Here is a 57,671-nt window from a genome sequence, read left to right as displayed (position 1 = left end):
GGATATAGAACATCAAAGTATTCGCTATAACGAGGTTCGGAACTGAAAACAACATCAATTTCTTTTCCAATCGCTTGCTTGATTGCATCCGCTCCTTTTTCCCAATCAGAAAATTGTCCTGTCTGTATTTCTTCAATGGCATGGACATGGACATGCGCCAGGTCCTTCGTCAACTGCTTCCACCATCTGATACGTTGTCTAAAAGGAATATAAGGAATTCTGGCATCCTTAAAAAGGACATTTTTCTCATACTCAGTATCATAGGAAACAATGACATGAAGTTCATCAACCATTGTACTTGCTTTAATCATTGCGTAGACGTGCCCAAGATGTACTGGGACAAATTTGCCCCCATACATCCCTACTTTGCCAATCATCATGCTGCAGCCCTCAAATTCTGATCCTTAGACATTTTCGTCCAGTTAATATAACCATAGATAGAGTTCACCAGGAATGCGGACCACATGACGAGCATTGAAATGTCATTGCCCCCTGTTGATACTAATGCCCCAATCCAGAGGATGATGGACAGGACATTGACGGAAATCCACAGGGCCCACTGCTCAGCAAAACGCTTCAGCATCAAAATTTGTGCGGAGACCGACAGTATATTTGTGGCCGAGTCGATCCAGACGCTCTTGCCTCCAAGGTATTTCAGGAAGAAGCCATAAGCGACTATTGAAACTGCGATGACGGCAATAAGCTTGATCCATCCCTCCTTTGTAAGGCGTTGGACAGGGATATCCTCCCCTTTGACGCTCTCAATGTCTTTGATTTGATTCTTTTTCCACATATAGATTCCAATAAACTGTACCGGGAAATAGAACAGGCCGTTCAGCATTGCCTCTCCATATAGGCCATATGTATAGGAAATATAAGCATATGTAGAAGTCTGGATAATACCGAAATAATAGTTTGTTATCTTCCCTTTCGCCACAAGCACAACGCACAGCATCCCCGTAATCGAAGAAATCAGCCCCAGAAGCGAATCCTTCCAGGCGAAAAACAGATAGATGTTGACCGCTGTAAAGATCAACAGCCAGCTTTTTTCAAATGCTGTCCAATCCTTTAATATCTTCATTTCATACACTCCCCACAAGCTTATGTTTTGTTTTTCCACTTTTAATTCAACAAAACTGATACTTTTTCCTTTTTAATGATATATATGAAACTTGTTATTCATGTAATCCGTAAAATTGTCAAAGAGCTTCATGGGGAGGGATTGGTTTGTTTTTAATAGGGATCCAGCTTTTTTTGATTCTTTTATTCCTTTTTTTCGGCTGGGCGATCGTGAAAAAAGAGTGGTATTGGCTGATATCAAACTTTAATGGCAAGCAGAAGGATGAGCAGCAGCAATTAATCAGCAATGGGTATCCACAAAGAGTCGGCAAGCTTATGCTAATGACTGCCGCTGGAATGACGATGTTGCTTCCTTTGAGTTTTACATCTTTCAACTACTCTATCGATGTTCAGTTCGGTTTCATGCTTATCTTTCTGCTTGGCGGTCTGATTTATCTATCCAGGTATGAAATCCAGGAAAAAAGAAAACGAAGCTATATCATCAGCTCTGCTATTACAGTTGCCACACTCGGTCTTTTGACAGGACTGTTTTATGTTGGATATCAGGATTTCGAGCTGACGGAGCATACCGACTCTTTTGAAATCACAGGGATGTACGGCGGAAAGTGGAACTTCTCTGAAGTACAGAAAGTTGAACTTTTAGATCAAATGCCTGAAGTGACATGGAAACAAAATGGCTTCGGACTGGCGACTTTAGCAAAGGGCCAATTCAAAGTAAAACATTACGGCAGCAGTCTGTTATTTATCCACAAAGATTCACCGCCATATCTATACATTGAAGCAGATGAAGAAAAGATATTCATCAACAGCAAGGATCCGAGGCAAACAAAAGAATGGCACGACCTGGTATTAGAAAGAATGAAATAAGTTATTCGTTATCCGGTCAGTTCAGCTGCTCGATTCACCCAAAAGATCAGTTTTTGATACTCAAATTGAAACAGTATATTTGACGTCTACTCATTCCAGGAGTAATCTATATACTGCTTACAAATAGTAACCTACTACATCTTTGGAGGAATCAATATGAACTCAACCGAGACAAGCCTATCCACGGTAATCCGTGAACGCCGGTCAGTCAGAAAATATGATCCGAATTTTAAAATTTCCCGCGAAGAGTTATTAGACATTTTAAAAGAAGCTGCTCTAGCTCCTTCTTCAAGTAATCTGCAGCCATGGAAGTTCCTCGTAATCCAGGACGAGGCTGTCAAAAAGGAATTAAGGGCAATCGCCAATAATCAGGAACAGGTGGAAACTGCATCGGCAGTCATTGCTGTTCTTGGTGACAGGGAAATGTATCGTAATAGTGAACAAGTGTACCGCAGTTCTTTCGAAGCTGGTTATATGGACGAAGCAACAATGGGCATAATGATTGAGAACTCTAACAAATTATACCCTTCTGTTCCTGTTGACATGAGAGAAAACATCGCATCCTTTGATGCCGGTCTTGTATCAATGCAGCTTATGCTGATTGCAAAAGCCCGTGGATATGATACTGTTCCAATGGGCGGCTTCAACAGGCAGCAATTCATCGAAAAGTTCAACATTGAAGATCGTTATATGCCATCCCTGCTGATCGCCCTGGGCAAGGCAGCAGCACCTGGACATAAGACGACTAGACTGCCAATCGAAGAAATTGTCGAATTTATTTAGGAACAAAAAAGAACTAGCCATCTGAGACTAGTTCTTTTTTGACTATTTCTTTGGAATTTCACAACCATCGTCGTCGCAAATCATTCCATCATCATTGTTCAAGACAGTGATTTCACTCTCAGCAATGACTTTTTTCAATGACTGGACGATGACCTCAGTAGGTTGAGCGCCAGTGATTGCATATTTCTTGTTGATCAGGAAGAATGGCACACCTGTGATTCCATACTGCTGGCCAGTACTTTCATCAGCACGTACTTCTTCGGCCATTTCATTGCTTGCGAGCATTTTCTCTACAGCTTCGCGATTCAGTCCGACCTCCACTGCTAAGTCCGCCAATGTTTCATGGTCACCAATATGCTTAGAATCCGTAAAGTAGGCACGCAACAGCCTTTCCGTCATCTCAGCCATTAATCCATGCTTTTTCGCGAACATCGTCAAACGATGGGCATCGAATGTATTGGTCAAAATCAGTGTATCGATATTATATTCAAGGCCTGATTCTTTGGCCATCTGCACCATATTCTGCGTGCTCGCTTTTGCCTGGGCAATGCTCATTCCATATTTTTTTGCGAGCGCCTCATACATGTTATAATCTATATCCCGCTCCATGTTCGGATCAAGCTCGAAGCAGCGGTACGTTACTTCAATCGGGTGGTCAATCTGTTTAATAGCGTCATCCAGACGCCTTTTGCCAATATAGCAGAATGGTCAAGCAAAGTCAGTCCACATTTCAATTTGCAACCTGAATCCCTCCTGTTGATTATTTCACACTATAGTATAGGTGTTAATCTAGTAAAATACACGAAATACGACTCGGAAAAGCATGTCTTGCTCAACAGCTATTTCTTATTCTATTTCATAAACAAGCCAGTCAGACTGCTTCCCGCCCATTTTATTGTACAGCCCCTGGGCAGCAACGTTATCTTTAGCCGTTTCCCATGTCATATAGGCAAAGTCATTTTCCCTTATAAAGGACAGGCATTTTTTAAAAAGCTGCTCTCCCACTTTCTCTCCTCTGGCAGATCCTTTGATAAACAAGTCATTCAGGATGGCTGCGCGTTTAACTTGCAAAGTGCTGAAGGTAAAATACAAAGTGGCAAACCCCAGCAGCTGCCCTTCTTTTTCAGCCACAAACTGCAAACCAGCTTCAGGATGCTCCAAAAGGTGTTGGATCAGGTTTTTCAGTTCTTTTTCATCGGGAGACGGCTTCTTGTAAAAATCAACTATGTATTGAGTCATAAGGTCGAATAACTCTGGTATATCTCTTTCTTCCACATCACGATAAATAATCTCTGCCATATTCTGTTCCCCCAGTCACACTTTTTCTCCAGGCTACTTTCATTTTCTCTTTTTGATGAGGATAATCCTTCTTATCTGATCAAACAAAAAAAGCTGCTGAGGCAGCTTTTCATTCATTATGCATTCTGTAAGTGCTGGATTTCCTTGAAAGCCTGATGAAGATTTGACTTCACCATGATTCCTTCCAGGTTCAGTCCAAGCGTCACCATTGTATGGGCAACCTCTGGACGAATGCCGGTCATGATGGTTTTTACGCCAACAAGTGAAAGGGCACTGATGACTTTAAACAGCTGATCGGCAACCATGGTGTCTACAATCATGACGCCGGAGACATCAAAGATTAGGTGGGTCAGCTTTAATTTTACTGCCTGATCCAGTGTCTCTTCCATCAATAGCTGAGCTCTTTCTGTATCAACATTACCTACAAGAGGCAGGACACCGACTCCAGGCATTAAAGGAACAACTGGTACTGAAAGCTCAAGCAAAGCCGTTTTGGCATTTTCAAGACTCTGTTGATGTGCTTCAACAAATGTCAGGCTGAAGCTGTAAATCGCATGATCCATCAATGGGTCAATAACATCCAATACATCAAAGAAGACAGAAGCAGGCATATCCTTTGCTTCTTCCCTAATTACTTTCCAAATATGTTCACGATAATAGGTGGTATCTTTTAATGCTTCATCAAGAGAGGCACCTAGCTTATAAATATATTCACCGGTTTCTTTTCCCCAGTTTGTAAGTTTTTCGAACACGATCTTCGGTTCTTCATGCTCAATTAAAGCTTCCCCGAACAGTCCAACAAAATTTGCCCTGACTTCAAGAATTTGCTGTTCAATTTTACCAAAGTCATATTTCTGTGCTTCAGTTAAGACCCTGTCAGAATATCTGTCTTCATGTACAGACTTTGCGATTTGATTCTTCCTGCTAATAATGGCTTCTCCTAAGGCTTGCAGTTCCTTGGTCATAACGATTCCTCCATGTGTTCTATGACAATAATCATCTATATATCCAAATTCAAATATTCCAAATTACACTGTTATAAACCATCATAACGCAGGATAGGAATACAGGACAAGTTTTTGAACCTGGTGCTGTTCTCACTATAGTTATTTTATGTAGTTTTATAAAAAGGATTGCTGCCATTATTAGTTAATAGTTGGAAGCAATCCTTTTTTATAGAAAAATGCAATTAAATCCATTGCTGGTTCAGGCAACTTTTTAGGAAATCGCTCATGGCGATAAAATTTATAAAAGGCCGTCTTTAAGTCCTTCCATTGAGAGCATTCCTTCGTCTGCCGAAATCTTGCCACGTCAATAAGCTTGATGTCATTTTCAGGTGTGATGAGGATGTTCCTCAGATGGATGTCGGACGGGTTGAGACCTTTTCCCCTGGCCAGATTAAGGGCATGATCGACTTCCTCAATATGACCCGGAGAAATCGGTATTCCATTTACCAGACATTGATAGAGCGTCAACCCACGGACAAAGTCGATAACCAGATAATTACTTCCTGATTCATGAAGCTTAGGGAAAAACCTGCTTCCTGCAAGCTGCTGATATACTGCTGCCTCTTCTGCGGCAATCTTGCAAAACTGTGGAAAGAAAACTTTCAAAACCAAATCCGTGCCTTTAATCAGGAACGCGAAAGCACTTCTGCCCTCTCCAATCAGCTTAAGTCTTGGGTCTTTATGAACCAAAACCATTTTTGATCCCCGTACTGAATAAACAACACTTTTTGCCAGATGTTCGTATTGGTTCATGCTCCCTGCCCCTTTCTTAATATACTTAATATACTTAATCCCACTTAATCTCCGCGTCTCAGTTCATTTTTTCACGACCTTAATCATGTCTTCATCCCAGCTTTCTATTCCCTGCTTGAATACAAGCTTTGTTTTAAAGTGATAAGAAATATGCTTGTTGGAGGGGGGAACATCAGTCGGAAGCTGGAAAGTAAATGGAACCACATCATCCCCGTCAGGCTGAATCCTTGTCTCTACATCGATTAAGACCTTATCCAGTGTCTCTTCCTGTTCTGTCTTTAAATCAACCATGACAAGAATACATTCAATTTGCTGCAGTTCCTGTGCAACCGTCCCGCCCTTGATCAAAAACTTCCCATGCACAGAATCTCCTGGGGTCAGAACATCCTTCTTTAAAATAAGGTCGATCTGGGCGGAGCCTACTCCTAGCAGTGACATATACTTTCTTAATAACATGCTGTTCCTCCATAACGTTAACTTTTTTAGATTCATCGTGCGTGGACCCTATTATGGTCAATTCACTTTTATTACCATTCATCTGTATAAGATGTTCACTTCAATAGCGTTACACTCCGATATTTCAATTTATGTTAACAGTTCGCAAATGCTTCTGTGTCGTTTCTAAAAAGGTGCCATTATCAAATATTTTTCCCCTAATTCTTCCTGGGCACTTTTTCAGACACATATTCTCTCTTTATGTGACCCAAATCTTCCTGTGGGCACTTTTCCGGGAACATATTCCCTTTTTATGTGACCCAAATCTTCCTGCCGGCGCTTTTTTGGGCACATATTCCCTTTTTATGTGACCCAAATCTTCCTGTGGGCACTTTTTCGGGCACATATACCCTTTTTATGTGACCCAAATCTTCCTGTGGGCGCTTTTCCGGGAACATATTCCCTTTTTATGTGACCCAAATCTTCCTACCGGCGCTTTTTCGGGCACATATTTCCTTTTTATGTGACCTAAATCCTCACGTTCGCACTTTTCCGGGCACATATTCCCTTTTTATGTGACTCAAATCTTCCTATGGGAGCTTTTTCGGGCTATATACTACGGAACGGCTTTAGCGCAACCGAAAATATAATAAAAAAACCTTCACCTGCCCTGGTGAAGGTAAGAAAACAATAAAAGACCTTCACCATATTTGGCAAAGGTCTTGCTAACAACGATTGTTGCCAACAAAGCCGGGAGTGACCTCCGGAATGACGACTCTGTTGTAAAAGCTACTCCCCTTTAGGAGAACTATTCATTTTGATACTATCATCGTACATAAAAACTTGAATACAGTCAAATATTCTAAGCGGATCGGTTTCCTCTATCGAATAGTACCTGTAAACTTACTTTCCGTTTTTCTTCTCTTTTTCATTGTTTGGATTACCGTGGCTGTCATCATCTTCCTGCTCGTCGTCTTCCACTTCGTCATCTTCTTGCTTTTCTTTATTCTTCTTTGTTTCTTTTACTGCCTCTTTACGCTTCTCTTCAGCTTTTTCCGCTTCTTCTTTACGCTTCTCTTCAGCTTTTTTCATTTCTTCCTTACGCTTCTCTTCAGCTTTTGCTGATTCTTCTTTTTGCTTTTCTTCAGCCTTCTTTTCTGCTTCGCGCTTTTGTTCTTCCGCTTTCTTTTTAGCTTCAGCTTTCTTCTCAGCAGCCTTCACAGCGGCTTCTTCCGCCTTCTTTTCTGCATTTACTTTCTTTTCTTCTACTTTTGAAGCAGTCGTTTTCGATACCGTGCCGGCAACTGTAGCGGCTGCAATATTAACTTGCTGGTCAGCCGATTCAGTCTCCACATTTCCTTCCTCAGTTTCCATTTCTTCTTCAGGCTGTTCTGCTTCTAAGGAGCCTTCATCTTCTGAAATTTCACCACTATCATCTGCATCAGTCTCTTCATCGACTGAAGATTCTTTTTTACCTGCTGCCAGTCCTTTCAACTGTGAAGGATGGACACCCAGCTGCTTGGCTGCCTTTCCAAAACCAACCTTTTCCTCTGTATATAAAACGGCAATCTCTTCCACTGTCTTGCCAGCTGCCTCTGCAAGCCAGAAGATTTGTGCGATTTGTCCATAACCCAACTCCTGTTCACGCAGCTGGGCTACCGTATCCTGATCAAGATCCTTTACCACGTTAGCAACGATCTTTGCTTGTTCTGTTGCTTCTTCAACTTCTTCCTTCAATTCATCTTCGAGTTCTTCGGTAAGCCCTTCCTCAAGATCAGCTGCATTTTCCAACTCTTCTGTCAGCCGGTCTTCTCCATCGGAATCGGTCCCGTCTTCAACAATGACCTCCGTGACCTTCTCTTGCGCTTCCTCAAGCGTTTCTAAATAATCTTTTAACGCCTCTTGTACGAATTCTGTCTTTTCCTCCTCTGACATAGCTGCCGCCTCAGCCAGCCTCTCGTTCGCAAACTCTAAAAGCAGCTCGGCTTCCTTTTCATCATCAAAGGTAATTAAAAGCTTCAATTCTTCAAATAATTGATCAAACGTAAATAAAAACTCGTCTGGTGTCGTTCCGGGATCTGCAGTTTCAATAACTTCCTCTGCGGATACTCCCGTACCAAAAGCAAGCAACCCGATCAAAATTGTTGATGCGAAAAACTTTTTCATTCCAATTTCCCCCACTAATATATTGGAATTAAAATCAAAAAAGTGCTGTCCGAAGAGCAGCACACATAAATCGACTATGTGAACCTTCGGCAACTGGCTGGCATGGTCATGACTTTAGCCCCTGTAGTTTTGCGTCCCCAGGTTTCCCTGGATTTGCCTTTATCGGATTTTAATTCTACTTTTATCATACTTATTCGACACGAAAAAATAAATAAAAATTTTTAAAGTTTGCACCACAGCTACTTCGCTTCCCCGCCAAATTTCCCTTCCTGGTAATCCCGGTATGCCTGGCGGATTTCTTCCATTGAATTCATGACGAATGGACCGTATGCAACGACTTCCTCTTTGATTGGCTGGCCAGAGTAAACCAAAACTCTTGAGCGCTTATTCGCTTTCAAAGATAGGGCGCTTAAGCCTTTGCCAACATCATTGTAAGTTAAAGTTGCTGCTGAAGATTTCTTTAGGTTGGTCTTGCTTTCACCAGCTTCAAGTTCACCTGAAAGTACATAAAGGAACGCATTATGTGTCTCTGGAAGCTCATATGTGAATTCAGCACCTTCTGACAGGCGAATTTCAGATAAAGCAAATGGCACCAATGGTTCCAACGGTCCCTTTACACCCGCGGTTTCTCCTGAGTAGACCTTCAGTGTGCCGCCATCGAATGGGACAACAGGCGCCTCTTCGTTATATACATTCTGATAAGAAGTGGTTGTGCCTTTCAGCTCTCCAGGCAAATTCAGCCATAATTGCAGCGTATGGGCAATGTCGTTTTCCACCGCCTCCTCGGCATGCCTCGCTCCGCTGCCGGCGTTCATGTACTGGATATCCCCTGCCTCCAGGATGCTGTGGCCTCCATGATTATCGATATGTTCCAGTCTGCCGTCAATGACAAACGTAATCGTTTGGAAGCCGCGATGTGGATGGTCGGAAAAGGTTCCGCGCTTGAACCAGTCCTCCGCCATTAGAATGAACGGGTCCAGTTCCCTCCAGTCTTGCGGGTTCAGTACCATTCCTGCCTGCACATGCGGCATGACCCTCTCTTCATATTGAACGGTCCAATGCTTTTTTATATCTCTTTTAAACATTTTTATATCCCCTTTCCAGGTACTTCAATTTTTACAGGTCATTTTACCTTCCCAGTTGCATTAAATTATACCAATCGCAGGTATTATTTTAAATCAAAGATACTTTAAGCTGAGATAAACCCTATCTTAACCAGAGTCCAAGTCCCAAACTGCTATTCTAGAAAAATGCCATTGTGAGAAGGTCTTTCATCCTATATAATATAAATTTGGCTTTTAAATATCGTGGTTCGTAACCATCCCACGTAAAAAAACTAGGAGAGATGAAAATGAATACGAGAATGATTGTCCGAAACGGGATTCTTGCTGCATTGTATATTGCCGTTTCCGCAGTTATCCAGCCATTCGGCTTTACCAATGTACAGTTCCGCGTATCGGAAATGTTCAACCACCTGATTGTTTTTAACAAAAAATTTTTCTTCGGAATTGTATTAGGTGTGTTTTTAACAAACCTGCTCTTTTCCCCCATGATCGCTTATGACCTTGTTTTTGGGGTTGGCCAGTCAGTGATTTCTTTATGGATTACGATTTTCACTGCAAAATATATCAAGAATATCATCGGCCGGATGTTTGTGAATACTCTGGTGTTCACCTTCACGATGTTCCTGATTGCGCTTGAATTGAATCTAGCATTCCAGCTGCCGTTCTGGTTCACATGGCTGACAACAGCCGCAGGTGAATTCATCGTAATGGCTGTCGGCATCCCAGTGATGCTTGCGATCCATAAACGAGTGAATCTTGAGAAGTTGGTATAATTTTAAATAAACGGTTCAGCAGAAAAGTCAGGAAAAGCAAATGTCCATCACCCCTGCTCCACAGGCAGTGAAATAAAAAGAAGGCAAAACGTTTTCACTCGTTTTGCCTTCTTGTATGATGTAACTCTTCCTTGCTCATGCTGTACTCAAACTACTGCAATACTCCGCCAGCCTGGACGTAACGGGCATTGAATTCCTGAAGAAATTGGTTCGTAACTGCTGCATCGTGAATGATCAGCATGTTTTCGTCATTAACATTGTTTCCATTGTTGCTCCAGTTCGTCGATCCGACGATGACAGTAGGGTCACTGTTTGTATCGGCGTCAATCAGCATGGTTTTACTGTGAAGTTTGCGTATTTCTGCATCCGCATAGACTGGTGCGGGATTGTTCCAGCGTGTGTTAGGATTGTTCACACTGGTTTGCGAAGCAGTCCTCCCTGTCATATCCACACTCGCGGACCACCACTGGTTCCAGAAATCCGAATCGAACAAACCTTTCACATCAAATCCAGTCAAGGTTCCTTCCATATCATTATAGGAACCCTCCCACTTATTCTTCAATTCATCCGCTAACGCCTGGTCGCTCCATGCAAAAATCGAGAAGTATGTATTAAAGTCAGCTTCATTCCGAATCACATCAGCCATTTTGCCAACAGCGTTATCCCCAGCTGAAAAATAGATTTCAACCTTCTTACCATTGATATCTAAAACATGTGTGGTGTTATCTGTTTTGCGCGTGCTGAAGTTTGAAGCAACTGGATCTGGATTCAATGCATTGCTTCCCCACATCTCATTGAATTCTGTTTCATAGATGCCGGCAAGCTGTGGCCAGTTAATTTCAACAATCTGGTTTTGGTTGCCGTCAAGGATGCCCTGCTGCATGTTTTCATCAGTACCATAAAGGCCTGTCACGGTAAAATTCCAGGTTCCTGTGAATACCCAGCGATCATCCACTATTGCGAATTTGTTATGCATCTGGTTTCCTGGCCCATAGTAGCTTCCTGCCGATTTTTCCTCTGCTTCAACAAAAAGCCGACCAGTAGTATCACTGTTTCCAACTGTCACAGTTACTTGCTCAATATCTGTAACGCCGGCAGGCAATCCCTTTTCTGTTCTTTTGGCACTGTCTTCAACGGCAAACATAGGTGAGTCTGAAAAAATGACAATATCATCCTCAGTTCCAATGACCGCATCCTGCCCGCGCTTCATTTTTTCAAGATAGAGCCGCATTGTTTCAAATCGTTCTGCGTAATGCGGGTCTGCTGCATCCTTGGAATCCGCAATCACTCGCACATCCACACCCTGTGCCGCCTTCTGGATCAATGTATCAACCACTCGCGGCAGGTTGATTTCATAGGTGGCAAAGTCAATGCTCGTTGTTGCAGAATTTAATCTTTTGATTAAGATATCTTCAAAGTTTACATTATAGTTCGCTTCGTTCCCCGCAGAAGCATATTGCGGAAAAGCACATTTATTAAAATAGACATTCATCGCGCCTTCTGCCTCAGAAACATTATTCAGGCGCTGCGTCCTGTCATCACAAACGCTTGGCGTTTCAGGAGGAGTTGTATTTCCGCCGGCATCACCACCCGAACCGCTGCCATCAGTGGCCGTTGAATTCAGGGCCTTTGGAGTCCCAAGGCCATCGGCATAACTTGCATTGGCTGTCGCCCAGTTTGTCGAATCAAGTCCGGCAACAGCTGGATCAATCCGTTCCATTGTCGCTTTTGCCGTATTATCACCTGCATACCATGAGTCGACCTCATCTATAACAGCACCTGCGGCATTCATTAATTTCAGATATTCAGCTGTATTGCCAAGCGAGCCGCTGTAAATCTGATCAGCCTGGATCCCTGTTACGGATTGGTCATCTGTCTTTTCCAGCAAAAAATAGCCATATGCCGGAATCGTCCCGCTCAGCTTGATTGCCGGGGCACCATCCGTGGCATTGAGCTGCCAGCCATCGAGCACCACATCAGAACCTGAATTGTTGTAAAGCTCAATCCACTCATCGCTATAACTGTTGTTCGTGCCCATCCAGGCGATTTCATTGATGACGACATTCCCAGTCCCTGCTGCTTCCACCTTTGATACAGCGGGCAGGAATGATGGGTAAAGCGTGAAAAAAAATAAAATAATTGCAGGAAAAACAGAAATCAACTTCTTCAACTTTGACTACCTCCTCAAATATAAATCCAAGATAATCATAATGTAAAAAAGTTGTCGAAATATGATGAAAATGTAAATTTTTCAAAAAATGAGTCTTTTTAAGGAGTTTAAATTTGTGTAGAATATCACAACAGAAACGAATGACCCAGGCAGCTTCCAATCCCGTGCCATTTACCGATAAAAAAAACCATTCAGCATGGAATGGGATCAAATTATTTTTCCTTCACTGCCTTTTTGTTTCAAAAACCTTTAGAATCGGAAATAATATCCCTCTAGGTTTGGCTAATGCGACTCTTTCGGACAGTTTTACTACCATTCTCGGAAAATGTGTCCGTTAGAACCTCTCTATCGGACACTCTTACAACCTTTCTATGAAAAAGTGTCCGTTAGAACCCCTCTATCGGACAGTTTTTCAGCCATTCTCGCGAAAAGTGTCCGTTAGAGATATCTATCACAAAAGCAATACTGAAATAGTTGCGAGTCATCTAAGAGCTGCCATACATTAAGCAACAATCCCCAGCAAAAAAAGCCATGTTATCACTAACATGACTTTTAAAATCAATATGAATCTGTCAGCTTCCACCAGGCAGTCTCTGGAATCTGGTCTTCGCCTAAACAGATGGTTTCTCCGATTCTTGGCGTTGCAATAACGACCCCGGATTCTTTTGCCGCCTGAAGCGCCCTCTCAACTGGATCATGCCAGGCATGAAGCGACAGGGTGAATGCTCCCCAATGGACAGGGATGAGCAGCTTTCCTTTGACATCCTGATGTGCCTGGACCGTTTCTTCTGGAAGCATATGAATCGCTGCCCAGCGTGCGTCATACTGGCCGCATTCCATCAAGGTCAGGTCAAACGGTCCATACTTTTCGCCAATCTCTTTAAAATGCGGACCGTAGCCGCCATCACCACTGAAATATACCTTTGATTCAGGACCAATTATTACCCACGAACACCAAAGCGTTGAGTTACGGTCGGTGAGTCCGCGGCCAGAAAAATGGCGGGCCGGGGTGCACGCCAGCTTAAGACCTTCGAAGGTAAATTCACTCCACCAATCGTGTTCACTGATCTTCCCTTCAGGAATTCCCCATCTTCCCAAATGGCTCCCGACTCCGAGGGGAGTTATGAACTGTTTTACCTTCCCCTTCAACTTCATGATCGAACCATAATCAAGGTGATCATAATGGTCATGAGACAGGACAACAGCATCAATCACAGGCAACTCATCAATCGCGAAAGGGAGCTTTCCACTGTATCGCTGGTTCCTAACCGGAAAAGGTGTTGGAGCCTTCCCGAACATTGGGTCAAAAAAAATCGTTTTCCCTTCTATCTCTAACAGGAAAGCGGAGTGTCCGAACCAGGTGACTTTCACTGAGGAACCTTGATTTATTCCAGGTGTGTAGGCTGCCATCGGAATAGGAATCCTTGGCCTTCTTTCGGAATTGCCTTTTAAAAAGTCCCTCATCATGGAAAGCATCGAACCAAAACTCGTATCCCAGTGGGTTGGGGTCTGGTTGACGAATTCCCCCTTTAGATATTGCGGAGATTGTGCGAATAACTCTTTCTTCTCTTTGGATTGCTTTCCCCCAAAAGCCGGATGAATCTTCAGGACCGCATATCCAAGTACAATAATTCCTGATATAACCAATATAAGATCGATGATCATGTTAATGTTCAGCACCCTATCTCTTGTATGAGTTCAGAAGGATACACAGTCAGTCCTTTATCATTTTTCTGGGCAACACGATACATTGCAGAAGCCACTGTCCTTCCTTCAATCGCTTTATATTTCCTTAACGGACCGGTAAAAAGAAAAGGCAGTTTCGAAAAAATGGCCGCTGCCGTCCTTTCGCCAAACCTGAATTCTTCACGTTCCCCCAGCAGGAGAGACGGACGGAAGATGGCAGTTGTTTCAAATGGGATCTGTTTGATTTCCTCTTCGAGCTTCCCTTTCATCCTTGGATAAAAAATTGCAGATTCAGGGTCCGCGTTCATTGAGCTGACAAGCAAGAACTTCTTTGCTCCCTCCGAACTCGCCAGCGTGGCAATGGAAACTGGATATTCAACGTCTATTTTCCACATCGCTTCCTTCGTTTTAGCCTTTTTGATTGTTGTTCCAAGACAGCAAAACACATCGTCCGCTGTAAATAGCTGTTTTCTTTGTTCGAGCTGATTGAAATCGACGATTCTTTCATCAAGTTTTGGATGATCAATCCCAACCGGCCTTCTTACAATCGCAATGACTTTATCATACTCATTCCCATTCAATAGAAACTGCAGCAGTTCCTTCCCAATCAAACCGGTCGCACCGGCAATCAATGCTGTTTTACCCGCCAAGCAAGCAACCCCCTAATGAAAAGCTTAATACCCTTTATTATTCCACAATTTGTTTGATAAGAAAATTTTAAAAGCAAAACAGCCAGCCCGCGAATGGACTGGCTTTCTATCATTAATCGATCTTTCGTTCTTTTTGCAATTGTGCTCTTCTTGCCGCGATAATCAGGTCTTCAACCGGCGATACGCGCCCAAGTTTATCTTTATGGACAATATGTTTCCGTTCAAATTGTGTGGGACTATCCAACCCGGCAGCCGCTGCCAGATTGTACAGGCCTTCCCGCAGCGAAATGATATAGTTGGCGACACGGTACATCTTCTCATCGACAACCAGGCCATCCTGAAGCTTCTTGTCTGTGGTCGCTACCCCCGCAGGACATGTATTCGTGTGGCATACCTGGGCCATGATGCAGCCAACACTGATCATCATTCCGCGGGCGATATTCACCATATCAGCTCCCATTGCCAGAGCGATGGCGACTTTATCAGGGGTGATCAGTTTACCAGAAGCGATCAGCTTCACACGGTCTCTTATCCCATACTGACGGAGCATTTCATCCACAACCGGCAACGCCGAATGAATAGGAAGCCCCACCGTATCGGCCAGCTCTTGATAGGTTGCGCCTGTCCCGCCTTCACCGCCGTCCACCGTAATGAAATCCGGGCCTTTCCCGCTTTCTTTCATGTAAGAAATCATGTTTTCAAGTGCGTCCATGTCCCCGACGACAATCTTCATACCTACAGGCTTGCCTCCAACCGAGCGCAATTCCTCGATCCAGTCGAACATGGATGGGACATCACTGAATTCATAAAATCTGTTCGGACTGTTAATGGTCTTTCCGACTTCAACCAGACGGATTTTGGCGATCTCCTCGGTAACCTTTGCACCTTCAACATGGCCGCCGCGTGTCTTAGCCCCCTGCGCCAGCTTGATCTCAAATGCTTTTATCTGTGGCATCTCGCTTTTCTTCTTGAATTCTTCCCAGGAAAACTCCCCGTTTGGCTTGCGGACACCAAATAAATCGGGACCGATTTGCATGATGATATCCGGATTCCCTGCGAGGTGGTGGTCGGACAATCCGCCTTCACCTGTATTCATCCACGTTCCGCCTGCAATTCCGAGACCTTTTGACAACGCCTGGATCGCTTTCTCACCAAGTGCTCCATAGCTCATAGCTGACTGGCCTACCTGGCCTTTTACCCTGAATGGATAGCGGCAAGTACTTTCACCAACAACGACAGCGTCTTCATCCTGCAAGTAATAAGGGTCAACCAGCTTTTCCTCGTTGTGTTCCTTCCGTGTGAACAGCCCCTCGCCATCAATCTTGTAAACTCTTGTTTTGACTTTTTCTGCGTTATCGATCTTCATTTCTTCAGTCAACTTCGGAAAAAGCGTATTTCGAATATAAAAGCCTTCTGCATCAAAGTCTTTTAAAGAGCCGAAACCAATCAATCTTTCCTTATACTTCCCTGCCTTAACGACATCCTGGTATTCTTTGCGCGAAAAAGGCTTTCCTTCATTATCAGCATTAAATAAATACTGCCTAAGTTCAGGGCCGATGTGTTCGGTAAAATAACGCACCTTCCCGATGACAGGGAAATTCCTCAAAATCGAATGCTGTTTTTGCTTGTCGTCTTTTAAATATAAATAAATGAATAACAGAATCGGCACGAGTATGATCAAGGCGATGAAAATAAACAAGCCGATCACAAGGTAATCCGTCAAACCCATTTGGATCCTCCTTTCCTATAATGAAGATAATGCTTTTGTTATCATTGTATCCCCGTCTGCTACCTCGAATGTCTTATTAAAAGTTCTCTCCGCCTCAAGCGACTTGACGAGCACCTCAGCCAAGTCCTCGCGTGATATTTCAGCATCATTTTCCTCAAGTGTGACAGCCGCCGATATTTTTCCATCCCCAGGTTTATCTGTAACCGCTCCAGGCTGTATTACAGTATATGTCAGATTTGATTGACGCAGTAATTCATCCGGCATCTCTTTGGCCCCGATGTCACGGCTTTCATCACCTTCCGCTTCATTGGCTGTGATGGCACTCATCATTACAAAGCGCTGAACTCCCTGCTTTTCGGCCTCCTTTACCGTCTCTATGACCGACTCATGGTCCACCATTACTGTTCTGCCCGCTTTGGCTCTTGGATTGATGCCCGTTAGATAAATGGCCGCATCATAGCCCTGGAATAAGCTTGGCAGCAACTTCTCCTCATATATCACCAGTTCATTCGCTCCAAGCTTTTTCAATGTCTCGATTTGATTTTCATTGCTGATCACTGCGCATGACTGATATCCGTTTTTCATAAGCTTACTGACAACCAATTCGCCAACACTGCTATGCGCACCGAAGACAATCACCTTCATTTATGTCCCCTCCTTTGGTAAGCTTTTCCGTTTACTTTGTTGCTTCCATAAGCCGGTTTTGTAAAAAAGAGAAACAGATATGATCCGTTTCTCTTTCTTAAATTAAATCATTCGATTCCAGTGGCGGTGTTCTGCTACTGCCTTGATGAATTTCTGGGCTTCACCTGTCACTTCTTTGCTGTTTTCAAAAACGACGACACCTGAGGCTTCTTCATGGCCGATTCCTGCAGCAGCCAGGAGTTCTGCACCTTCTTTTCCTGCACCAACTGCCTTTAAGTGGCTGAACGACTCATCCACAAAATAAACGGCTTCCTTTTTCTGCTTCAGGCTGTCGACACTCTGCTGGCCGCCGGCGATATACAAAGCGTCAAAAAGAACAGAGCTTCCTGTTAAAAGTGTATGCTGGGCTTCAATCTCACTCCCGTCATCGCCCTTGATCATGCCGAGCTGTTTGCTGACAATTTCCGCTGTAATGCCGCTCTTTTTCAAAATCTCCATCACACCGGAAACTTCTGCTCCGTTAAATCCATGATCTGCAAGGATCGCAACCTTTCTGGTATTCGGGAGCTTCGCTGTATTCATTTGGCTTAATGCTGGAGAAGACATAGTCACTTCTGCTGGTTTGCTTTCTGGCTTTTTTGCCCCCAGACTTTCTGCTACCTGCTCAGCCAGTAAGGTATCGATATTGCCGAGCATCTCGACCACCTGCTGCTGTACATCCTTGCTTTTTACCTTACCTAGCTCAAAGCCGAATGCCTGGATCATATGCTCCTTTTCAACATCGGACATGCTGTTCCAGAAAAGGATTGCCTGTGAATAGTGGTCCTTGAAGCTGTCGCTGCGTGCCTGGACTTTTCGGCCATCCACTTTTTCCTGATAATGTTGATATCCACCCTCGCTCGCGGATGAAGTTTTTGGATGATTGCTTTGGAGCGAGTTTTTATGGTAGGCTACCTGGCCGCGGTCAATTGTCATCCTGTGCATTCCATCGCGCTGATTGTTATGGAACGGGCATACGGGCCTGTTTATCGGGATTTCATGGAAGTTCGGACCGCCGAGACGGGAAAGCTGCGTGTCGGTATAGGAGAACAAACGCCCTTGAAGAAGCGGGTCATTTGAAAAATCGATTCCTGGCACGACATGTCCCGGATGGAATGCGACCTGTTCTGTTTCCGCAAAGTAATTGGTCACATTCTGATTCAGCGTCATTTTTCCGATGATCTTGACTGGCACCAGTTCCTCTGGCCAGATTTTAGTCGGGTCCAGAACATCGAAATCAAATTTGAATTCGTCTTCCTCATCAATCATCTGGACGCCAAGCTCGTATTCTGGATAATTCCCCATCTCGATCGCATCAAAAAGATCACGGCGATGGAAATCAGGGTCTTTGCCGGCAAGCTTCTGCGCTTCATCCCAAACCAGTGAATGGACTCCCAACACCGGTTTCCAGTGGAATTTTATAAAACGGGCCTTCCCCTGTTCATTGATAAACCTGAATGTATGGACACCAAAGCCCTCCATCATCCGGAAGCTGCGCGGAATTGCACGGTCTGAAATATGCCACATGATCATGTGTGCGGACTCCGTATTATTCGCGATAAAATCCCAGAACGTGTCGTGCGCTGACTGCGCCTGCGGGATTTCATTATGCGGTTCCGGCTTGACTGCGTGAATCAAATCAGGGAACTTGATTGCATCCTGGATGAAAAATACAGGGATATTGTTGCCGACAAGGTCGTAATTCCCCTCTTCTGTATAAAATTTAGTCGAAAAACCGCGGACATCACGGACAGTATCACCTGACCCGCGTGAACCGGCAACCGTCGAGAAGCGCACAAAGACCGGAGTCTTTTTTGACGGATCCTGCAGGAACCCTGCTTTCGTATATTCAGCCATTGGCTCGTACACCTGGAAGTACCCATGAGCCGCAAATCCCCTTGCATGGACAATACGCTCAGGAATGCGCTCATGGTCAAAATGAGTCATTTTCTCACGGAAATGGAAATCCTCCATCAAAGTCGGACCACGCTCGCCCGCCTTCAGGGAATGTTCATCTTCAGAAACACGCAGTCCCTGGTTCGTTGTCAATGCTTCTCCGTCATGACCGGATCTGAACTGTTCCAGCTGCTGATCTTTTGAATTCTTGTTCATAGATTGATGGTTCTCATTTCTCTTCACTGATTCATTCCTCCATTTACGATGTGTGAGCATATTATGTAATCGTTCACAAGATGAATTAGAGACCGTTTCATGGTCCTTTCTGTCCATGCCCCTCTATGGACGTATACCACAAGGAAATGCCCGCTAAACGATTTGTTAGCGGGCTGCGTTTTTTTATAGATTATTCTCCAAGTATTCTTTTGCATCCTCAGGAGAGGCGAAGGGTTTGATAAAAGTGATTTCCTTGCTGTCATTTGCAACCGCCAGGAATCCGTCAGCCACCTGGATGATATCCGCTGATACATTCTTTTGCCCATCAATCTTTACAGTATCGGAAATGGTCGCCTGGCCCTTATCAACCCATGTCTGAACCTCAACAGCATAAGCATCATAATCCATTCCTTCATAAAACCTCTCTTGCAGATAATCCGTGGTCACCGGATCCTCCTCAGTCTTAACCTCCGTTTCCGGCGGCCCCTCCTGCCCATTCTCACTGTCACCAGCACTGCATCCAGCAAGGATCCCAGCAGCTGTTAAAGATATAAGTAGTTTTTTCATAAGGTCCTCCTTGTCGTAAGTTTCTGTTATATAACTCATACCCCAATAAACAAGCGGAATAGTTTTTTTGAAAATTTGGATATAATTGGCAGATGGACTCCGTTTGACGAGGGAGCATGATTCAATCAGTATCAACGGTTATCACAGTCGCTGAACTTGGAACAAATCTGTGCCAACCGGGAATAAAACTTCATAATCGGAATTATAAACAGCTGTCGAAGATAAAGCACAGCTAACCGGATAAAGTTCAACTAACTGGAGATAAATTTCTATCAACTGGAGATAAAACTATGCCAACTGGAGATAAAGCTCAACCAACTGGAGATAAAGCTCAACCAACTGTAGATAAAGCTCAACCAACTGTAGATAAAGCTCAACCAACTGGGGGATTTTAAAGGGCAATTAGTCTTTTCTATATAAAAAAACAGGATTCCGGCTGGGAATCCTGTTTTTTCGTATTTATTTTGACTCTGGTGCTGTGAATGAACGCTGTGCGAGTTCATTTTCAAGCATGAAGAAGGCGTTGCTGTCCTGGTCAATCCGGCGCAGCTTCTGGATGAGGCTGTCGAAGAGTGCCTCTTCTTCGACTTGTTCCTCGATGAACCATTTCAGGAATGTCATCGTTGCGTGCTCACGTTCGTCGAGGGCGATATCTGCCAGATTATAGATGCGGCGGGTTACTTCCTTCTCATGTGCAAGTCCTTTTTCGAACACATCAAGGACAGATTCGAAATCGTTCGATGGAGCATTAAAACCATCGAATGTCACACGTTCACCCATATCATTGATGAAATTGTAAAACTTCATTGCATGGAAGCGTTCTTCCTCTGCTTGTACCATAAAGAAGTTCGCAAAACCATCCAAATTCTCCGCTGAGCAATATGCTGCCATTGCCATGTATGCATGCGCAGAATAAAATTCATAATTCATTTGTTCAACCAATCCATTTACTAGCTTGTCACTGATCATACTAATTCCTCCTCAGTCCATGCAGCTCTGTCTTTTTACGCTAACATAGTTATTTTGCCTTCACAATTGAATTTTACCCTTTTGCGCTGCTTAAAACCATGTTTATCCAACGGGCGGCAAAGAAAAAAGACAGTACGGAAGCAAAAGCTATGCCGCCAGACTGTCTTTCATACATTAAAACAATTCCATCAAAAGCTCCCAGAAGCCTTTCTTTTTCTCAGGCTTTGCTTTTTTCTCTGCTTGCTCTTCTTTTTCGATTGCATTTGTTTTGATGACGAATTGAACGGAGGCCACTTTTTCATTTTTAGCAGAAACAAAGGAAACTGGTTCAAAATCGGATTTGTCGTATTCCTTGATCATCTCTTTGATTTTCTGCTGCATTTGCTCGGGCAGGTTCTTCGTTTCCTCATTCAACTTGCTTGTTCCATCATGCAGTTCGCCGACTCCATTATTCAGTTCACCTGTGCCGGCAGCCAGACCTTCAATTCCTGAATGCAGTTCTTTATAGGAGGTGGCAAGCTTGCTTAATCCCCCAGTATAGCCCACTAATCCTGAATGGAACTGACCGTATTTCGCGGACAATTCGTTGAGCCCTTTTTGCAGCTGTTCCAGGCCGCTCATATCCGTGTCCTTTAAGGAGGCAGAAAGTTCTCCAGCTATCCCATTGAGAGCCGCGCTCATTTCTGACACCGATCCGCTGACCTGCTTCAATGTTGGGTCCACGGCTGCAAAAGCTTTCTGCACCTGTGAATACGTTCCTTTGACTCTCTGGGCAGCTGCATAGGATTCAACCAATTTCTTGACGACATTGGCGTCCGCGCCACTGCTGTATAATGCAGCTATTTCTTCCTCAGAAACCTGTTGTGCCGGAATTCCCTTAATCGCTCCATCCAGGGCACCATAAGCTGCTGCGTAATTTTCCCGCAAAACTGTCAAACCATCGGCTGCCTGGTTCATCCCATCTGCCAATTTAGTCAGTCCTGCTGGCAATTCGCTCAGGCTCCTCATGTCCATTTGAGCAGAATCTCCTGATAGGGATGTACTGATTTTTTTCAGAGCATCGCCAATCGAATTCGATGCACCTACTATTTGTGAGGATGAGCTGTTCAACTCGCTGATGCCATTTTTATATTTTGCCGAACCATCACGGAGACTCGCTGCTCCGTCATTCAATTCCGAAACACCTTGGTTCAATTCGGCAACGCCTTGGTTCAATTCGCTGATTGCATCGGACAATGTGGACATGTCTTCAGTCATGTTCTCCATCTCGGAAGTATCAATCGGCAAGGTTGATGGAACTGCGGCGATACTGATGCCGGTGAATTCAAAATCATCGACTTCTGCCTTGAGGCTGAGATTTTCCTCCTGGCCGGGCATTACCGTAAAAGTGATTTGCTTGTTTTTCCCAGCGTTTGCAACCATCCCGCCATTTGCTTCCAAATTTTGATAACTATTTGAAAGCTGCAGGGAAATTTGCAATAAGTAATTCTCAAAGTAGAGAGAATTTGCTTTTTCATTGGCTGAAGTATGGATCCTGATTTCCAGCTGTCCGTTTTTACCGGCCAGCTCAGATGGGTCAATCTTACGACCATCAAGTAAATAAGAAACATCTATTGACCAGGGCAATTCCGTATTATCAGCCATGTTTCCCTGATAATAAAACTTTCCTTCGGGAGCATCGAATTGGACGGCCTGCCCATCCCGATCCAGTTTAGATAGATTGGTCAGGTTCTTGACGCTGCTATATTCACCATAATCGACAATCTTGCCGGCTTCCGCAACATCCAGCGTATTGACGACATAAATATCATCAAGTTTTCCATTAGCTGTTAACGTGGCATAAACTACCTCATCCTTCGAGGTAATTTTACCTTCCGCTTCTGCCGCAGCTGCAGGATCAAGAAATGAAGGCAAGATCAGCATCAGTGCGAGAGCAGCAGGTAGTAACTTTTTTGTCCTCATCATCATTTCTCCTCATAAAAATTTGCTTTGTAGGTCGTCTTTTTAATGAATCTATCGAATACCAGCAGCATCGCTGGAAGGAGGAACAAGACCATCACGAATGCCAGCAATGCCCCCCTGCCCAACAGCAAGCCGATGGAGCCGACAATTGGGTTTGAAGATGTCATCCATAGAATGAAACCGACGCTCGATAAAATCGCCGCAGAAATCGAAATCGAAAATGTCTTTTCATCTAGGGTTTTTATGATTGCCTTCCTGGCCGACATATCCCGGCGGTTATGCTGGTAAGCTTCCGTCAAAAGGATCGCATAGTCCACGGTTGCCGCCAGCTGGACTGTACTGATGATCAGATATCCGACAAAAACCAGCGAAGAGCTGGTGAAATACGGAATCGACAGATTAATCCAGACCGAGGACTGGATCGTGATCAACAGCACGAGTGGTATCGAAATAGACTTAAAGGTCGCCAGCAGAACAATCGCAATCGTTACGACCGTCAACACATTCACGACGAAATTATCCTTGTTGACAACATTCTTGATATCATACAATGTCACGCTTTCCCCCAAACTCAGGGCTTTGTCACCATAATACTTTTCAGCGGCCTTTTCCACCTTCTGGACGATTGAAAAAGGGACATCTCCTTCTGTTCCCTGATTTGTATTGATGATCATCCGGCTGTAATTTTTCGAGTAAAACTCCCTGGTGATCGATTCATCCAAATATTCAGGAGGGATGACCGAACCTACCATATTGACATAGGCAATCACACTTGTGACATAATCAAGGTTCTCCAGTTCCTTGACCAGTTCCGATTCCTTCGCGCGATCCCCTTTTGGAACCAGAAGGACAATCGGCGTGGTTTCGCCAAAGGCTTCCTTAATCTCGGTAAAATCACTGCCCGCTCGTGTCGTTTCCGGCTGCACGCCAAGCCCGTAGGTGAAGGCCGTTTTGCTCTGGGCCAGGAAGCTTGGAACAATGATCGCCAACACCAGCAGCAAGCTTGGGATTTTCAATTTCATGACAAACTTCCCAATACCGGTAAAGCTCGGGACAAAGCTTCTATGCTCTGTTTTATCCATCCATTTATAAAACAGCAGGGTAAGCGCTGGCAAAAACAACATGACACTGATGAAGCTCAGGATGATTCCTTTTACTAGATTGATCCCAAGATCCGAGCCGATTTCGAACTTCATGAAAGTCAGGGCAATGAATCCAAAAAAGGTTGTCGCTGCACTGGCAGTAATTGCCGGGAATGACTTTTTCATCGCCAGCTGCATTGCTTCCTCCGGATTACTCGTTGTCTTCCGGTAATCAGAGAAGCTGTGAAGCAAAAAGACAGCATAATCGAGAGAAACTGCCAGCTGCAGGATTGGTGCGACCGACTGGGTGACGAAGGAAACCTCTCCGATAAAGATGTTCGTTCCCAGGTTGATCAGCACCGATACCCCGATGGCTGTCAGGAAAAATAACGGCTCAATCCATGAGTTCGTCGAAATAACGAGAATGAAGATAATGATCGGGACAAGCAGCATCCCTGCATACATCGATTCCTTCCCGGCCATTTTTTGGGATGAAGCCGTATTGATAGCCTCGCCGGCAATTGCACCTTTTTCACCGATCAACTCATAAATTTCATCAGTAATCCTGACTTCATCACCGGAACGGACACTGATTGAGAAGAGCGCATTTCCATCTTTATAATAATTCTCTACCGTTTCTTCATCTGCCATTTCAATTGGGGTTTTCAAATCGACCACATCATCGAGCCAAATCACTTCCCCCACACCATCGATGGCAGACATTTTTTCCTTGTAGGCTATGGCCTCCTGCAAGGTTATATCCTTGATCATGACCCTTGTATCAGGGACATCGGCGGTAAATTCCTGCTCCATGATCTCCATCGCCTTTGTTGACTGGGCATCTTCAGGCAGATAATCTACCATATTATAATTGACCGACACAAAAAATTGCGCCACTGTTGATAACAGCGCAAATAAAGCAAATGCGATAACAACAGCTTTTTTATGCTTAATGATTTTTTCTGCAATGCTGTTCATTTTTAACCTCACTTGAGTCTTTTACATTTTCACTTTATCATTATATAAACACGGTGTTGGCTATTCAACAAACAGTTGCGTACATAACGTACATTACACAACAAATTATCATCATCTGTTGGAAATCAGAGAAAAAGGACGTTGATTTTTAAAAATGGACAGAAGAAAAAAATACACGAGGATGGTTTTAAAGGAAAGCCTTATGGCATTACTCAAAGAAAAGCCCATTTCGAGCCTTACGATAAAGGAAATCTGTGAGCTCGCTGATCTCAATCGTTCCACTTTTTATGCCCATTTTTCAAGTCAATATGATCTACTGAACGCAATAGAAGAGGAATTCATTGAAGATATGGTATCAACACTGAACCAATATAATTTTTCCAAAGAAGAAGAGGCTTTAAAAATGACCGAGAAGATTCTAGAGTATATTGCCAGGAATAGTGATGTATGCCAAATGCTTCTTGGTGAAAACAGCGATATACACTTCCAGAAAAAAGGGATGAAAATCACCCAGGAATACATCTTCAAAAATTGGATTTTCGACAGCCAGTTCGACCGGTAAACATTTGAATATATCAATATCTTTGTTGTCAGCGGCAGTATTTATGTGATAAAAAATTGGGTGGAAAATGGCATGGACAAGACACCAAGGGAAATGGCCGAAATCATTAACAACTTCATCAATCATGGATTGTCAAATATACGATAAAGCGCCAGCCCCAAACCGGGCCGGCGCTTTTATCATTTTAAAACCAGTCTCGTGACACTCTCAATCTGTGAGGTGTGCGGGAACATGTCCACTGGCTGGATATATTCTACTCTGTACTTGTCTCCTAGTGTCTGGATATCCTTTGCGAGCGTAGAAGGATTGCAGGAAACGTAAACAAAGGTTTTCGGCTTGATTTTCAGGACGGTTTTCAGGAATTCCTCGTCACAGCCTGTGCGCGGCGGATCGACGGCAATCACATCCGGGCGCCAGTCTTCCTCCAGCCATTTTGGAAGCAGTTCTTCTGCTTTTCCAACATAGAATTTGGCATGGCTGACATCGTGCTTCAGCGCATTTTTCCTGGCATCTTCAATCGATTCCGGAATGACATCCATCCCGCGAACCTCGCCTGCCTGATTTGCCATCCATAATCCGATTGTGCCGACACCGCAATACGCATCGACGAGTTTTTCCTTCCCTGTTAACATGGCAGCAGCTTTGGCTTCATTGTAAAGCTTTACCGTCTGCTCAGGATTCAACTGGAAGAAGGTCCTTGCTGAAAGTTCGAATTGCAGGTCACCAAGTGTTTCCTGGATAAAATCTTTCCCTTCCAAAGTGGCGGTTTCATCGCCGAATATGACAGAAGTCTTTTCGCCATTGATGTTCTGGACAATCGAGTTTACCTCTGGAAGACGCTTCTTGATTTCTGTGATGATCAAGTCTTTTTTCGGAAGTTCTTTTTTTGCCGTGATCAGGACAATTTGCAGTTCGCCAGTCTGGACGCCTGTCCTGGCAACGATTGTCCTTACGAGACCTTTATGTTTTTTCTCATTATAGATTGGTATTTTCAGATCCTGAAGAATGCCTTTTACAATCTCGGTAGCCTTTGTCGTAGCGGGATGCTGGACCGCACACTGCTCGATATTGATCAAATTATGAGAGTTGAGACCGTACAGGCCGGCAAGCACCCTTCCATCCTTTTCGCCAACCTGGAACTGGCTCTTGTTCCGGTAACCCCACGGATTTTCCATGCCGATTGTTTGACGAATATCAAGGTGTTCGATTTTCAGCTTTGTATGGCGCTCCAAAGCCTGGATGACAATATCACGTTTTTCATTCAGCTGCTGATCATAGCGCAAATGCTGCAGCTGGCAGCCGCCGCACTGCTCGTATACCGGACAGAGCGGTTTGATCCGATGCTCGGAGTGTTTACGGATCTTCTTTATTTTAGCCTCAGCAAACTTTGGGTGGACCTTTGTGGCTTCTGCGACGATTTCCTCACCTGGGAGCGCACCGGGCACGAACACGACCTGGCGCTTAAAATAACCGACACCCTCGCCATTGATTCCCAGACGCTTGATGGTCAGCGGGAAGGTCTGCTTCAGCTGCAGCTTTGGTGATTGCTGGTCATTGTTCGATTGCCCTTTTGAAAATTTCCTGACATGTTGACCATTATTCTTTGGTGATGATTTCTTAAATTGATTCCCTTGCTGCTCTTTTTTCATAAAACTTCACTCCAATTATTCAATGCTTCTCCATAAATAGAGCGAAGCATAGCTTAAATAAGGATTCCACGGCTCCTTGTATTTTTCCATCTGGGCAAGGTCTGGCTTGTCATCCAGCTCGAAGTATTTCTTCAAAGCATTCTGGATGCCGATGTCCCCCATCGGGAATAAATTCGGCCTGCCAAGCGCGAACATCAGGAAGTTTTCCACCGTCCAAGGACCGACACCGCGAATCTTGATTAACTCCTTAGACACTTCGGCATCAGGCATGCTTTTCATTTTTTCAAAATCAAGCTGGCCAGAAGCTGTCAACTCACCGATTCCGATCACATACTCCGCCTTGCGTCCGCTGAATTGAAACTCACGAAGCTGTTCAACCCTCAGCCGGGCGACTTTGTCAGGAGAGGGATAGAACCAGACTCCATCGACCTCTTCACCGAAAGCTTTCACGAACCGTTCTGTCAGAGTAAAGGCAAACTTCAGATTCACCTGCTGGTGGATAATGCTCTTGATCAAGCTGGAAAACGGATCAAATTCCAGCACAAGCGGGGTTCCAAAATGATCATTGAAAAGATCTTTTAACTCTGTCGTCTGAAAATGCTCATGGACCCGAAGCAATTCCACATCCCACTGAAAAATTTCCGTCAGACGATTTAGCGTTTTTTCTTTTTCATCACTGGCGCGGACAATGAATTCAGGCTTTTCCAGCGTGCCCGTCGCAATGACATCCGCAATGATTTTTTTATCATCAAAAGCAAGCGGCACCCTGACGAGCCGCTGCTCGATATCAACGGCGTTCAATGGATCAAGTGCAAGCCTGCTTAAGGCCAGGTCAAAATTATAAGGCCCGGTAATGGCCAGCTTTTCTTCCCACATATACAAACCGCCCTCATGTATTTTCCCCGTATTATAGCATTTCCGTTCTGTTTTTACGAAAATAGTGCTGATCATCTGGGCGGTATTTGATTTTTATTGGTAGGAATCGCTATTTTTATTGCCTTGTGTTCAAATGGCGGAATTGTTTTTTTGAAATTAATCGATTGTCGGCTTTCTGGCTGAATTTTGCGGGGGAATTGCCAACTTATTGTTGAAATCCCCCTTTTATTAAGATGATTCCTGTCTTTCCGGCTGGGTCTAACATCTTTTAGCTGGCCCATTTCTGCTTTATTGGCGGAGTTCACAACTTTATTGGCGATAATCACTGTTTATTGGCAATTTTTTAATTTTATTGGCGAAAATCACAGGTTTATTGGCGAAAATAAATTTTTATTGGCGAACTGGTAAAAATGCGCCTTTTTTCCAATCGAAAATCCCGGCAACTGTAAAATTGCCGGGATCAAACAATCAGTACAGCATCGGATCCTTCATGCCGCCTTTTCTGAGCATCAGCTCATCAAGATTTTTAAAGTGATAACCCTGTTCTTTCAAATCCCTGATTACCTTCCCAAGTGCATCCGCATTGTCTTTCGAAACTGTGTGCAGAAGCAGGACGGCACCTGGGTGGACCTGGGTCATGATTTTATCATAGGCATATTGCGCGCCTTTTTGCTGGTCGGTATTCCAGTCAACAAAAGCGAGCGACCAGAACACATGAGTATAGCCGGCTTCTTTCGCGACCGCCATTGTCCTTTCGCTGAAAATCCCCCTTGGAGGACGCAGGTAGTTCATATGCTTCCTGCCTGTGATCCTTTCGGTTTCAGCACGGACCATCTCAAGTTCCTTCTTGATTTTTTCATCGCTGATTTGAGTCATGTCAGGATGATGCCAGGAGTGATTGCCGATAATATGGCCTTCATTTGCCATCCGGGCAACAAGCTCGGGAGCACTTTCAAGATAATGGCCCGTAATGAAAAAAGCTGCAGGGACCTGTTCCTCTTTTAATACATCAAGAATTTTTGCAGTATAACCATTTTCATATCCATTATCAAAGGTCAGGTACAAATCCTTGCTGTTTTTGTCCCCTTTATAAACAGCTCCATGGTCTTCAAGAATGACCTCGAACATCCTGCCGGCATCAGCCTGCCTCCCATTCCGGCCTTTTTTGAATCCCCAGTGCAGTGGTGAGTTCGAATTTTCTTCCGCGCCTGTAACAGCCGGCAAAGCAATCAACAGCAGCATCGCGGAAGCAAGCAGTATCTTAACAAACGTTTTCATGATGTTCCTCCATTGATGTTTTTCCTTATTGTTTGCCAGCAGGGAAAAAAAATTCTACAAATGCATCAACGGGAAACTTTTGCAGTGGTGATAAGGTAATGTGCCGTTACCAGCAATCGAATAAAAAAGAAGTCTCGCAGCAAACCCAGCGAGACCCCTTTTAAGTTTTACTTATAAACTCGATCGGCGAATTGCGCCAATTTTTCGAGTGATGATTTTTCAACATCTTCGTGCAGGCTGTTTCCGTGCGAATCCATGGTTACGACTGCGGTAAAGCCTTCGACATTGAGGTGCCACATTGCTTCAGGAATACCGAAGTTCATCAGGTCAACGCCTTCGACAGACTTGATGCAGTCCGCATAATACTGTGCTGCGCCGCCGATGGCATTCAGGTAAACTCCGCCATGCTCTTGCAAAGAAGCAAGCGTCTTCTTACCCATTCCGCCTTTTCCGATGACTGCACGGATGCCGAACTTCTTCATGATATCACCCTGATAGGGCTCCTCACGAATACTTGTTGTCGGGCCTGCAGCCTTCACATGCCAGTTTCCTTCTTCATCCTTCAGCATGACCGGTCCGCAATGGTAAATGACCTGCCCATTCAAGTCGACAGGTGAATCGTGGTCTGACAGGTACTTATGGATCGCGTCACGGCCTGTATACATCATGCCATTGATCTGGACGACATCTCCGACCTTGAGTTCACGGATTTGCTCTTCTGTAATAGGAGCAGTTAATGTGACGACATTCTGTTCTGCCGGTGCTTCGACTGCTGCTGCGATTTCCTGTGCAGCAGGCTGGGCGAAATCAATCTTCTCTCCTTCCTGGTACATCCATTCCTGAATTTCACCAGTTTCAGGGTTTACGGCTACACCAAGGCGGCGATATGCCCAGCAGTTATACGCAACAGATACGTAAAAGCTTGCCGGAATGCGGTTCATGACGCCGATTTTGCAGCCAAGAAGCGTCGTTTCACCGCCAAAGCCCATCGTCCCGATTCCAAGCTTGTTGGCATTTTCCATGACATACTCTTCAAGGTCATGTAGTTCTGGATTTGGATTGACATCATCTACAGTACGGAATAATTGCTCCTTCGCAAGGTCATATCCAGAAGAACGGTCACCGCCAATGCCGACCCCAATGAAGCCTGCGCTGCAGCCTTGTCCCTGGGCCTGATAAACCGAATGCATGATACATTTGCGTATTCCGTCAAGGTCGCGTCCAGCGCGGCCGAGTCCTTCCAATTCAGCAGGAAGGCTGTATTGGATATTTTTATTTTCACAGCCGCCGCCCTTTAAAATCAGACGTGCGTCAATATAGTCTTTTTCCCATTGCTCAAACTTGATGACAGGAGTGCCGCCGCCAAGATTGTCGCCGCTGTTCTCACCTGTCAATGAATCAACAGAGTTCGGGCGCAGCTTGCCATCCTTGGTAGCCAGGGCAATCGCATTGTAAATCGCCTTTTTCATCTCAAGCTGGTTTGCACCTACAGGAGTCTTGATTTTAAAGGTTGGAAGACCAGTATCCTGGCAAATCGGCGAAACATTATCATCCGCCATTTTGATGTTGTTGGTGATCGTATCCAGGCTCATCGCCGAGCGCGTCCCCGCGTTTTCACGCTCTGCCGCCGCTTTGATGGCCCGGCGGACATCCTTAGGAAGGTTCGTGGATGTTTCAACAACTAACTGGTACATGCTTTCCTGGAACTTTTCGATATTCATCTGTCTACCCCTCTCCCCATGTTTGCTGTCTCTTTATATGTGAAAGCTTTATAACAATTTCTCCGATATCATTATACTCCTATCAACCATCTATTTAAAGATGAAAGTGGAATCGTTTACAAACAGAAAAGCGCAAGCGCCTTGGGCAGCCCCGACAAGCGTTGGAGGGCCGACCACTGAAGTCGCTCTTTGACTTCATTGGGCGGACCGAAACGCTCGAGGGGCTAGGTGCTGAAGCTGGACACAGAAAAGCGCAAGCGCCTTGGACAGCCTCGACAAGCATTGGTCGCTGGAGCTGGACAGAGAAAAGCGCATGCTCGTTGGTCAGCTCCGAAAAGACGCTAACATAAAAAAGAGACCTCATAAAAAGGTCTCTTACAAATCGCGGTTTTTGAATTCGCGGCATTTGGCATCCATTTCTTCGACGATTTGGATCATGCGGTCGATATCCTCGAGGTCCGTTTCTTCCGGATCAATCGCTTCAAGCAATTCAGCGAACATATCCAAACGCTGCTTAAGGAATACAACCTGAGTATTTTTATCATTTATCTGGCTTCCCACTATTCTCGCTCCTTTCACTACCGTTAACATCCTACCGAAAAATGGGCGATTGTGCAATATTTATCAGAATGCATGCTGTCCTTTTGGGCTTTTGCAAAACCCTTTTATTATTGGATAGTATTCCCCCCTATCGCAATATGTTTGCGCAGGCTTTTTCAGGAAAAAACATATATGAGGTGATAAAATGATATTTAATTCTTGGGATGCCGTCTGGCGTACCCTTGTTGTCGGTGTCCTTGCTTACGGGGCCCTTGTTTTATTGTTGCGTGTTTCTGGTAAACGTACGCTGTCCAAGATGAATGCTTTCGATTTGATTGTCACGGTCGCACTGGGGTCTACCCTGGCGACAATCCTTTTGAATAAAAAAGTGGCCCTTATTGAGGGAGTTTCAGCATTCTTTATTTTAATTGGTCTGCAATATGTTGTGGCATGGCTGTCGATACGTTCAGACGGTTTCAAAAAGCTGATTAAATCGGATCCCCAATTGTTATTTTACCGCGGGAATTACTTAAAGGAAAAAATCATCAAAGAACGTGTTTTGGATGTGGAAATCCTTCAGGCAGCACGTTCCAGCGGCATCAATTCAATGGACCAGGTGGAAGCTGTCGTCCTTGAAACAGACGGCAGCATTTCTGTAATCAAAAAATCGGATTCAGAAACGGACACGCTTTCCAGTGTGGATAAATAAGAGAAGCAGGCTGAAAAAATTCCAGCCTGCTTTTTGGTTCTTATTCATCCAGTCCGGTTGCTTTCCCTTCCCTGCTGGAATCGGCAGCTCCATAGAGGATACCTTTTTCACGATCGAATTTGATGGCCTGGACATTTCCAAGCGGGAATGGACCATCGGCAAATTCGAAGCCCTTTGATTCCATCTCACCTTTTGCTTCCATGCTGATGCCCGACTCCCAGCCAATCAGCGGGCCGGTACTATTGAAGATTCTCGGCTCCTCGATGGCCTCTTTCAGGTCCATGCCAAAATCAAGAACATTGACAATCGTCTGGAATACGGAGCCTACGATTGTTGGCCCGCCAGGTGATCCCAATGTCAAAACAGGCTCATCTTCCTTGAAGACAATGGTTGGCGTCTTGCAGCTCACAGGCCTCTTTCCTGGCTGGATTTCATTCAGGCCGCCAGGAATAGCATCAAAGTCAGTCATTTCATTGTTTAAAACGAAGCCATGATCCTTGACCATGATTCCAGAACCGAACGGGTGCTCAACGGTAGAAGTGCAGGCAACGATATTGCCCCACTTGTCCGTTACCGTGAAATGAGTCGTTTCGCTTCTTTCTCTTTCAGGCTCGAAAGGCTGGCGTACAATATTAATTTCCTTACCCTCCCCGTAAACCCATGGATTACCAAAATCAATTGCATCGTTCCTGCGTTCCCAATTAATCAATTTTCGCCGCTCAGCAAGGTATTCCTCACTCAGCAACCCTTTTAACGGAATATCACCAAACTCCGGATCACCTGAAAAGGCGATTTTATCGGAAAAAGCAATCCTCATGGCTTCTGTAAATAAGTAATACTTTTCCCATGATTTCACATCATACTTGCTGAGGTCAAAACCTTCGAGGATTTTCAAAATCTGCAGCATCGTTGTCCCGCCTGCACTCGGCATATTGGAAGAAGCAATTTTATAATCCCGATAAGTTCCCCAAACAGGTTCATCAATGGAGATTTCATAATTCTTTAAATCTGACATCTCCATGATTCCGCCAAGCTCTTTTAGTGTAGAAATAATGGCTTCTCCAATTTCCCCTTCATAGAACGCTTCGATGCCATCACGCTGAAGGATTCGGAATGTTTTCGCCAGGTGTTCCTTCTGGTAGACATCCCCTTCCTTAAGCGACTTCCCGCCCGGCATAAATAATTCCTTCGCATGATCACCGAGTCGATAGTCGAAAGTATTAAGACTTTCTTCCATAATCCAGTTGACCTCTACTCCTTTTTCTGCAGCCTGGGCAGCTGGTTCGATCAATTCGGCAAGCGGTTTTGTGCCATACTCCTTCCTTGCCGCTTCCATTGCTTTCAATATACCTGGAACCCCGACACCTGTAGCATGCGTAGACCTCTTTTTAAACGGAATGACTTCACCTTTTTCATCTAAAAAAAGTTCTGGGTGTGCGGCTTTTGGTGCTCTTGTATGCCCATCAAAAATTTTCGTGGTTTTGCTTTCCGCATGATAAACCATGAAAAATCCGCTGCCGCCAATTCCTGTCATCATCGGTTCTCCGACATTCAGGCCGAATTGGATGGCGATCGCTGCATCGATGGCGTTGCCGCCGTCACGCAGTATTTTTTCCGCTGCATTCGTTGCAATTGGGTGCGCTGAAGCAGCCATTGCAATTTTCCCCGTTGCAGTTTCTCTATCATAATCACACCTGTTAGAGCGTGGTTTAAATTCCTTTTCCATTGACATAGCCTCCTAAATTAACTGACTGTACTAGTTAATACCCTCGTAGCTAAATAAAGAAACAAGCAAATATATGGGATGGTTGACAGCAAAAAACCAGTCCTTGACCAGGACTGGCTTTAGTATTCGCATTAACTAGCGGTTATTATCATTTTTTTGGTTTTCTGGCGATACTGTGAAGGCATTTGATGTATTTCCTAGCCCTGTTGTATCAGACGGTTGGCTTTCCATACCAGTAGCATACGCATCAGCAGCATGGCTTGATCCAGTGTTTGAAGAGTCAGATTCAGTAGCAGAATTGACCACCGGGTTGTCCATTGCGGTTGCTCCTGCTTCCTTCACTTTTGATCCAACATCCTTAAGCTCTTCCTTTGCGTTCATGACGGTTTGCACAGCATCAGAGGAATTGGACTTTGCTTCATTCATCTTGCTGAACACATCATCATTCAGGCGCTGGTAAAGGCTTTGAGCATCACTGATCGCTTCTTTTAAAATGCTGGAAGCTTCCCTGAAGCTGCTCATCATCTGCTCCTTCACATCAGAAGGATTGTTCTTCACTTCGCTGATGACATTCATTGATGTGTCTTTTGCATTGACCGCCTTGTCCTTTACCTTTGTGCGCGTATTGGAGTCAAGCATCGCCATTGCTCCGCCGATTGCAGCTCCAATCAGCACACCCTTCATCAGCTTACTGTTCGAAGACTTAGAGCTGCTGGAGTCATCATATGAATAGCTGCTGGAGTAGCCGCCCATTGATGAATTGTTTGAATACGAATTACCGGAATTGGTGCTTGCGTAAGTTGTTGTTCCAGTTGTTGGATCATATGATGCATTCTCCGTTGATGAAGTGTACATGTTGTTGTTCATATTGTAAGAGTTTGAATTGTTGCCTATTGGATTTTGGTTGTTAGAAAGAATATTGTCAGACATAATCTATTTCCTCCTTAATTTTGTTGAGTTAATTTGTTATGTCTATCTAATTCCCGGCATGTACAGGCGTTAAACAGGATATATCTACCTTTTGTCAAGAGGAAAAAATTACTAACAGGCATTAAAAAAAGCCTGGTTTCTTTTCAGAAATACCAGGCTCACTCATTACCTGGTTCGTTTTTGATACCAGGCTTATCTATTATATCGAAGACTTATCTCGGCCGTTCACTGGAAACGAAGCCAAAGCTGACATGGTCCTGAACCGGAATCCATGCTCCAATCCCTTGTGATACAACATTTTTGACAACAATGAATTTCTTGCTGCCTTTTAGCATCAGGTAAACCTCGCCATATGTGACCTTGCCTTTTTCATTGATGGCTGGTGCGTAGGCATAAAGATACCCGAGACGCTTCGGCTGGATATTGTATATATGGTCTTTTTTCGTTCCTGCACCTACAATCGTTTCAAACGCAAGCGGCAGACCTGATTTCTTTGCTGCTTGCAACAGCATCATTTTCTGCACATCTTCCGCATTCTTGATTTTCGCCGTCAAACCGCCCTTTACAACCTTTTGCTGCTCCTGAACATAATGGATTTGATAAATAGCATTCCCGCCGCGATTGTCGAAATAATTCGTATTGATTTTCTGGAATTCCCAGTTCGGTGAGGTTTCTTGCGATTCATAATTCAACGGCCACTCACCAAGGTAAACAATCGCCCGGTAGCCGATGGCGAATGGAGTGCTGTTGATGGATGTTTCATTCAGCATCCGAATCAAATCCGGATTCTCGATCTTCACCTTCGACGTTTTAATCAAATTCTTGGTAAGCTCACTTGGCTGAAGGAAAGGCAAGTCTTCAGTCGGGTTCGGATACGTATTATCCTTCGTGATATTCATTACTGAATTCGGGATCACATACTTCGCATTTTCCGCCTGCTTTGGCTGAGGCGCTTTTTTCGCCTTCCCTTCCTCAGCAAAACCAACTGCTAAAATAGACATCATAAAAACCATCGTCATAACAAGGATAGCTGCTGCTTTTTTCATCGGTGTATACTCCTTTCACTACAGGAAACTTTTAAGTTTGTTCATAGTGTTTTCGGAGTTCCGCCACTTTATCCAAAGTTTGTTGAAAAAAAGAAGCTCTGCCAGATGAGCAGAACCTCAGGAATTATATTATGAAATAACTATCGAGCGGATGTAAGCAGCTTATTATACAATTTTTCACAGTAAGGAAAGAACAATTGAATCAACGGACCGATAGCAAACGTCACAATCAAAGTCCCAATCCCAATCGGTCCCTTGAAGATGAACGCCGCCGACAGAGCAATCACTTCACCAAGCGTCTTCGCTGCCATTAAATTCAGATTAAATCGTTCCCTTAATGCCATCATGAAATTATCGATAGGAATCAAGGGGAATCTCGGCTGCAGATAGACGGCCAGGCCGAAGCTCAACGCCACCATCCCGAGAAGGAATACTCCAAACTGCTTCCCATATCCAGCGACCAACATGTCATCGAACACGCGCAATAACCAGAAATCGATCAGCACACCTGTGATAAGCAGCGTAATGATTGCAGCAATATCCGGGCGTCTTTTTACCAGGGAGGCATTAATGAAAATCATGATGATCCCGACAAAGACAACCCAGCTGCCCGGCGTCAGCCCCACCGTTTTCGAAAGGCCCACATTGAGAGCATCCCAGGCGCCTGTCCCCAAATTTGCTTTAATGGTCATCGAAACCCCAAAAGATAGAATCGTTAACCCGATGATAAAAAATAAAGTGCGATAAACAAAAGCCATGATCCCTATTCTCCTTCTGTTAAACCTTCTATTGGACATTTTGACTGCTCATTTGGGTCTGAAATGTCCATTAAACCGCTTTTCTTGGACATTTTGACTGCTTTAACGCTTCGAAATGTCCTTTAAACCGCTTTTCTTGGACATTTTGGCTGTCCCAACGCTTGGAAATGTCCTTTAAACTGCTTTTTTTGGACATTTTGACTGCCCCAACGCTCGGAAATGTCCTTTAAACCGCTTTTCTTGGACATTTTGGCTGTCCCAACGCTTGGAAATGTCCTTTAAACTGCTTTTCTTGGACATTTTGGCGGCTATAACGCTCTGAAATGTCCTTTAACTATCTCTATGTTGATAAATCGAGATGCGCGAGGTAAAGCATGTTCATTTTTACAGCAAAAAAGAACCCTGTCCTCCCGGAACAGAGTTCATTAATCCTAGTATATTAAAGCAGGTAAAATCCAATTCCCATTATAACATAGGCGCCTATAAGTGTAAGCCCCTCAAACCAGTTTGTTTCACCGTCGTTTGCAATGCTGATGGAGAGGAGCACGGCAACTGCCATTGAAACCATTTCAGGCATCGAGAATACTAGAGGCATACTCTTTTCAAACAGCAAAGAAACTAACACGAGAACAGGCGCAACAAACATGGCAACCTGCAGGGTCGAGCCTACGGCGATTTCAACAGCGACGTCCATTTTATTTTTATAGGCCATGATGACGGCTGAGGCATGTTCGGCTGCATTGCCGACAATCGCTACTATGATGATCCCTATGAACAATTCGGACCAGCCGAAGGATTCGCCCACTTCCTCAAAAGTATGGACAAGGTTTTCTGCAACATAAGCGACAGCAACTGTTGCCGCAAGGAGGATCGTGATCGCTTTGGCTTTTCCCCATTCCGGTTCTTCTTCATGGTGCTCGGCGCCGCTTTGAACCTTAGGCTGGTAAACACCTCTGTGGGTGACAAGCTTGAAAAACAGTGCAGCAAGATAGAGCGCAATCAGGATAATCGAGATTCCGACACTAAGGCTGAGCGTCCTGCTTTCATTCATATCCATCGCAAATACTTCCGGAATAACGAAGGCCACAATCACCGCAAAAATTAAAAGAGCAGAATTATGTCTTGCATCATGAACATTAAAGTGCTGCCGTTTGAACTTCAGTCCTCCTACAAAAAAGGATAACCCAGCTACAAGCAGGAGGTTGCCTAACACGGAACCTGTCAATGAAGCAAGAACAACTCCAATCAACCCCGCTTTTAACGCAAAAATGGAAATGATCAATTCAACCGCATTGCCGAAGGTCGCATTCAGTAATCCGCCAATCCGCGGCCCTGTTACTATTGCCAGACTTTCTGTTGCCCGGCCCATATAGCTGGCCAGAGCAACGATCGTCAAACAATAGATGATAAATAACATTGTACTCGACCAATGCATCAGCGTTCCGATGACAGACAGCGGAACACCGACGAAAGTTAAAATCATGAAAATCTTGTTTGCCATAGTATGATTCCTCTCTGTTAACTCTTATTGTTTTTTCAATATCTGTACCCCTTAACCAACATTCTTAGTCACTTTATCAGTTCTTCCAAAGGAGATAAAAAAACAAAATGTTATGAAAGGAAATCATGTATTAGACGATTTCAAATGTCTCTTCGACCTCAATGCTTCCGACCACAGATTGCACCATCGAACAGTTCTTCCTTGTCAGCACCATTGCCTTCTCGATTTTCTTTTCATCGAGATTGCTTCCGGCAATGCGGAAATGGACGATGATTTTGCTGACACGGTTTGCTTCTTCCTCAACTCGTTCAGCATCCGCCTGGATGTGGATATCCTCGATTTCCATCCTCATTTTCTCCAGGACCTTGCGCAGGACTCCGCCGCTGCAGATCGCAACTGAAGAAACGAGCAATTGGTATGGCCTGAATCCATATTCATCGTCCCCAGCAATGTCCAATCTTCCAAAACCTGTTTCTGTATAAAAGCCAACCTCTGGCTTCATTTTAAATTCCATTAGAATCTCTCCTTTTTAACTAGAAATATTTCCCTGACACAAAGAAGATTACACTATTTTACCTGTATTTAAAAATAAAAAAACATTGCACATAAAAATTTATATCGTTAACATCAAAAGAGTATCAATACTCAGGGAGAATATGAATCATGAATATAAGCATAAAACTTCGTTTCTGGATCCTCGTCAGCATCGTTGCCATTTCGGGATTTTCCCAGGGAATGCTGCTGCCTTTGATTGCGATCATCTTTGAACAGGATGGCGTGTCATCCTCGATGAATGGATTTCATGCAACAGGATTATATATCGGTATCTTGATAGCTTCGCCATTGATGGAAGCGCCGCTGCGCAGATTTGGCTACAAACCGATCATTCTTATCGGCGGCTTTCTCGTCGCGGTTTCGCTGGCATTTTTCCCGTTATGGAAATCATTCTGGTTCTGGTTTATCTTAAGGCTCGCCATCGGAATTGGCGACCATATGCTCCATTTTGCCACCCAGACATGGATTACATCCTTTTCGGCAAAAGATCGGATTGGAAGGAATATTTCAATCTATGGATTATTTTTCGGGCTGGGATTCGCAGCTGGACCGTTGATGATCGGGCTTGTAAAAATAAATACCGCTCTGCCATTCATCCTTTCCTCTGCCATCAGCCTCGCTGCCTGGCTGACGGTATGGCTGCTGAAAAACGAGCGGCCTGAACATGACACTGACAGTACTTCTTTCTTCGGTACGATGAAGAGGTTCGGGAAGGTGTTTAAATATGCCTGGGTCGCCTTCCTGCCTCCCTTTGGCTACGGATTTTTGGAAGCAAGCATTAACGGGAACTTCCCGGTGTACGCGATGAGATCAGGGATTGGTGTCGATGCAGTCGCACTCCTGCTTCCGGCCTTTGCCATCGGCGGCATTCTCTCACAGCTTCCACTCGGGATCTTAAGCGATAAGCTCGGGCGGCGGAATGTATTGATTGCCGTTACCCTGTCCGGCTTCATCTCTTTTACTGCAGCCGGTTTGCTGGAGAATTCGACTATCGGTCTGCTGATCTGTTTCTTTTTAGCGGGCACGCTTGTAGGATCGACTTTTTCCCTTGGAATCAGTTATATGGCCGACCTGCTGCCAAAGCCGCTTCTTCCGGCAGGCAACCTGATGTGCGGTATTTTCTTCAGTTTTGGCAGCATCAGCGGGCCGTTCATTGGAGGACTGGCCATCCAATGGCTGAAAGGAATCAGCTTCTTTTATGTCATCAGCACGATGCTGCTGTTGATTTTCATCGCACTGGTCGCTGTCCGACATGACGCGTCTGAACAGCAGGCAAAATCTGCATAACGAGAAACAGCCTCCCCTATTTGGCAGGGAGGCTGTTTTTTTTACGGGAAGGCCGGTTCACGAGAACGATTCCGGCCACAACCAGGACTAATCCGGCTATGACAAAATAATGGAGCGCTTCACCAAGAAGCAGCGATGATAAAAGGACGCCGAATATCGGCACCAGGAACAGGTACAGCGACACTTTTCCAACCTGATTGTACTTCATGACATTGTTCCATAAAATGAATCCAGTTGCAGAGAGGAAAGCCAGATAGATGAGCATCAGTCCGGACTTGAGGTCAAAATCGAAAGGAACCAGTCCGACAGTGAAAGCACCAATCGCAATCAATCCCAAAGAACCGAGGATCATCTGGTAGGCCGTCAAATAAATGACCTCCATTTTCGCACTTCCCTGTTTTGCCAGGATATTGCCGTACGCACCAGCAAGCATCGCGCCCATGAGCAGGATTTCCCCGATGCCAAAGTGGATTTCATATTCACCATTTGGCCAGTTCGCAAAAATAACCCCAGTAAAGCCAACCATCAGACCGGCGACCTTCAAACGGCTCATCCTGTCGTCAGGATACAGGAAATGAGCCAGCAGGATCTGGAAGAAGGACGTCGTGCCGGCGATGATGGATCCCTGGATGCCCGTTGAGTAGCTAAGTCCGATGTAAAACAGGACATATTGAAGGAATGTCTGAAACAGACCTATTTTTAAAAGAGGCTTGGTCGTCTCCGTCCTGAATTTCATATTCCTTTTTAAAAACAGGAACAAAATCAGGATCAGAAGCCCCGCAAGCAGAAACCGGTATCCCGCAAACAGCATTTGCTCGCCGATTTCATCCGGCTTGATGTCCAGGCTTGCGTAGCTCAATTTTATAAAAGGGAACGCACTTCCCCAGAGGAAGGTTGCCCCTGCTGCCGACACAACAATGCCAAGCGGGTGGGTAAAAAAGTCTTTAGTTGTCATCTATCTTTCTCCTTAGACTATTGCATTATTCTTTCAAAAGCATATAGTGTATGGTAACATAATAATAAACACAATATGTATCTTTTGCTCTGGCTTTTCGCTGTCACCGTTCCGGTGGCAGCTTTCGTATTTTTTAAGGGTAGTGATGGTGATTATTAGTATCAATTAGAGATGTCAAAGGAGGAGAAAAGGATGGCACAGGGAGCTAATGCAATTGCAAAACCAAACTCGGTTCCAGAAGGGAATCTTTTTGGAAAAATCAAGCCACACGCTGAACTGATTGCCGCCGCCATCAGTGGAATCCTGATAGCGGCAGGCTGGATCTTAAGCAAAGGAGATTCACAAACAGCGTCGGTCATCGCTTTTATCCTGGCTTATGTAATCGGCGGTTTCGCCAAAGCGAAGGAAGGCATTGAAGCGACAATCGAAGAAAAAGAATTGAATGTTGAAATGCTGATGATTTTTGCAGCGATCGGCTCAGCCATTATCGGCTATTGGACAGAAGGCGCAATTTTGATTTTCATTTTTGCGATGAGCGGAGCGCTTGAAACGTACACCATGAATAAAAGCCATAAGGAAATTTCCTCATTGATGGAGCTGCAGCCAGAGGAAGCATTGAGAATCACAAATGGTGTTGAAAGGAAAGTCCATGTATCCGAACTGGAAATCGGCGATTTAATTTTGGTCAAACCGGGCGAAAGGATTCCCTCTGACGGCAAAATAGCCAAGGGCCAGACAACGATAGACCAGGCAGCGATCACCGGGGAATCCATACCAGTATCAAAGGATACCGGAGATGATGTTTTCGCAGGCACTGTAAACCTGACAGGTTCCCTGACAGTTGAAATAACTAAGCCAAACAATGAAACATTGTTCCAGAAGATCATCCAGCTTGTCCAGAATGCACAGAGCGAAAAATCCCCGTCACAGCTGTTCATCGAACGATTTGAAGGGACATATGTAAAAGTCGTGCTCATCGTTGTAGTGCTGATGATGTTCGTTCCCCACTACCTGCTGGGCTGGAGCTGGACAGAAACGTTTTACAGGGCGATGATCCTGCTTGTAGTTGCCTCCCCATGTGCCCTAGTGGCATCAATCATGCCGGCTACGTTGTCAGCGATTTCTAATGGGGCAAAACACGGGATACTGTTCAAAGGCGGCGTCCACCTGGAGAATCTTAGCCATCTTAAAGCCATTGCCTTCGATAAAACGGGTACACTCACAAAGGGTAAACCGGAAGTGACGGATGTGATCGCAGCTGACGGGTTGGACCGTGATGAAGTTTTGCTTAAAGCCGCATCGATCGAGAGCCACTCCAACCACCCACTGGCAAATGCAATCGTGAATTATGCAAAGGATGTTCTCGGCAGGGAGCTTGTGCATCCTGAAAGCATCGAGGATGTTTCCGGGTGGGGCGTTAAAGCTCATTTCGAAAACGAGGATTGGAAAATCGGGAAAGCGGACTTTGTCGGCAGGCCTGTCGCAGAAGCATTCTCTGATGGCGCAGCAGTGGCACTTGCATCCCAAGGCAAGACGATTGTTTTCATCGAACGGAATGGCCAGCTTGCCGGCCTGATCGCCTTAAAGGATGTCGTCCGTGAAGAAACAAAACAGGCCATCGATTTGTTGAAATCAGAAGGCATCTACACAGTGATGCTGACAGGCGACAGCAAAAATACCGCAAAAGCCATTGCCGCTGAAAGCCATGTTGACGGCTATATCGCAGAATGCCTTCCAGAAACAAAGGTTCAGCAATTGAAGAAGCTCAAAGAGGACCACGGCCAGGTCGCAATGGTCGGCGACGGCATCAATGACGCTCCGGCGCTCGCAACCGCCAACGTCGGGATCGCCATGGGAGAAGGCTCAGACGTCGCCCTTGAAACAGCAGATGTCGTATTGATGAAAAACGACCTGCCGAAGATTGCCGAAGCCATCAACCTGTCACGCCGGATGAACCGTATCGTCAAACAAAATATTGTATTTTCGATTTTAGTGATCATGGTCCTGATCGCATCGAACTTCCTGCAGTTCCTCGACCTGCCATACGGCGTCATCGGGCACGAAGGAAGCACCATCCTTGTCATACTGAATAGCTTGAGATTGTTGAAATAAAGTAGTCTCCCGCCCGGACTTCGGATCCGGCGGGAGTTTTTTATTATGATGAACACTATTCGTGGGATATCAATGATTTCTGTCCATCATCACCTTCATGACGGACACTTTTTGTTTGGTTTCATCAATTTCTGTCCGTCATCGCCATCATGATGGACAGATTACCTTGCATTTCACAGATTTTTGTCCGTCATCCACCTCATGAAGGACACTTTTTCTTGGATTTCACCGATTTCTGTCCATCATCATCCTTATGATGGACACTTTCCCTTGCATTTCCCCGATTTCTGTCCGTCATCGCCATCATGACGGACACTTTCTCCTGGATTGCCTCAATTTCTGTCCATCCTTTTTCCTCTTAAAGGGCATTATCCCGGCTGCCTTCTGTCACCTTTCACTCAAAAGTAAAGCGCCCTCCGAGTGGGGGCGCTTGTTGTTAGTGATATCCGTTGGATCCGTTTGCTGAGCCTGATGTTTTCTGGCTGTGGTTGCTTTTGCCTTTTTGCTTGGTGCTTCCGTCTTTTTTCGTTTTCTTTGCCATCCTGAATTCCCCCTGTCATAAAAAGTGAGGAGCATTCCTCCCCTTTATCATTTGCTAAAACAGCGTACCTTACAGAGGTAATTTCAGGAGTCAATGACATCAGCAGCCGGCTTTCTTTTCACTGAAATAGGCATTGATTTCCCCGCCAATGATTATAATATATGCTGACAAATAGAGCCAGATCATCAGTACGATAATCGCGCCGATGCTTCCGTACGTTGCGGTGTAGGAAGCAAAGTTGCTGACATAGTAGGAGAATCCGAGTGATACCAGCACCCATCCTCCAGTCGCAAAAACGGATCCAGGCAACCCGCTTATGCAAGTCAGCTTTTTATTTGGTGCGATCCAGTATAACCCGAGAAAAACAATAAAAAGAATCAAGATACTGGTCAGCCAGCGCAGCATGTTCCAGACATAGATGAACTCTTCCCTCAGCCCAAAGTTCGCGAACAGCCAGCTGCCTATTTCTTTGCCGAATACCGGCAAAATCAAAGCGACGAGGAAGACAAATATCATCCCGAACGTTAAAAAAATGGCCATTAACCGGCTTACGATAAACGATCTTGTTTCCTCTACCCGGTAGGCTCGGTTAAATGCCCTTACAATCGCATTGATTCCATTCGAAGCAGACCAAATGGTCGCCAGCAATCCGAAAGACAACAACTTTCCATCTTTTTTCATGATATCCTCCAGGCTGTTTTTGATTAGATCCATCGATTCTCCTGGAGCATAATCATCAAAAAATCCAAGGATATCCATTTCTGAAATTGGCAAATATGGAACCAATGTGACCAGAAAGATCAAAAGCGGAAACAAGGAAAGCAACAAGAAGTATGCAAGCTGGGCAGCAAGTGCCGGAACATCGTCTTCCTGTATCCTGTGCCACATTTGCCTGAAAAATGACATATCAATCATTGATTCACCTCTTTTTTAGCTTCCATGCTCCTGCAAGTGATCAGCCTATCCATCATTCTTGTCCATCTATATGCTGCTTTGTATCTCCTGATGCTGCTAATTTCCTCAATGACTCTTTTGTCCCTTTCACCAATTCGGTAATCTGGGGCGGCACATCTTTGATCTCTTCAACTTTTTCCGTGATGAACGCAACATCCTCTGTTACTTGTTCCACTGTAGTACGGACTTTATTCGCTGTTTCTTTAATGTCATCGATGAATGCATTCGGATTTTTAACAACATACGCAACTCCGCACGATACCTTGCTGAAATCCTCTTTTACCGCCTGGCGCGTCGATTTTTCCAGAAGGCTTACTGCACCCCCGGCCATTGCACCTAAAAACATCCCCATCCAAAACCTTTTTGAACTGCCCATTTTTCTCCTCCTAATATCTTGCTTCTCATTTCGCAGACAAGACTTGCCTGTCACCTACCTAACATTTTCCACGATAGACATCACTTCATGCAAGCGCGCAGAAAAAAATTTCAAATAATCCAGAAAAAGAATAACTTTTTAAACATCGTCAAACGTCTTGGGAACAGTGAATACAGTGGAAATTCAAAGATTTACCTGATGGATATTGCTTGACTCGGATTAATTATCAGAATATTCTTGTTAGAGAACATTTTATGAAGATAATTTTATAAGGGGGCACACTATGACATTTGAGGAATGGATTGGAAAAATTAGCGGCTGGGTTTGGGGACCCCCTCTCTTGATTTTACTTGTCGGGACTGGAATCTACCTGACCATCCGCATTGGCTTTCTGCAGATTAGGCTGCTGCCTTACTCGCTTAAGCTGGCTTTTTCGAAAAAACAGGATAAACGGTCTGACGGTGATATTTCTCATTTTCAGGCTTTGATGACGGCACTTGCTGCGACAGTTGGCACTGGTAATATCGCCGGCGTGGCGACAGCAATTTTCACTGGGGGACCTGGCGCGGTGTTCTGGATGTGGATTACAGCCTTTTTTGGAATGGCCACGAAATATGCAGAAGCTGTCCTGGCTGTAAAATACCGGGTTGAAGACAAGGATGGCGAGATGTCCGGCGGCCCAATGTATTATCTTGAACGCGGGCTAGGCCAAAAATGGCTTGGGGTCTTATTCGCGCTATTTGGCGCAGTCGCGGCTTTTGGAATCGGCAATCTTGTTCAGTCGAATTCAGTAGCCAGTGTCGTACAGTCGACCTTTTCAGTGCCGGCATGGGTTACAGGTCTAGTCTTGACGATTTTTACTGCTCTTGTCTTAATTGGCGGGATCAAGAGCATCGGGAAGGTGACCGCCCTGTTTGTACCAGTGATGGCCGGATTCTACCTCATCGCGGGTCTTGTCGTCATGATTATGAACTTTGATCTTGTACCAGCCGCTATTGGACTTATTTTTACAGATGCATTCACAGGGGAAGCCGTGGCTGGCGGTGCACTTGGAACTGTCATTCGGATGGGTGTTGCCCGCGGTGTATTCTCGAATGAAGCCGGTCTTGGTTCCGCACCGATCGCTGCTGCTGCAGCCAAGACAGATTTGCCTGGGCGCCAGGCACTTGTATCGATGACCCAGGTGTTCATCGATACAATCGTCATCTGCTCAATCACCGGAATCACCATCGTCATGGGCGGTTTGTATACGGGCGATACGACGGCAGCTGACCTGACCTCAGCGACCTTTGACAAGTTCCTTGGCCAGTCAGGTTCAGTAATTGTGGCGATTGGGCTGTTGTTCTTCGCTTCATCAACGATCATCGGCTGGTCTTATTACGGGGAAAAATGCTTCTCCTATCTCTTCAGCAAAAATGTGATTTTATACTACCGCATCGCATTTGTCGCTGCTGTGTTCGTCGGTGCGATTTCCCAGCTTGAAATCGTTTGGGGTGTCGCCGATGTGATGAATGGCCTGATGGCATTCCCGAACCTGATTGGACTTCTCGGATTGTCCGGCGTTGTTGTAGTGGAAACAAGGAAAATTTTGAACACGATCAAGGAAGAGAAAAAAGAGGAAAAATCGTTAAGTGCATAATGACAAATCCGGCGTCAACTGGCGCCGGATTTGTAATTGACTTTTTTTGACGGACATGGAAAGATGGTTGTACAACCATTGAAAGGATGAACGGCGTGGACTTAACTAAAAATTCCCCTGAAAACGTTGACTACATGATTGAAAAAATCAAGGAAAAATTGAATGTCATGAACCTCGGCGCAATCAAGTCGACACATTTTGACGGCGAGATGTATGAAGAACTCAAGGAAATCTTTGATATGATCATGCGAAAAAACACCTTCAGCCCGAATGAAATGCAGGCAATCGCTGAAGAGCTAGGAAACTTGAGAAAGCAATAATTGGAGCAGGCACTGGCTATGATACGGTGCCTGTTTTTTTATTCTGAGAAAAATGTCAAAACTTTTTTGTTTCCACTACGCATATATTGTTATACGATAGTGTTATTACTTTTCAAGGGGAGTGAGAACCGTGAAAAAGCTGACTATGTCCGCGCTCAGCCTGTTTATCCTGTTTTTACTTGCTCACGGAACCCTTCCTGCACAAAAAAACCTAGCAGTAGACGCCAAATCAAAAGTCATCCTTCCCATGGAACAAGTCCATGAACAACTGCCAGGTCCTGATTTGGATGATAAAAAAACCCTTTTCATCCTGAATGTATTCGTTCTTCTTATTTCAACTATCACTTTCACACAAATTAATCACAGAGTAATAAAATTTGGAAGCCAATTTTCATTCTTGACGGCAGTCTTTTTCCAATCGAATTATGTGATTAAGTCTCCTTGATGATCAGAATAAAAAATCAAGGAGGAATGGATATGTGGTTTCGATTCTTAATGATTGGGTTCTTTTCCCTGACAGCGTTCAGCTTTATGTTTTATCAGGGTGTAGAGTTTTATCAAGCGTTCATCGATTTCTTCAAACAGAATAAGTAAATGTTCGATAGAACAAAAAGCGCAAGCGCCTTGTTCAGCCCCGACAAGCGCTGGAGGGCCTGACAGTGAAGTCGTTCTTTGACTTCATTGGCAGGACCGAAGCGTCTCGAGGGGCTAGGCGCTGGAGCTGGATTAAGACTCCCATATGTAGTTATCCACACAAAAATACTTTTATAATTTCTAAACAACAAGGAAACGGTCCCCCACTTGGAGGACCGTTTCTTCATTTTAGGCTGCCTCCATCCAGTCTTCACTCATCACTTCTGCATAAAAGCTGAGAAACTCCTTAAAGAATGGAAGGGTAATTTTCGTTTCTGCATTATCGAGCATCGGCTTCAAGACCGGCTTGATGAACCGGGCCAGCATCTCTGCTTCTATTTCTTCAAGCTGCTTTAGGTAATCCTGATTACCTTCTTGCTCTGCCTTGATTTCCCCCTGTAAAATCGAACTCATGAACGCGGTCATACTGCCGAAGTGATCTGGCAGCCGATCCTGCTCGAGCGGGAAGTAAAAAGCAGTTTTTTCATAAAGGCCGATCAAGCACAGCAGCTCATGCCTGCGGGCTTCTTCATCTTCATTTTTCTTCGTATAGGATGAAAAGTAAGGGGAGACAAAGTGTTCTCCAGGTATGAAAAAGTGATTGTCATACCAGAGGTGCACCTCATCCCGATTATATAAGGAATGAAATCTAAGCTCCCTCCGCATTCCCTCAGGGATTTCGTTCATGAATGCTTCATAGGTGTCCCAGTCCCCAAGCCAGATGCTTGTCATGATATTCGCAATCGCCAGCTTTCCATATCGTTCTTCCATTATTGTCTCCACCTTTACTTTAAAGAAATTTCAGGGCTTCCACCCTAATGATATTAAGCCTTTTCAACATCCACGAATACGTCCTGCTGTGCCGGGCCGCCAATCAGCAAGTCTGCGAGATAGCCTTCAAAGTAGCTGCCATCTCGATCAGACAAGGCGTTAACAGAGAATCCCTGCCCACGAGGCTTAGCATATCCTGATTCCTCATGGAGCGGCTTATTGAATTCATAGCCAGTATGGCCGTATTTGCCGGCTGGCTCGATTGTTTTGCCGTCCACTTTGACTGCTTTTGAGCCATATGCATCATGACCGAAGCTGAAGTTCGCTCCAACGACACCTGGCTTGATTCCCGGTGTCACGAGTGCACGCCCTTTAACTTTTGAGTTATTAGATGAAATGTAGATTTCATCATCAGTCTGGATGCCTTTTTTCTTCGCGTCGATCGGATTGATCCACAGATAGTTTTCCGGCTTCACTTCACGCAGCCATGTATTACCTTCCGTACGGTGCGTTGCCATATTCCTTGATTTCCAGTTAATGAATTGCAGCGGTTTGTTTGGCTTGTAGACTTCGCCATCGTATGTCTTTATTTCCTCAGCTACCGGCACGCCTTCAAAGAATTTGCCTGTGTAAGCACTCTTGAAGCCTGCTGCCTTTTCGTCGTAAAAATAAACCTGTTTAGCCCATTGATACTTAAGTTTGTTTCCGATATATTCATCTCCTGCTGCCTCAAAGCGTCCACCGCGGTTCAGTACGTAGACGACTTTCTTCCATTCTTCCGGTTTGACAGCATTTTTTAGCTTCTGGATGTCAAAATATTTGCCGAGTGCCTTCTGCCTTGCTTTTTCGAAAATCGCCAGCTCTTCCGCATTTGCATCCTTGACAGGTTTCTGGCCGTCAAATGCGATGTTCACAACCCGTTTAAGGTAGTAGTCTTCTGGGTTGTGTATTGCTGAACCATCAGCCAGCGCATTGTCTCCGACACCTGGCAATCCCATTCCTTTTAAAAGATCGATATAGACCTGTTCCGTTGGACGCGCGTCAGGAACCACTCTAGTCACCGGCTGGATGATACCAGCAAATTTATGCTTGAGGATTGGGAAAATGTCTTCCGCATTCCAACTTTCAAGATAAGCAAGATCCGGTAAGATGAAATCTGCATACTTTGAAGTCTCACCAATAATCACATCAGATGCTACAACCAGTTCAACAACCTTAGGATCCCTGATGAATTTAGCCTGCATCTCGGATCTTGGCGCAGCCATTACCGGGGAAGTCCTGTTAATCAGCAAAGCCCTGATTTTATACGGATAGCCTTCCGCAGAGCTTGGGAGCACGTCGTGGATCAGTTTATTGCCAAACGGGTACCATGGACGTTTTGCAGGATAGCCATCCTTTTCGAATAAGGATGTTTTTTCATATGGAATCTTATGCCTTGTTACCGGGATACCCCAGCCTTTGTTAGCATTCGGTACAGACGCAAGATCATAGCGTCCTTCAGTTGCTTTGTATTTGGCGCCGAGAACGGTGTCGCCGCCCTTCCAGTCGTGGTTGCCGACAAGGTGGTTCAGCATATTGATGGCACGGACACTGTAATAGCCATTTGTGTGCATTGCCGGACCGCGGTATGCATGGATTCCAACCTTTTTACCGTGAGATGTGAATTCGCGTGCAATCTGGACAATCTGCTCCACCGGTACATCTGCCTGTTTCGCGTATTCTTCGATTGATTTTTCCATGACCCTGTCTTTAAAAATCCTGAAGACGGATTTCACCTGGATGCCGTTGATCGTTGTATCAATATCCAGGTCGCCATTGCGAGCTTTCGTATGCAGCACAGGTTTGCCATTTTCGATGACAACAAACTCCTCGCCCCCGATGCCCAGATCCTTGGCACGGACGAACGGGCGCTTCTTATCCCCGGCATTGACAAGGAAGGATGCATCACTCCAGGTTGTTTCGCCATCTACATTCGCTGCTTCTTGGTTCGGGTTTCGCAGGTAAATATCGTCATAGCGATTGTTTTCAATGATCCAGCGGCACATCGCCATTGCCAGCGCCCCATCACCGCCCGGTTTTACCGGAACCCATACATGCGCTTTCTCAGCTGTCTTGCTGAAACGCGGATCGATGACAACCATCTTCATGCCGCGATCGATGGCATTAGTGATCTGCGGTGCGAAAGTTGTCGGTCCCCGGTTAGCGACCATCGGATTTGTTCCCCAGACGATGACCATCTCAGCGTTGTCATAATCGGGAATCATCCGTTTCTTTGGCTTTTCGGCATCATGCGAGCGGGCATTGCCCATTACACTGGTGATTCCGCAATATCCGCCGTGATCGTAAAAGTTGGCTGTACCAAGACTGTTGACAGCCAGACGCTCGATGAATTCGCGTCTGTGTCCGGCCATAACGGCAATTTGGTTGGCCTTTGGCCCAAGGTCAGGATGGTTTGTATCAATCAGGATATCTTTGTATTTTTTATCGAATTCAGCTTTGGTCATTTCTCCTGCTTTCAGTTTATCCCAGTCTCCCATGACCGCTTCTTCGGGTGCAAACTTCCACATTTCTTTTAGCCCTGGAGTGCGAAGATCCTTGCTGCCCTCAAGGATTTCCTTATAAGCCTGTTCCCAAGTGACCGTTTTCCAGACACCGCTGCCTCGCTCCCCGACACGCTTGAGCGGCTTTTGGATCCGGAAGGCATCATAGTTGCTCTGGATGCCGGCCTGGCCTTTAAGACAGGTGCGTCCGCCGCGGAGACCGCGTCCCATTTTAGCGACATTGCCGGTTCCTTTTACAGCCTGGGATACTGGAGTATCGTAGTTGATATGGCCGATTTGAACCATGTTGATTGGGCTGTACTGGTTGCCGGCAATCTTGCGGACGATGGATGAGTAAGCTCCGCCTGCCGCCCCGGCTGTAATATAAGTCTTAATCGTACATGTCGCATTACATTGCTGGCATGATGTGAAGATGACATTTTCTGCTGTATAATCCTGATAATCGGTGCCGGTTCCATGTGGTTCATCCGTCCAGACACCGCCCATGACCTGCTTGATTGGCCCGACGAAAGCCGGACCGACAAACGCGACCGCACTCAGCGTACCGAGCGCTTTTAAAAACCCACGCCGTTTCATTGGTTTATTTTCCATTATGGCTCACCTCGTCAGAAGTTTCTTCGATTGGCAGCAGCAGCTCGCCGAATGAATAGATTAAGAGTCCCATTGCCACGACACCGACACTGACCATCCATTCCCGAATCGTTGGTGCGTAATTGCCCCAGGGCAGTTCGTGGAAAACTGGCACGACAAGCGGCGGAACAACAATGTTGAAGCGGACGCCGATGATCCCGATGACGATAAGGACAGCTGCTGCAAGCAGTGCATTGACGTTTTGGCTTGTTTTTTTCCAGAAAACGATTGTAATCGGAATGACTGCTCCAAGGAACATTTGCACGAACCAGAACGACCATGCTTTTTCACTGGCCATCATTGTCGCAAGCGTATCAAGGTGTTCTGCCTCAAGTCCGTACCAGCCAATCAGATATTCATAGAATTGAAGGCCAAGGTCAATGATCAGAAACCCGACCATCAATTTTGCAAGCGATACAACCATGTTTTTATCTATTTCCTGCTTCTGGACTTTTTTCTTGATGATATACATCGCTAAAAGAAGAGCCGTTCCAGAAACCATTGCCGATACGACGAAAATGATCGGGAAAAGTGCTGTATTCCAGGCCGGACGTGCTTTTACAACAGCGAAAATCGTTCCTGTTCCGCCGTGCACCCCAAGGATTGCCAGCGGGATCCCGATTGTACCAAGGATTTTCATCCACATATGGTCACGCTTTTTCGTCGCTGCATTGATAGTCGCATTTTTGAAGGTGATGAATCTTGCGATAAAGCCTTTCAATGAGTTTGTTTTTGCCGCGCGGACGAGATCTTCCCTCATCGCGATATAAAGCTCAACTGTTAACAGCCCAATATACACCAGGTAAAAGTGGACTTCCCAGGCAAGCGGTGATGTGACATTCCAGTAGATGATCGCGTTGAGCATTCGCTCCGGACGGCCAAGGTCCATCAGCACGAAGGTCAGCGCGACGATCATACAGACAATCGCGGTGAAAAGTGCCGCCTTTCCGACCCGTTCGTATTCTTCCATCCCGAAAACGTAGATCAGGGTCGACAGCAGGAATGAACCCGCGCTGAGGCCGACGAAGAAGATGTAAAAAGCAATCCAGGCTCCCCAAGGGGTAATGCTTGATAGATTCGTAGCCGCAAGCCCCGTGAAGAAGCGTTCTACGATGAAATACCCGCCGATCAAAAAGGCTACAGTCAGGGCAGAAATCCATATTTTAAAAGCTTTTGACACAGTGACATTGATTTTCGATTTTGATGTGCTTTTCTCTTTTAAATCAACAGCAAGATTGGCCATCGCCAGTCCCTCCTATCTTAGATAAATGACATTCGGATGTGTTCCAAGCTCTTCCTTCAGGCGGAAAGCTCTTGGACTTGCAGCAAGCTTTGATACCACGCTGTTCGGATCGCTGATGTCTCCGAAGAAGCGAGCATCGCCAATGCACGTTTCCACGCATGCTGGCTCTTCTCCCCTTTGCAGGCGGTGGAAGCAGAAGCTGCATTTACGGACCGTGCCTATTGGTGTCTTGCCTTTTTCGCGGTTGCCGCGCTCGACGCCATATTCAGGGCTTGTTACATCATTTGCGCCTTGCACTTCCTGCTCATAGCTTTCTCCAAAATCGAATGAACGGGCGCCATACGGGCAGGCAACGATGCAATATCGGCAGCCAATGCAGCGGTCATTATCAATCGCGACAATACCGTTTTCCATTTTATAAGTCGCCCTTGTCGGACAAACCTGGGCACAAGCTGGTTTGTCACATTGCATGCATGGCCTTGGCAGGTTGACTGCCTTGATATTCGGGAACTCACCTTCAAGCGATTCCATGACGACGTTGTAGGAGATGCCCGGCGGCGTCCTGTTCTCTGCCTTGCAGCTGACGGTACACGTATCACAGCCAACGCATTTTTTCAGGTCGATGACCATCGCCCATTTCGGGCCGTCACCCTTCCTAATGTCTGGTCCATCACCAGATGCATAATAGTTGCCAAATTCCTTTGTCAGCGAAGAAGAGTAGATTTTATGGAAGTCTTCGATTTTCAGTTTGCCGCTGATGACCTTTCTGGCATCACGCGCCATGTTCAGGCCGAGCTCTGTGTCATACTGTGATTCATCCATTTCTTTTTTAGCATCTGGCAGCATTTTGTCGACTATTTTATCGTAATCTACCTTTTTCTCATTTAAAAAAAGACCCATTTTACGTCACCTCTTTTTATGCGTTTAGATTTCTTTCTTGATTTCCTTGATGTCATCCACAATGTCGTCAGTAATGTCACTAGTCAGCTCACGCGTCGACTTCTTGAATTCCTTCAGAGTCTGGCCGAACGCCCTGCCGATTTCAGGCAGCTTTTTCGGGCCGAAGATGATCAACGCTAAAGTAAGGATCAAAATCAAACCAGGAATACCAATATTGGATAGCATGTTGCCACTTCCTTTTTTATTTTTTCTTGCCTATTTATATTGCAAGCTGCGTGCCAACTTTTTTGGCATGGAGTGTTTTCGGATGAATGGGTGCTGCGATTCCTTGGGGCAGTAAGGCTCGTGGAATCGTGACACTTCTGTGAACAAGAAAAAGCGTCTGAAACCGATTTTAATCGCCGGTTTCAGACGCTGCTTGTGTGCCATTTTGTCATGATGCTGCAATTTTGGCATATGACATTTTGACATGGTGTGCAGGAATGACATACGCTTTGGTGATTTGATTAATCCCATAAGGGGAAGTTCTTGCCAGGGGTATAGATTCTTCCTTTGGTAGAACCGCTGCTATCTAGGTCTAACGCCAAAAGCAGCCTTTTTGACTGGTGGATGGATGAGATCTGGAGGAAATCGCTGAATTGTCTGCTCGTAATAGCTGGGCCAAATATGATGAAGAAATCTCTAAGTGCTTCTATATGAGCATCTCTTGATAAATGGCCGCATTTTTCACAAATCAAATTGCCATAAATTTTTTTCATGCCGTTCTGCTGGCACTCCGGACATTGGACTCCTTTCTTTACTTGATCCATAGGCAAATTCATTGAAGAAATATCAGGAATATATGGTTCATGGCTTTTCAATAGCAGCTTGGTGATTTTTCTTATTTCCTTTATTGATAAAACCCCATTTTTATATTTGTCATTAAAGGACTGAATCTTATAGGCAACAGCGGGAGTTTTACCAACCCTTACTCTTACATCATGGTGGTTTCCAGGATTCCTGATAATTGCCTGTGAGTTGCTAATAGAAACAAGGAATTCAATAGGAGGTGGGGAAAAATGATTTTTAATTAGGAAGGATTTTAATTGCGCAGCTTGGGTTCTTGTTTGCAGTATGGGATCAGGGTAGACCTTTTCAATTCCATTCAAAGTTTGAAGCAAATAGTTGAATTCCGGATGAAAGTCCAAAGTGCCAGCGAAATTTTTTGAGTCAATGACAAGCATGAAGGTTTCTGATATCAAGAGGGAATCAATCTGGAAGTGGGTATTATTATGGGGAATTATTAAATCGTGTAAAATATAGAATCTTGTGTGGTCAAATTGCGATAAATGATAGTCTAGTTCTTTTTCACCTTTGTAGCCTGCTGATTTTCTTGATAATTTGCTCTCAAGATCCGTTTGCAGCTGCGGATTTAAGGTGAATCTCCTTAAAATCGCCTTCAAAACAGTAATTTCTCTTGGAAAATCCCTATTTTTTTCAATCAAGCACATCACTCCCTCTTATTTTTCTTCTATAATAAATAATTCTCTTTTCACATTTTAAATTCCTTTTCTCTGTTCCATAAAATTTTTATAGCGAGTGTTTGGATTATATAGCGAGTTTCCATTTTTTATAGCGACTTTTTCATTTATATAGCGACTTTTTCATTTATATAGCGACTTTTTCATTTATATAGCGAACTGGAAATTCCACGCGTTTTTTTCCAGTTCGCCGCCCTCATACAAACTACTCTTTCAAATCATATTGGTCAATCTTTCGGTAGAGATTCCGCACACTGATGCCGAGCACATCTGCTGCTTTTGTTTTGTTCCAGTTCATCTGCTTCAAGGCGTTATCGATGTGTATTTTTTCGACTTCTTCCAGTGAGCAGAGTCTTGATTCCCCACCAGCGGGAGCAGCACCAACCGCTGCCTGTTTTGGCAAAAGCAAATCGTCGGTTTCAATCAGGCTGCCCTTCGACAAGAGCACTCCGCGTTCGATCAGGTGGCTGAGCTCGCGGACATTTCCCGGAAAATCGTATTGCTCCATCGCAGCAAATGCTCCTGCCGACAACTGCTTCGACGGGTCTTTCGTCCTCGCGATAAAATGCTCGATCAGTGCAGGCAAATCGCCTTTCCGTTCGCGGAGCGGCGGAATCGCCAGCTTGACGACATTTAACCGGTAATATAGGTCTTCACGGAATCGCCCCTCGGCAACTTCTTTTTCCATGTCCCGGTTGGTGGCGGCGACGACGCGGACGGTCACATGGCGCTCGCGGACATCGCCGACACGCCGGAATTCACCTGTTTCGAGGAACCGCAGCAATTTTACCTGAAGCGCCAGCGGCATTTCACCCAACTCATCCAAAAACAGTGTTCCGCCTTTTGCCGCTTCGACTAGGCCTTTCTTATCCTGGCTCGCTCCGGTAAAAGCGCCACGGGCGTGGCCGAACAATTCACTCTCCAACAAGTGCTCAGGCAGCGCACCGGAGTTCACGGGCACAAATGGCTCATCAGCGCGGCAGCTCCAGTAATGGAGAGCCTTCGCGAACAGCTCCTTCCCAGTGCCGCTTTCGCCCTCAATCAGGACAGGCACGTCGCTGTCGGCAATCCGTCTCGTCATCTCGATCACTTCTTTAAAATTGGCACTGTCACCAATTATCCTGAATTCATTATGCTGTGCGATGATTTTCTTCATTGAGTCGTTTTTCTCTTTGAGTGCCTTATTTTCAGCAGCCTTCCCTATCGTCAATTCCAACTCTGACAGATTATATGGCTTGGTGATATAATCAAAGGCGCCCATCTTCATCGCTTCAATGGCGGTATCAATCGTCCCGTGCCCGGTCAAGATCAACACTTCGATATCGGGCTGAATCTTCTTCGTTTCTTTTAACAGCTCAATGCCATCCATGCCTGGAAGTCTGATATCATAAACGCCGATGTCGTATTCATTCTTTTTCACAAGCTCGAGTGCATCCTCAGCCGTACCCGCGCTGTTCACATCGAACCCCTTTCGCCTCAGCCGCCTTACCAATAGCTCCAGCAAATCCTGTTCATCATCAACGACCAATAATCTTGTTGCTGACATCGTAGCCCACCTCCATTGTTTCTAGTCCAGAATACAGGTTAGCATCTGTTTGCTGTCTGGAAAAACCTGGTCCGTCTTCCTCTTACTGATCTTCACCTTCTATTCCCGCTTGCAGTTCTGCCGGCAGTTGGATTTCCACCGTTGTTCCTTCCTCTGGTTTGCTGTCAATCGTGATTGTCCCGCCAAATTGCTGGATGATGCCATAGCAGACGGACAATCCAAGTCCGGTTCCTTTGCCGATCGGCTTCGTCGTAAAGAATGGATCAAACAATTTAGCCATCGCTTCGGCCGGTATTCCGTGGCCGCTGTCGGTCACTTTGATGGAAACCTGCCCGTGCTGATCTGCGGAAGCGGAGACGACCAGGCTGCCTTCGCTTTCCATCGCATCGACTGCGTTGTTGATAAGGTTGACGATGACTTGCATCAGTTTTAGTCCATCCCCGGTCACCATTGGCAGCGAATCAGGGACCCGAAGCTCAAGCTGAATCCGCTGCTTTTTCAGCTGGTGTTCGACAAGGCTGATGCTGCTTTCAATGATTTCCCTGACCCGTATATGATCTTCTGTCCAATCGTTTTTCCTGGAAAAATTGAGCAGATTCCCGGTTATCTTTTTGCAGCGCTCAGTGTTCTCCTTGATTTTACGAAGATAGTGCTCCATCTCATCCTCATCCAAATCTTCGTCGCCAGCCTGGATGCGGTCAATCAAGTCCTCCGCATACACATTGATTGTTGCCAGCGGATTGTTAACTTCGTGCGCGAAGCTCGATGCCATGATGCCAAGTGCGCTCAGTTTATCAGTTTGGATCATCGTTTCTTCCATTTGTTTTTGCTCGGTGATATCCTCGAGCACGACGAGGAATTCGCCTTCTTCCTCAATCGCGTGATTCAGCGGGAACACCCTGTGCCTGAATATCCGCTCGCCATTAGGCCCATCCTTGAACTTCATGACTTCATCGGCAATTTTATCAAGGTCTGGACAAGTAATCGGACAGTTCAGGCATGGCGTATTCTCCCCG

50 protein-coding genes, 1 pseudogene and 2 riboswitches (2 of these 53 cut by a window edge) are annotated in these 57,671 nt (G+C 45.1%); of the genes and pseudogenes, 10 read left to right on the top strand and 41 right to left on the bottom strand.

From position 1 onward, the window contains the following. Both nadR and pnuC read right to left on the bottom strand, forming a co-directional pair. Positions 1–380 carry the 5' portion of a multifunctional transcriptional regulator/nicotinamide-nucleotide adenylyltransferase/ribosylnicotinamide kinase NadR gene (gene nadR, locus QNH36_RS05240; protein WP_313959699.1) on the bottom strand. Its footprint begins 658 nt before the window's first position, so the window shows 380 of its 1,038 coding nt (coding positions 1–380); its start codon is at positions 378–380; its stop codon lies beyond the left edge, outside the window. After that, the gene (pnuC, locus tag QNH36_RS05235) at positions 377–1,081 is read right to left on the bottom strand and encodes a nicotinamide riboside transporter PnuC (protein WP_144475142.1); all 705 of its coding nucleotides are present in this window, start codon (positions 1,079–1,081) and stop codon (positions 377–379) included. The genes nadR and pnuC overlap by 4 nt, the downstream gene beginning before the upstream one ends. 146 nt (positions 1,082–1,227) lie before the next feature. On the opposite strand from pnuC, the gene QNH36_RS05230 reads away from it, so the two are divergent. Both QNH36_RS05230 and QNH36_RS05225 read left to right on the top strand, forming a co-directional pair. Beyond that, complete coding sequence (locus tag QNH36_RS05230) at positions 1,228–1,947, top strand: DUF3784 domain-containing protein (RefSeq protein WP_144475143.1); 720 nt, start codon at positions 1,228–1,230, stop codon at positions 1,945–1,947. A gap of 156 nt (positions 1,948–2,103) precedes the next feature. Continuing rightward, entirely contained in the window at positions 2,104–2,730 is a 627-nt protein-coding gene (locus QNH36_RS05225) for a nitroreductase family protein (RefSeq protein ID WP_144475144.1), read from the top strand. A gap of 42 nt (positions 2,731–2,772) precedes the next feature. Here QNH36_RS05225 and QNH36_RS05220 read toward each other — a convergent pair whose 3' ends face one another. From QNH36_RS05220 to QNH36_RS05190, 7 genes are all read right to left on the bottom strand, one after another. Then, entirely contained in the window at positions 2,773–3,426 is a 654-nt protein-coding gene (locus tag QNH36_RS05220; protein WP_260983541.1) for a DsbA family oxidoreductase, read from the bottom strand. A gap of 150 nt (positions 3,427–3,576) precedes the next feature. Beyond that, positions 3,577–4,029, bottom strand: coding sequence for a GNAT family N-acetyltransferase (locus tag QNH36_RS05215; RefSeq protein ID WP_144475145.1), 453 nt, complete (start codon positions 4,027–4,029; stop codon positions 3,577–3,579). Positions 4,030–4,145: 116 nt separating this feature from the next. After that, positions 4,146–4,994, bottom strand: coding sequence for an STAS domain-containing protein (locus tag QNH36_RS05210; RefSeq protein ID WP_144475146.1), 849 nt, complete (start codon positions 4,992–4,994; stop codon positions 4,146–4,148). 180 nt (positions 4,995–5,174) lie between these two features. Continuing rightward, entirely contained in the window at positions 5,175–5,789 is a 615-nt protein-coding gene (locus tag QNH36_RS05205) for a protein kinase family protein (protein WP_144475147.1), read from the bottom strand. A gap of 63 nt (positions 5,790–5,852) precedes the next feature. Then, a complete protein-coding gene (locus QNH36_RS05200; RefSeq protein WP_144475148.1) occupies positions 5,853–6,245 on the bottom strand; it encodes a sporulation protein in 393 nt (130 codons plus the stop codon). An 882-nt stretch (positions 6,246–7,127) separates the two neighbouring features. Further along, positions 7,128–8,390, bottom strand: coding sequence for a DUF5667 domain-containing protein (locus QNH36_RS05195; RefSeq protein ID WP_283904893.1), 1,263 nt, complete (start codon positions 8,388–8,390; stop codon positions 7,128–7,130). An 85-nt stretch (positions 8,391–8,475) separates the two neighbouring features. Then, positions 8,476–8,558: riboswitch (cyclic di-GMP riboswitch) on the bottom strand. A 71-nt stretch (positions 8,559–8,629) separates the two neighbouring features. Then, positions 8,630–9,475, bottom strand: a complete 846-nt coding sequence (locus QNH36_RS05190; protein WP_144475150.1) for a pirin family protein — start codon at positions 9,473–9,475, stop codon at positions 8,630–8,632. Positions 9,476–9,691: 216 nt separating this feature from the next. Continuing rightward, positions 9,692–9,736: riboswitch (PreQ1 riboswitch) on the top strand. A gap of 5 nt (positions 9,737–9,741) precedes the next feature. Between QNH36_RS05190 and QNH36_RS05185 the strand changes: the two genes are divergently transcribed. Beyond that, on the top strand, positions 9,742–10,227 hold the full coding sequence (locus QNH36_RS05185) for a QueT transporter family protein (RefSeq protein WP_144475151.1): 486 nt from the start codon (positions 9,742–9,744) through the stop codon (positions 10,225–10,227). Between the two features lie 151 nt (positions 10,228–10,378). Here QNH36_RS05185 and QNH36_RS05180 read toward each other — a convergent pair whose 3' ends face one another. From QNH36_RS05180 to QNH36_RS05135, 10 genes are all read right to left on the bottom strand, one after another. Then, a complete protein-coding gene (locus QNH36_RS05180) occupies positions 10,379–12,397 on the bottom strand; it encodes a phospholipase D-like domain-containing protein (RefSeq protein WP_283904892.1) in 2,019 nt (672 codons plus the stop codon). A 558-nt stretch (positions 12,398–12,955) separates the two neighbouring features. After that, a complete protein-coding gene (locus QNH36_RS05175; protein WP_349654838.1) occupies positions 12,956–14,077 on the bottom strand; it encodes an MBL fold metallo-hydrolase in 1,122 nt (373 codons plus the stop codon). Then, positions 14,071–14,733 carry an NAD-dependent epimerase/dehydratase family protein gene (locus QNH36_RS05170; protein ID WP_251543929.1) on the bottom strand — a complete coding sequence of 221 codons (663 nt, stop codon included), beginning with the start codon at positions 14,731–14,733 and terminating at the stop codon, positions 14,071–14,073. Before QNH36_RS05170 ends, QNH36_RS05175 begins: the two co-directional genes overlap by 7 nt. A gap of 112 nt (positions 14,734–14,845) precedes the next feature. Continuing rightward, entirely contained in the window at positions 14,846–16,462 is a 1,617-nt protein-coding gene (locus tag QNH36_RS05165; protein ID WP_251543930.1) for an FMN-binding glutamate synthase family protein, read from the bottom strand. Positions 16,463–16,477: 15 nt separating this feature from the next. Further along, positions 16,478–17,107 carry an NAD(P)H-binding protein gene (locus QNH36_RS05160; protein WP_251543932.1) on the bottom strand — a complete coding sequence of 210 codons (630 nt, stop codon included), beginning with the start codon at positions 17,105–17,107 and terminating at the stop codon, positions 16,478–16,480. A 102-nt stretch (positions 17,108–17,209) separates the two neighbouring features. Further along, positions 17,210–19,258, bottom strand: coding sequence for a catalase (locus QNH36_RS05155; protein WP_481825318.1), 2,049 nt, complete (start codon positions 19,256–19,258; stop codon positions 17,210–17,212). Between the two features lie 183 nt (positions 19,259–19,441). Then, positions 19,442–19,825 (bottom strand): hypothetical protein, encoded by a 384-nt coding sequence (locus QNH36_RS05150; RefSeq protein WP_251543934.1) that lies wholly within the window; start codon positions 19,823–19,825, stop codon positions 19,442–19,444. 459 nt (positions 19,826–20,284) lie between these two features. Continuing rightward, a complete protein-coding gene (locus QNH36_RS05145; RefSeq protein WP_144475158.1) occupies positions 20,285–20,794 on the bottom strand; it encodes a ferritin in 510 nt (169 codons plus the stop codon). A gap of 174 nt (positions 20,795–20,968) precedes the next feature. Continuing rightward, positions 20,969–22,756, bottom strand: a complete 1,788-nt coding sequence (locus QNH36_RS05140; RefSeq protein ID WP_349654837.1) for a YhgE/Pip domain-containing protein — start codon at positions 22,754–22,756, stop codon at positions 20,969–20,971. A 2-nt stretch (positions 22,757–22,758) separates the two neighbouring features. Next, positions 22,759–24,816, bottom strand: coding sequence for an efflux RND transporter permease subunit (locus QNH36_RS05135; RefSeq protein WP_283904890.1), 2,058 nt, complete (start codon positions 24,814–24,816; stop codon positions 22,759–22,761). Positions 24,817–24,970: 154 nt separating this feature from the next. Between QNH36_RS05135 and QNH36_RS05130 the strand changes: the two are divergent. Next, positions 24,971–25,525, top strand: a pseudogene (locus QNH36_RS05130) (TetR/AcrR family transcriptional regulator). 32 nt (positions 25,526–25,557) lie between these two features. On the opposite strand, the gene rlmD reads toward QNH36_RS05130, so the two are convergent. From rlmD to QNH36_RS05105, 5 genes are all read right to left on the bottom strand, one after another. Further along, positions 25,558–27,027, bottom strand: a complete 1,470-nt coding sequence (gene rlmD, locus QNH36_RS05125) for a 23S rRNA (uracil(1939)-C(5))-methyltransferase RlmD (protein ID WP_251543942.1) — start codon at positions 27,025–27,027, stop codon at positions 25,558–25,560. Positions 27,028–27,042: 15 nt separating this feature from the next. Beyond that, entirely contained in the window at positions 27,043–27,903 is an 861-nt protein-coding gene (locus tag QNH36_RS05120; RefSeq protein WP_251543944.1) for a DNA-3-methyladenine glycosylase family protein, read from the bottom strand. 468 nt (positions 27,904–28,371) lie between these two features. Then, positions 28,372–29,181, bottom strand: a complete 810-nt coding sequence (gene pdaA, locus QNH36_RS05115) for a delta-lactam-biosynthetic de-N-acetylase (protein WP_283904889.1) — start codon at positions 29,179–29,181, stop codon at positions 28,372–28,374. A gap of 167 nt (positions 29,182–29,348) precedes the next feature. Beyond that, complete coding sequence (locus QNH36_RS05110) at positions 29,349–30,902, bottom strand: fumarate hydratase (RefSeq protein WP_283904888.1); 1,554 nt, start codon at positions 30,900–30,902, stop codon at positions 29,349–29,351. Between the two features lie 375 nt (positions 30,903–31,277). Then, positions 31,278–31,463 (bottom strand): SE1561 family protein, encoded by a 186-nt coding sequence (locus tag QNH36_RS05105; protein WP_144475165.1) that lies wholly within the window; start codon positions 31,461–31,463, stop codon positions 31,278–31,280. A 184-nt stretch (positions 31,464–31,647) separates the two neighbouring features. Here QNH36_RS05105 and QNH36_RS05100 point away from each other — a divergent pair, with 184 nt between their 5' ends. Further along, complete coding sequence (locus QNH36_RS05100) at positions 31,648–32,151, top strand: DUF421 domain-containing protein (protein WP_283904887.1); 504 nt, start codon at positions 31,648–31,650, stop codon at positions 32,149–32,151. A gap of 40 nt (positions 32,152–32,191) precedes the next feature. Here the strand turns inward: QNH36_RS05100 and ggt are convergent, their stop codons facing one another. The 6 genes from ggt to QNH36_RS05070 all read right to left on the bottom strand — a co-directional run bounded on the left by ggt (position 32,192) and on the right by QNH36_RS05070 (position 38,626). Next, positions 32,192–33,877 carry a gamma-glutamyltransferase gene (ggt, locus tag QNH36_RS05095; RefSeq protein WP_251543948.1) on the bottom strand — a complete coding sequence of 562 codons (1,686 nt, stop codon included), beginning with the start codon at positions 33,875–33,877 and terminating at the stop codon, positions 32,192–32,194. Positions 33,878–34,012: 135 nt separating this feature from the next. Beyond that, positions 34,013–34,807 (bottom strand): YtxH domain-containing protein, encoded by a 795-nt coding sequence (locus QNH36_RS05090; RefSeq protein ID WP_283904886.1) that lies wholly within the window; start codon positions 34,805–34,807, stop codon positions 34,013–34,015. Positions 34,808–35,019: 212 nt separating this feature from the next. Beyond that, positions 35,020–35,853, bottom strand: coding sequence for a YfkD famly protein (locus tag QNH36_RS05085; RefSeq protein ID WP_144475169.1), 834 nt, complete (start codon positions 35,851–35,853; stop codon positions 35,020–35,022). A 140-nt stretch (positions 35,854–35,993) separates the two neighbouring features. Further along, positions 35,994–36,611: a YczE/YyaS/YitT family protein gene (locus QNH36_RS05080; RefSeq protein WP_283904885.1), complete on the bottom strand. Its 618-nt coding sequence runs from the start codon at positions 36,609–36,611 to the stop codon at positions 35,994–35,996. Between the two features lie 439 nt (positions 36,612–37,050). Further along, a complete protein-coding gene (gene cax, locus QNH36_RS05075) occupies positions 37,051–38,112 on the bottom strand; it encodes a calcium/proton exchanger (RefSeq protein WP_283904884.1) in 1,062 nt (353 codons plus the stop codon). Between the two features lie 130 nt (positions 38,113–38,242). After that, positions 38,243–38,626, bottom strand: a complete 384-nt coding sequence (locus tag QNH36_RS05070) for an OsmC family protein (protein ID WP_144475172.1) — start codon at positions 38,624–38,626, stop codon at positions 38,243–38,245. 149 nt (positions 38,627–38,775) lie between these two features. Here QNH36_RS05070 and QNH36_RS05065 point away from each other — a divergent pair, with 149 nt between their 5' ends. Beyond that, positions 38,776–39,954: an MFS transporter gene (locus QNH36_RS05065; protein WP_283904883.1), complete on the top strand. Its 1,179-nt coding sequence runs from the start codon at positions 38,776–38,778 to the stop codon at positions 39,952–39,954. 16 nt (positions 39,955–39,970) lie between these two features. Here QNH36_RS05065 and QNH36_RS05060 read toward each other — a convergent pair whose 3' ends face one another. Beyond that, positions 39,971–40,909, bottom strand: a complete 939-nt coding sequence (locus QNH36_RS05060; protein ID WP_283904882.1) for a DMT family transporter — start codon at positions 40,907–40,909, stop codon at positions 39,971–39,973. Positions 40,910–41,101: 192 nt separating this feature from the next. Between QNH36_RS05060 and QNH36_RS05055 the strand changes: the two genes are divergently transcribed. After that, entirely contained in the window at positions 41,102–43,021 is a 1,920-nt protein-coding gene (locus tag QNH36_RS05055; RefSeq protein WP_283904881.1) for a heavy metal translocating P-type ATPase, read from the top strand. A 640-nt stretch (positions 43,022–43,661) separates the two neighbouring features. Here the strand turns inward: QNH36_RS05055 and QNH36_RS05050 are convergent. Then, entirely contained in the window at positions 43,662–44,477 is an 816-nt protein-coding gene (locus QNH36_RS05050) for a YihY/virulence factor BrkB family protein (RefSeq protein WP_144475176.1), read from the bottom strand. A 52-nt stretch (positions 44,478–44,529) separates the two neighbouring features. After that, a complete protein-coding gene (locus tag QNH36_RS05045) occupies positions 44,530–44,892 on the bottom strand; it encodes a YtxH domain-containing protein (protein WP_144475177.1) in 363 nt (120 codons plus the stop codon). Positions 44,893–45,175: 283 nt separating this feature from the next. On the opposite strand from QNH36_RS05045, the gene QNH36_RS05040 reads away from it, so the two are divergent. The 3 genes from QNH36_RS05040 to QNH36_RS05030 all read left to right on the top strand — a co-directional run bounded on the left by QNH36_RS05040 (position 45,176) and on the right by QNH36_RS05030 (position 47,296). Then, positions 45,176–46,531, top strand: a complete 1,356-nt coding sequence (locus QNH36_RS05040) for an alanine/glycine:cation symporter family protein (protein WP_144475178.1) — start codon at positions 45,176–45,178, stop codon at positions 46,529–46,531. A 95-nt stretch (positions 46,532–46,626) separates the two neighbouring features. Continuing rightward, complete coding sequence (locus QNH36_RS05035; RefSeq protein WP_144475179.1) at positions 46,627–46,851, top strand: DUF1128 domain-containing protein; 225 nt, start codon at positions 46,627–46,629, stop codon at positions 46,849–46,851. 130 nt (positions 46,852–46,981) lie between these two features. Continuing rightward, positions 46,982–47,296, top strand: coding sequence for a hypothetical protein (locus tag QNH36_RS05030; RefSeq protein WP_251543956.1), 315 nt, complete (start codon positions 46,982–46,984; stop codon positions 47,294–47,296). Positions 47,297–47,673: 377 nt separating this feature from the next. Here QNH36_RS05030 and QNH36_RS05025 read toward each other — a convergent pair whose 3' ends face one another. The 8 genes from QNH36_RS05025 to QNH36_RS04990 form a co-directional block, all read right to left on the bottom strand. Beyond that, positions 47,674–48,255 carry a molecular chaperone TorD family protein gene (locus QNH36_RS05025; RefSeq protein WP_283904880.1) on the bottom strand — a complete coding sequence of 194 codons (582 nt, stop codon included), beginning with the start codon at positions 48,253–48,255 and terminating at the stop codon, positions 47,674–47,676. 53 nt (positions 48,256–48,308) lie between these two features. Then, positions 48,309–51,407: a molybdopterin-dependent oxidoreductase gene (locus QNH36_RS05020; RefSeq protein ID WP_144475182.1), complete on the bottom strand. Its 3,099-nt coding sequence runs from the start codon at positions 51,405–51,407 to the stop codon at positions 48,309–48,311. Continuing rightward, positions 51,397–52,689, bottom strand: a complete 1,293-nt coding sequence (gene nrfD, locus QNH36_RS05015; protein ID WP_283904879.1) for an NrfD/PsrC family molybdoenzyme membrane anchor subunit — start codon at positions 52,687–52,689, stop codon at positions 51,397–51,399. Before nrfD ends, QNH36_RS05020 begins: the two co-directional genes overlap by 11 nt. Before the next feature lie 12 nt (positions 52,690–52,701). Continuing rightward, on the bottom strand, positions 52,702–53,589 hold the full coding sequence (locus QNH36_RS05010) for a 4Fe-4S dicluster domain-containing protein (protein ID WP_283904878.1): 888 nt from the start codon (positions 53,587–53,589) through the stop codon (positions 52,702–52,704). A gap of 24 nt (positions 53,590–53,613) precedes the next feature. Beyond that, positions 53,614–53,814, bottom strand: coding sequence for a twin-arginine translocase TatA/TatE family subunit (gene tatA, locus QNH36_RS05005; protein ID WP_251543964.1), 201 nt, complete (start codon positions 53,812–53,814; stop codon positions 53,614–53,616). Between the two features lie 281 nt (positions 53,815–54,095). After that, positions 54,096–55,073: a nuclease-related domain-containing protein gene (locus QNH36_RS05000; RefSeq protein WP_283904877.1), complete on the bottom strand. Its 978-nt coding sequence runs from the start codon at positions 55,071–55,073 to the stop codon at positions 54,096–54,098. Positions 55,074–55,314: 241 nt separating this feature from the next. Beyond that, a complete protein-coding gene (locus tag QNH36_RS04995) occupies positions 55,315–56,655 on the bottom strand; it encodes a sigma-54-dependent transcriptional regulator (protein WP_283904876.1) in 1,341 nt (446 codons plus the stop codon). A gap of 82 nt (positions 56,656–56,737) precedes the next feature. Further along, positions 56,738–57,671, bottom strand: partial view of an ATP-binding protein gene (locus QNH36_RS04990; protein ID WP_283904875.1) — the end only. Its footprint extends 1,160 nt past the window's final position; 934 of the gene's 2,094 nt are visible here — the last part of the coding sequence; its start codon lies beyond the right edge, outside the window; the stop codon is at positions 56,738–56,740.

It is taken from the genome of Mesobacillus sp. AQ2, assembly GCF_030122805.1.
GTDB classification, from domain to species: domain Bacteria; phylum Bacillota; class Bacilli; order Bacillales; family Cytobacillaceae; genus Mesobacillus; species Mesobacillus oceanisediminis_A.
Note: the sequence above shows the minus strand (reverse complement) of the source record. Positions and strands in the feature narration are given on the sequence as shown.

Bases quoted from the DNA above. Each gene is read 5' to 3' on its own strand.
- pnuC (WP_144475142.1), bottom strand. From the start codon at position 1,081: ATGAAGATATTAAAGGATTGGACAGCATTTGAAAAAAGCTGGCTGTTG.
- QNH36_RS05225 (WP_144475144.1), top strand. From the start codon at position 2,104: ATGAACTCAACCGAGACAAGCCTATCCACGGTAATCCGTGAACGCCGG.
- QNH36_RS05215 (WP_144475145.1), bottom strand. From the start codon at position 4,029: ATGGCAGAGATTATTTATCGTGATGTGGAAGAAAGAGATATACCAGAG.
- QNH36_RS05210 (WP_144475146.1), bottom strand. From the start codon at position 4,994: ATGACCAAGGAACTGCAAGCCTTAGGAGAAGCCATTATTAGCAGGAAG.
- QNH36_RS05205 (WP_144475147.1), bottom strand. From the start codon at position 5,789: ATGAACCAATACGAACATCTGGCAAAAAGTGTTGTTTATTCAGTACGG.
- QNH36_RS05200 (WP_144475148.1), bottom strand. From the start codon at position 6,245: ATGTTATTAAGAAAGTATATGTCACTGCTAGGAGTAGGCTCCGCCCAG.
- QNH36_RS05195 (WP_283904893.1), bottom strand. From the start codon at position 8,390: ATGAAAAAGTTTTTCGCATCAACAATTTTGATCGGGTTGCTTGCTTTT.
- QNH36_RS05190 (WP_144475150.1), bottom strand. From the start codon at position 9,475: ATGTTTAAAAGAGATATAAAAAAGCATTGGACCGTTCAATATGAAGAG.
- QNH36_RS05185 (WP_144475151.1), top strand. From the start codon at position 9,742: ATGAATACGAGAATGATTGTCCGAAACGGGATTCTTGCTGCATTGTAT.
- QNH36_RS05165 (WP_251543930.1), bottom strand. From the start codon at position 16,462: ATGGGTTTGACGGATTACCTTGTGATCGGCTTGTTTATTTTCATCGCC.
- QNH36_RS05160 (WP_251543932.1), bottom strand. From the start codon at position 17,107: ATGAAGGTGATTGTCTTCGGTGCGCATAGCAGTGTTGGCGAATTGGTT.
- QNH36_RS05155 (WP_481825318.1), bottom strand. From the start codon at position 19,258: ATGAACAAGAATTCAAAAGATCAGCAGCTGGAACAGTTCAGATCCGGT.
- QNH36_RS05150 (WP_251543934.1), bottom strand. From the start codon at position 19,825: ATGAAAAAACTACTTATATCTTTAACAGCTGCTGGGATCCTTGCTGGA.
- QNH36_RS05145 (WP_144475158.1), bottom strand. From the start codon at position 20,794: ATGATCAGTGACAAGCTAGTAAATGGATTGGTTGAACAAATGAATTAT.
- QNH36_RS05140 (WP_349654837.1), bottom strand. From the start codon at position 22,756: ATGAGGACAAAAAAGTTACTACCTGCTGCTCTCGCACTGATGCTGATC.
- QNH36_RS05135 (WP_283904890.1), bottom strand. From the start codon at position 24,816: ATGAACAGCATTGCAGAAAAAATCATTAAGCATAAAAAAGCTGTTGTT.
- rlmD (WP_251543942.1), bottom strand. From the start codon at position 27,027: ATGAAAAAAGAGCAGCAAGGGAATCAATTTAAGAAATCATCACCAAAG.
- QNH36_RS05120 (WP_251543944.1), bottom strand. From the start codon at position 27,903: ATGTGGGAAGAAAAGCTGGCCATTACCGGGCCTTATAATTTTGACCTG.
- pdaA (WP_283904889.1), bottom strand. From the start codon at position 29,181: ATGAAAACGTTTGTTAAGATACTGCTTGCTTCCGCGATGCTGCTGTTG.
- QNH36_RS05110 (WP_283904888.1), bottom strand. From the start codon at position 30,902: ATGAATATCGAAAAGTTCCAGGAAAGCATGTACCAGTTAGTTGTTGAA.
- QNH36_RS05100 (WP_283904887.1), top strand. From the start codon at position 31,648: ATGATATTTAATTCTTGGGATGCCGTCTGGCGTACCCTTGTTGTCGGT.
- ggt (WP_251543948.1), bottom strand. From the start codon at position 33,877: ATGGAAAAGGAATTTAAACCACGCTCTAACAGGTGTGATTATGATAGA.
- QNH36_RS05090 (WP_283904886.1), bottom strand. From the start codon at position 34,807: ATGTCTGACAATATTCTTTCTAACAACCAAAATCCAATAGGCAACAAT.
- QNH36_RS05085 (WP_144475169.1), bottom strand. From the start codon at position 35,853: ATGAAAAAAGCAGCAGCTATCCTTGTTATGACGATGGTTTTTATGATG.
- QNH36_RS05080 (WP_283904885.1), bottom strand. From the start codon at position 36,611: ATGGCTTTTGTTTATCGCACTTTATTTTTTATCATCGGGTTAACGATT.
- cax (WP_283904884.1), bottom strand. From the start codon at position 38,112: ATGGCAAACAAGATTTTCATGATTTTAACTTTCGTCGGTGTTCCGCTG.
- QNH36_RS05070 (WP_144475172.1), bottom strand. From the start codon at position 38,626: ATGGAATTTAAAATGAAGCCAGAGGTTGGCTTTTATACAGAAACAGGT.
- QNH36_RS05065 (WP_283904883.1), top strand. From the start codon at position 38,776: ATGAATATAAGCATAAAACTTCGTTTCTGGATCCTCGTCAGCATCGTT.
- QNH36_RS05060 (WP_283904882.1), bottom strand. From the start codon at position 40,909: ATGACAACTAAAGACTTTTTTACCCACCCGCTTGGCATTGTTGTGTCG.
- QNH36_RS05055 (WP_283904881.1), top strand. From the start codon at position 41,102: ATGGCACAGGGAGCTAATGCAATTGCAAAACCAAACTCGGTTCCAGAA.
- QNH36_RS05050 (WP_144475176.1), bottom strand. From the start codon at position 44,477: ATGATTGATATGTCATTTTTCAGGCAAATGTGGCACAGGATACAGGAA.
- QNH36_RS05045 (WP_144475177.1), bottom strand. From the start codon at position 44,892: ATGGGCAGTTCAAAAAGGTTTTGGATGGGGATGTTTTTAGGTGCAATG.
- QNH36_RS05040 (WP_144475178.1), top strand. From the start codon at position 45,176: ATGACATTTGAGGAATGGATTGGAAAAATTAGCGGCTGGGTTTGGGGA.
- QNH36_RS05025 (WP_283904880.1), bottom strand. From the start codon at position 48,255: ATGGAAGAACGATATGGAAAGCTGGCGATTGCGAATATCATGACAAGC.
- QNH36_RS05020 (WP_144475182.1), bottom strand. From the start codon at position 51,407: ATGGAAAATAAACCAATGAAACGGCGTGGGTTTTTAAAAGCGCTCGGT.
- nrfD (WP_283904879.1), bottom strand. From the start codon at position 52,689: ATGGCCAATCTTGCTGTTGATTTAAAAGAGAAAAGCACATCAAAATCG.
- QNH36_RS05010 (WP_283904878.1), bottom strand. From the start codon at position 53,589: ATGGGTCTTTTTTTAAATGAGAAAAAGGTAGATTACGATAAAATAGTC.
- tatA (WP_251543964.1), bottom strand. From the start codon at position 53,814: ATGCTATCCAATATTGGTATTCCTGGTTTGATTTTGATCCTTACTTTA.
- QNH36_RS04995 (WP_283904876.1), bottom strand. From the start codon at position 56,655: ATGTCAGCAACAAGATTATTGGTCGTTGATGATGAACAGGATTTGCTG.